Genomic DNA, 49,765 nt, shown 5'->3' with positions numbered 1-49,765 from the left:
GTCGTTCTTCTTGTAGGTGGTATCTACGGTGTAGCGATCACCCTTGTGGTAGCTGCCTGTATCTTTCGGAACAGCCTTTCCCTCTGGTGCATCTCCACCCCAGTCGTAGGTCACTGTGTATGTATGGAGTTCATACACAACGGCTATTTCATGGTTTTTATCGAGGTTCGTAAAGGTATAGCTATTTGGATATTTAGATATATCCATTTCCTTGGCATCAACGGTTACGCTCTTTAGCTTGTAACCATCCTTTGGTGCATAGTTTATGGTCTTATTGTCTCCCTTATATGCATCGCAGCTCGGATCAATGGTTCCGTTTGTTACGGATGTAGTGATTTTTAGCTTGACCCGGCTCTCCTTCCAAATTGCTGTGACTTGCGTATCTTTGTCAACCATAATCTCAGTGCCTGGCGCTAGTTTTTTGCCATTCACTTCCCAAGTGTCAAATTCCTTATTTTCAGGAGCAGTGAAAGCATTACTCAAAATCTTGTACTTTGAGCCCTTGTTTAGCTTCTTATCTTTCATTTCGCCGGTGCCGCCGTTACCGTCGTAGCTAACAGTGGCAGTTTCGAGAGCCTTGCTTGCCAGATCCGATTCAAGCGGAGCTTCTTCAGGAATTAATCCACCATTATCTTTTGCTTTTGCCGTGATGGTGGCTCCAACTGCTAACTCTTTAATCTCCAGGGTTACTACCCCAGTATTTGCATCAACGGTCGCACCATCCGATGTCCACGTGGTCTTACCTGTGGTAGCGTCTACGGTTCGCGTTGCAGTGACGGTTTTCTCCGCGCCCGATTCGTCCTTATACGTAATCGTGTAGGACGCCAAGTCGGTATCATAACCGGGATCTTTATAAGCCGGTGGGGTAATAGTTACTTCACCCTTATCCGTGTCTACTGCAATCACCGGAGATTTAGGTGCGATATTTTTCACCAGATCTTTAGCAGGGAATTTAGTGACTTTGGCCCCATCGTTTAGTTTATAGGTTCCATCGGCATTTTTTTGATATACCGGATTGCCGTCGTCATCCCAATCAACTTCCACATCATTAGGACTGATTATTGTAACGTTTCCGTCTTTATCAAACTCGATAAACGCAGGATCGTTTATAAATCCAGTTCCATCGGGGAGTTTAGATACGCTATGTACCGTATTGGCATCTCGAATAGCTTTATCGATGGCTTTTTTATCGTCATCAGTTAGTTTTTTGGGATCTCTCACGGCGACTTTTTGGGGAGTTGTTATTACCGGCTCAGACTTCGCGCAAGAACGGAATTTATGTGGCTCTTTGACAATAATACCGAACTTTTTTCCGAGTTTTAAATCATCATCATTGATTGGGAACGTAACTTTTGTGCCGTCAACGGATACTGTTTGAGACATCTCTCGCCAAGTCGATTTGTCCACTATACATTTTCCATCTTCACAGAAACTATTGTCCTCGTTATCCGTGAAATTGTTGACAAAATAAAATTTCGTACCTGCGGCAACCTCTTCAGCAAATGTAACGATAATCTGTCCATCTGTTACCTGGACTTTTTGTATTGTCGGAGCAGCAGATGTTTCCGTTACCGTTTTGATTTTTAGGTCCGGAGCTTCAATTTTTCCGGAGATTGATCTATCGGTATAGGTCACTTCATAGTAGGCATGATCCGTGCCATCGATAGAAAATGTAACACTCTTAATTTTATTCGCAATTTCCGGATTGGCGTTCTTCAACAGTTCAGTAGCTTCTGCTTTCTCATCGTCATTTACTTGGTTGGAGTTCGTGTGTTCAATCCAGATTTCGCCGACGGGCATTGTGAGCGTTGTCTGACCTGCTATTGATAGCTCAGCATTTGCAGTTACTTCTGGTGATTTGTTTTCATCTAATTGTTGATAGACAGTAACTGTATCTCCTTCTTCAACTTTTGTTCCAGCAGGTAAATCTACTTTCCAGGTATTTCCTCTTTTAGGGGTATAGGAAAGAGTGGCTTTAACAGTGCCGTCTTTAGCCTTTAATGTTACATGGACTGTTGCTACTACAGTCTTTTTATTAACCTTATCTTTGTGTACCTTACCGCCGGAAATGGTTGTGGCGTCGCAAAAGACTTTGTTAATGGTCGGTGCCGGTATAGCAGCACCCACGGGTTGATCAACAATCTCTGGTCCGATCTCTAAATCCCCGCCCTGTTCCTCGTTGGATTTGATACTTGTTGGTTCTTCCTTTACAGGAGTGACAACTTGCGGTTCAGATTGAGGTCCGTATTGCAAGTTTTCGGCATACGTAATTGGTGTCCATGACATAGATAAAATCATCAAGGACGCCAACGCGAGCGAAAAAAACCTAATAACATTTTTATGTTTTATCTGCTTTTTTATTTTCATAATTTTTATCCATCTACGCATGGCGTTGGATTCTCCTTTCTTTGACGTCCCCTATCAATTTGAATTGTTTACATCTTTCATTACGGGTGAATAAGTCATCCAAATCTTGCAATTCATAATTATATTATACCACATCTCAATTGTAACCTCAACTTTTTTTACCACAATAGTGCACTTGATTCTTTGCCATTTTGGCTCTTATTGACATTTGGGGCTGCGGTGGTTCTTCTGGAGCATCCAACATTGCCTTTAAACCGAAGCTTGGTATCGAAACTGTCCACGACGGCCTCCAGGTGAGCTACGGCTGTGCGTGTTCCGTCAAGAACAGGACGGCGAAACGATCAGCCAAGTTTACAGAAGCGAGGATTAATAGACGAACAAGCAGCAATTGGCATCAAAGATATGGGAATCCGCCAACAAGATGCGCTCGAAAATCGAGGCAAACGAATACAAGGACTACATCCTGGGCTTCATCTACGAGCACCTTATCAGCAACTTCGCCGCCAACGCAGGCAAGAAAGCAGGCGAGTTCTACACGCCGCACGAAGTGTCCATGCTCATGAGCGAGATAGTTTCGTGGCACCTGGCCGGACGCAAGAACATCACTATCTACAATAAAATCATTTACAACTATCCACTGGAACGTTTCCGTGCGAGTGGCTACATGAAAGATTTTCAAAACTTTGCAACCGATACGAACCTCTGGGGTCGCACACTTATAGCTTGAACAGGTTACACTAAACTAGACAGAATTTATAAAGTGTTTTTGTTAAACGATTGCTCTTTTAGTCATGGGTGTTTGGTAATTAAGAGTGCTGTGGATGCGATGGTGATTCCACCAGTGGACATAATCCTTAGTTTTAAGGGTTAATTCTTCCAGAGAGCGGAAGTTTTCTTGGTTGATAAACTCCAGTTTAAAGGAGCGATAGGTACTCTCAGCTACCGCATTGTCATAAGGACAACCCGCTTGACTCAGTGAACGTGTGATGCCAAAGGTTTCTAACATCTCATCAATCAAGGCATTATCAAACTCCTTACCACGATCAGAATGGAAGAGTTTGACCTTGGTCAGAGCGTAGGGAATGCTTTGAATGGCTTCTTTGACTAAGTCAGCAGTCTTGTGCCAACCAAGGGATAGGCCAATGATTTCACGATTGAAGAGGTCAATGATCAAGCAAACGTAAGCCCAACGATTGGCAACACGAACATAGGTTAAGTCCGTCACAAGGGTTTCCAATGGTTTTTGTTGGTTAAACTGTCTCTCTAAGAAATTCGTAACTGGTGCTTCATTCTTCCCTTTAGCATGCGGTTTGAAGGCAGCCTTCTGGTAAACAGAAACCAAATTCAATCTCTTCATGATGCGACGAATCCGACGGCGAGACAAGTTGATTCCTTGTACTTCCAGACATTTTTTTATCTTCCCGGCTCCGTACCTAGACTTACTTTCGAGGAAGATAGATTTGATTTTTTCTCCAAGTTCTGCTTCAGGTACTGGCTCTACAGCTTTGTAGTAATAGCTAGAGCGAGGAATCTTCAACCAACGACACATGGCTGAAATGCTGTATTTATCCTTGTTAGCAGTGATTATATCCCTTTTCGTGCCATAATCACTGCCGCTTGCTTTAGAATGTCTAATTGCATTTCGAGCTCTTTATTTCGTTTTCTGAGTTCTATCAACTCACGTTGTTCATCTGTCAGATTATCGACAGTTTTAAAGGAACCAGTTGTTCTTGCTTGTTTAACCCACTTATCGAAGGTTGAGGGCGTTAAATCATATTCTTTGATCAGTTCACTGCGTTTTCTACCTGCATTGTGCAAGTCAACGATTTGTTGTTTGAAGTCATCTGTGAAGTAACGGCGAATTTTTCTAGACATAGTTTTTCTCCTATTTTCTTTAGTGTAGAACACTTTATAAATTCTGTCTAGTTTAGTGTAACCTGTTCAGAACATCGGCTGTTAAAACCACCTCCCCTCTCTCAATTTTTGCATAGTTAGTATGAGAAAAGGAAAGCACTTCTGCAACATATCTTTGAGCGAAATCATAATCTTCCCTCAAATCTCTTATACGTTGGTACATCTAGCTTTCTCCTAAGAAAAGTATATGTCACTTTCAGAAAAAAGCTGGGAAATTGTCATGTTATGACAGCAAAATTTATATCATCCTTATCTGAATGCCATTTGAGGTTTCTAATGCTGTTAGCTATCAAAAAATGGTATAATATTTTTCCTTTTCTCATAAGACAGATGCATGTTTTTTGAAACTAGTTTTTAACTTTTCTGGACATATTGATCTTCTTGTGATTACAAAATTGTAATATCGAATGATTTAATACTTGTTTCTCCTGGTTCCACAAATGTCACTTGTCGTTTCTCTTCAAAAATATCACTTTCTTCAAGTGAAGTAGATAAACCACTCCATGGTTCTAAAGCAATAAACGGACCATTATTAGTTGTTGACCAAATAATTAAGTTAGAAAAATCTTTAAAATCCACTCTCAGTCCTTTATTACTTTTCTTAGATTTCAAACTGACACTACGAGACTTAAGTTTGTCAAATGTAATGGCGTCATGAGAAAACAGTGAATGTACTAAATCAATCTTTCTTTCATTCATGAGAAACGGTGTACGATTTTGTAAATCAAGCAATCCTATCTCTGGGAAACTTTTAGGGATACTACAAGTCTCTTCTTCAGAAAATTCCAAATAATAATCTTCGTAAATATCGCTATCTATTAACGGGCAATTAAAACCTGGATGTCCTCCAATAAAATAGGGTAATATCCTATTATTTTCAGTATTCGTCACTTGATATTGAGTCGTTATCGTTGACTCGTGTAAGCGATAAATAATTTTTAATCCAAAGTTAAAAGGATAATTTTTCAAAGTAACTTCTGTGGACTTAAAAGTAAAAGCTATCGTTTGCTCATCAATCTGTCTAAATAAAAAATTTTCTTTTCTAACTAAACCGTGTCTAGGAATAATCCTTAGAATATCTTTGTTGTCAGAATCAAAACTAACTTTATCGTCACGAACACTTCCACAAATGGGGAATAAAACAGGGGCCTGGCCACTCCAATATTGTGGATTCCCTTGCCAAAGATATTCTATTCCATCTTCATCTTTAATTGATGATAAAGCACCTCCAAACTCCTTAAACTGTACAGTTAATTCATTATTTCTTAATTCAATAACCATTTTTTCCTCCAAAACAAAAGAAAACGAGAATATCAGTTCAAAGACTCACATTCTCGTTTTATATTAGAAATTATAATAAAGAAGTATCTTTAAAACCTACTCAATAATTTGTGTTTTAGCTACTTGTTTATACCAGTGAGCACTCTTCTTTGGATAGCGTTCTTGCGTATCAAAATCCACATAGAAAAGCCCATAACGTTTTTCATAACCATTAGACCAAGAAAAGACATCCATCAGCGACCAAATAAAGTAACCTTTGACATTTGCTCCATCAGCAATGGCATCAGATAAGACTTCTAAGTGTTGTTTAACATAGTCAATCCGTCCATCATCATAGACCGTATTGTTCACAAACTCATCTTTATAACCTAATCCATTCTCGGTAATATAGATTTTTTTGTAGTTTGGATAATCTTGTTTCACCCGCATGATTTGGTCATACAGGCCCTGCGGATATATAATCCAATCCCAGTCTGTTCTTGGAACATAGTCTGGAGCAACCCGTCTACCAACACCTTTTATTTGGTATTTAGAACTTCCTTTTTCGCCCTTACCATTGTGAATAATTTCAGTCTCGCCATCAAAAGCTTGCATCCAGTCACTCATATAGTAGTTGATTCCGAGGAAGTCATTGAGATCTTTAGCCGCTTCAAGTGCTTCAAAATCTTCATCTCGTAAATCCAAAGTACCACCATTGGCAGTCAGAATATGATTGACTCCAGCCATGGTTTTTTCGGAATAATATCCCAGATAAGTCGCATCCAAGATAAATTTGTTATGGATAATGTCTTCCAACTCTGCTGCAACCACATCATCCGGATTTTCCGGATCAAGAGGATACTTGGTAGGGAGTGCATGAACAACTCCGATTTCACCCTTGTAGCCCTTATCCTTATAGAGCTTTACTGCACGAGCGTGAGAGACCATCATATTGTGATGGGATTGGAAGACCTTGGCTAGGTCATATTGGATGCCCGGCGGAAATTTTCCAACGAGATACTGGCCGTCTCCAATCGGCCCAATCTCATTAAAGGTCGTCCAATAGCGAACTTCTGGGAATTCTTCAAAACAGAAAGCTGCATAGTCCACAAAATGTTCGATATTCTCACGATTGAGAAAATCACCATTTGAATGCAAGGCTTCCGGAGTATCAAAGTGATGAAGGGTCACAAATGGTTCCACATGCCGTTTATGACATTCCGCAAACAAATTGTGGTAGAACTCGACACCTTTTTGGTTGACTTGACCATATCCAGTTGGGAATATGCGAGACCAAGCAATCGAAATACGGATACCATTCACACCGTACTCCTCAGCCAATGCCAGGTCAACTGGATATTTATGATAAAAGTCACTGGCAGGTTCTGCCGTATACCAATAATTATCTTCTAAGTATTTATCCCAAGCAACGGGACCTTTACCATCTGTGTGAGTAGCTCCTTCAGCCTGATAAGCTGCCGTAGCCCCACCGAAAATAAAATCTTTTGGGAGCGTTTTTGCCATCTTTTTCTCCTCTTTATAATAGTATTTGAGATGAAGCATTGGAAAGGAAACAGGGAAAGTACTTATTTTGCTTCATCTCAAATAAGCTAACTGATTTAGTCTTCAAACTGTTCCTGAACAAATTTCAGAGCGCCTTGTCCATCACGAGTGAGCTTAATATATTGTGCTCCTTCTGTCTTAGCTAATTTGATGCCTAATTTATCTGTCTCGGCCTTCATATCTTCAAAGTTAGAAGCGACTTGAGGAGCCAGGATAACAAGGTCAAACTCAGGAAGCATTTCACGGTGAGCTCCGTAGCCACCAGCTGCTGCTTTAACAGGGACATTGTACTCGGCTGCCGCTTTATTGAGAGCGTTAGCCAAGAGACCACTGGTCCCACCACCAGCACAAAGAACAAGGACATTTGTTTCTTCTGTAATATTATTTTGAGCTGGAGCTTCTTCTGCAGCACCTGCTTTTTCAAGAATCGCATCTGCTTTAGCTGTATTGAAGTTAGCCGCAACCTTTTCTTTCAGAGCATCGTTTGATTTACCAGAACGTTCTTCTTCCAGAATTTGTTCATCATAAACCTTGACGAATGGGTAGTAGATGATAATATCCACTACAACCAGAAGAGCCGCAAGGACGAATGACAAGAGTTGGAAGTTGGTACCAAGAACAATTCCCAGAGGTCCAGGGGTTACCCATGGAAGGTTAGCTGAGAAGGAGTTCATGTTCAAGGTATCGACAAAGAATTTGAAAATCCAGACATTGGCAATTGGGGCAAAGATGAATGGAATGAAGAAGATTGGATTCAATACGATAGGAGCTCCAAAGAGGATTGGTTCGTTAACTCCAAAGAAGGTAGGAACAACAGAGGCACGTCCGATAGCCCTGTTTCGTTCTGATTTACAGAGCCACATGAAGAGGAATGGAACAATCAAGGTTGCACCAGTACCACCCATGGTAACGATGAACATTTGTGTACCAGAGGTGATGACCTTATCCGCATGTTGACCAGCTTGAATCAAGTGCAGGTTGGCATCGATATTGGCATAAGTAATGGCTGCAATAGCTGGTTCAACGATTGATGGACCATGGATACCCACAAACCAGAAGAAAGCATAAGCACCAAAGATAAGGGTAATTCCGAGATAACCATCAGCTGCAGAGAAGAGAGGAGCCAGAAGCGTACCAATAGATTCTGCAACAGTTACACCAAGAGATGCTTTAACAATCAGTTCAAAGGCATAAAGGATAACCACTGACAAAGTGAATGGAATCAAGTCCTTAAATACTTGGGAAATATTTGGTGGAACTTCTTCTGGCATACGAATGGTGACATTATTTTTCACACAAACCTTGTAGACATTAACCGTTACAAAGGCTGCGATGAAAGCTGTCAAAAGACCTTTGGTTCCCATAAAGGCAGTCAGGAAGCCACCTTCCTTAGCAGGTTCAGCAGCCATCAGGAGGAAGCCGACCATGGAAGCCAGCATCGTAGACAAGAAGTTAATCTGGTTTGTCGCTGGCAGATCACGATTGACAGAGTCTGTCAGAGCCTTAGCGGTTGTTCCGCCTACAAAGAATGCCAGAATCCCCATCGAATAGCTATAAGGAGTCATAAGGAAAGTTTCAATGTCCTTAGACCAGTGGAAGCCCCAAGCATTTGGCACATAGGCAATCAAGATAAAGATAGATGAAAAGAGGATGACTGGCATACCAGCGATAAAGCCATCCCGAATAGCACGGAGATAGATATTCCGAGAAATCTTCTCAAAGAAAGGCTTCCCTTTCTCAATAAGTCCGATGAGTTTGTTCATTATTTTACTCCTCTTTTGTATAGTTCAATCAAATGGTGCATCATGTCTTTTAGCAAGATAGTAGTCATTAGGTGATCCTGGCCGTGCATCATGGTCACACTGTAAGCCAAGTCTTCGCCAGCAGCTTCTTTTGTCAAGAGACTGGTCTGAGCATGATGAGCTTCAGCGATGCAGCCATTGGTTTCTTCCACCAAGGCATCTGCCTTAGCAAAATCTCCCGCTTCTGCAGCCTTTAAGGCTTCCAACAGTTTGGAACGGGCATCGCCTGCATAGGCTACAATTTCAAAACCAAGTAATGTTACTTCTTCTCTGTTCATGACAGAACCTCCTTTTTTAGTTAAAGTAATCGTTGAATATGTAAAACAAGGTAGACTCGCTCACTGTTGTATACATCTACTCCAGTTTGTTGAGCGACAATCTCGTAAATGGTACTTCCAATTTGATAGGCTTCTGGATAAGTCAGCTTTATCTGACTTTCCATTTCAAGGAGTGACACATTATCATCCCGACTCCTATCTAAATAGTCTAAGAAATAATTTAAGTGAATCATGAAGCGGTCATAGAAGTTGCTGTTTTCAGCCGTTCTTCTAATATCATTCTTCCTTAACTCAGCTTCCACAGCTCCCAGGATTTCCTTTCGCTTATCCAGATGGCTTTGCCCCTCAGGATCAGAATTGCCCTCGGCATTGATAAAGTGATAGGCTATTCGGTTTACCTCATCATCAGGGAAAGTATCTAACAAGCGCTCTCTGTAGATAGTAACTGCTTCTTGAGCGATTTGATAAGGAACTGGATATTTCTCTCTAGCATCTGGAAGAGCGCTGTCCTTGTAGCGTCCCTGTTGTACTGCTTGATAAGAACAGTAGATATGGTCCGTCAAAGTGACATAGATATAATCTTGAACCGGATAGCTGTACTTCCTTGAAAGACTGTCAATCACTTCGTAGGTCACAGTGATGAAATCCAGCGGAACATCTTTGAGAAGACTCACAAAGTTTTCTCTCGATTCCTCCGTTTTCATCCGAAAGACTTTCTCAGCCTTTTCTTTTGGGATAAAATCACCCTTCTTTTTACCAAAAATGATTCCCTTCCCAACAATGACCAACTCTTTCCCCTTTTCATTTCTGACAAGAGCGACATTGTGGTTCATTGGATTTAGAATCCGATACATGGTAACCTCCTTACTTGAATATTCAAGAATTGTGAAAATAAAAAATGACCACAAACACCCTTAGAAAGTTTTTTACCTCTAATTCGTCTGTGATCATGCGTAATCTTAGTTACTAACATTCACCTTTTATTAACTTGTGACTATAGTATATCATAAGGTTAATAATTTGTAAACCCTTTCTTTGAGCTTTTTAAACATTTTTTTCTTTTTTTGGTGATTTTAAACGAAAATCAGTCATTGATAACTCTCCCTAAATGGATACCAATGACTGATCCTATTTTAGGAAATTTCCAGAAGCTCTATTTTATGCAGAAACGCTTACGTTGGATTTTTATTTCCCCCTTCTATTTTAAATCAGAGCTGTTAAAAATTTCATTATAAAATAGCAGAATTAGACTCTTTCTTTCCAAGAAGTCGCTGTTTGCTTAAGCACTTGATTGAGCTCATCAATATTTTGAAAACCGCTTGTCCGGAGCCATTGACGAGCTGCTTCTTCCCCTTGCTCAATATAGTCTTTGACACTGCCGGCCCAAGTTGCACGGCCGCAAAGCACTCCGTTGAAGTTAGCACCAGATTCGTGGGCAAAGACCAGAGTTTCTTGGAAAAGCTTAGCTGCTACACCAGCGCTCAGATAGATATAAGGAAGATCAGTTGCTTCATCCTGTTGTTTGAAGAAGGCAGCTGCTTCTTCTTTCGTATGCACCACTTCACCATCCCCAAAGCCTTCTACATATTTCACATTGACTGGTACTTCAACCTTCAAAACATCAATATTGAAACGTGAATCAGAGAAAACTTTCATGGCTTCAATAACTTTGCGAGGCTTCACCTTGGCATACTCGGCACTGGAAGCATCCGCAATTTTTTCATCATAAGCCAAGATTTCAAGGAAGAATGGAATATCTTCTGCCACACACTCAGAACCCACACGTTCAATATAGGCTTGCTTTTGTTGGTTGAGTTCATCAGAGCTATCTACATCATAGTAGAGCAAAAACTTAACAGCATCTGCACCTTGTTCTTTGATACGTTTTGCGGACCAAACATCCAGACAGTCCGGTAGACGCTTAGTGCTGGAGGTGTCATAACCTGTTTTTTCATAAGCCAGCAGCAAACCGGCATTTTTGTCCAGGGCTTTTGTAGCTGGAAGGCCATATTCTGGATCCAGCAGCATGGAGGAAGCGTATGGGGTCAGTTCTTCAGCTACCAGAACTTTCAGTTCTTCCATTTGCGCAACTGTTGGTTCTGCCTCTTGGTATTGAGCCATCAATCGTTTCAAGGCTCCACGTTGGTCAAAGGCCAGGGCAGAGATGATACCATTTTCATCAGAAAGTTTTTCCATATATTTACGTTTTTGCTCAGTTAATACCATTGTTTATACCTCTTTTACGTTTATTTGTTCATAAAGACCGTCATAATGATAAACATTGACATGTCCAGTCATCTTTTCTTGAGCATTTAACATGCCAAGAACATTTGCTTTTTTCAATAGAGAGACATCATCTACATGATGACTCAGAGCTGAAGAAATTCCTGCAACAGTCGAGTCCCCAGATCCAACTGGATTGACTACTTCAATTTTAGGGATATCTACCTTGTAGAAAGTATCCCAGTGCTTGGCAAAGGCACCATCTGCACCAAGTGATACGATAATCCATTCGACTCCTTCAAATAAAGGATCAGACAAAACAGATTTGAGTTCGCCAATATCCTTTGAAACTTCTCTACCTAATAATTGGGATAACTCCTCATTATTTGGTTTGATTGCAGTTGGCTTTACATTCGATTTCAAAACGGCTTCCAAGGCAGCACCTGAACAGTCCAGGACGACTTTATTATCAAATTGATTGGCAATTTCAATAAGCTGAATATAATACTCAACTGGTAGACCCGCCGGTAAACTACCTGAGATGCTGACTACATCAGCCGATTCCATCAAGTGCTTGAAATGATGCAAGAAGCCATTTGCCTCTGATGCAGAAATTCTTGGCCCAGCTTCCAGGATTTCCGTTTGCTTACCCTCGTGCAGAATGGCGATACAATTCCTGGTATCCCCAGAAATTTCATAAAAAGACTGCTGCACATTCTGATGGAGATTCTGAAGCAAGAATTTTCCATTTGTTCCACCAATTAATCCTGTTGCGGCGACATGATCGCCAATTTCTGCTAGAACCCTTGTTACGTTTAAACCTTTTCCGCCAGCTGTTTTACTGACTTCTGCAACACGATTAACAGTGTCTAGCTTAAACTCTTCCAACGGATAAGAGATATCAATGGAAGGATTCATTGTAACTGTAAGAATCATCTGGTTACCTCACTAATCGTGGTATTCTCCGCGATCCCACTTTTCCAAAAATTCTGTGAAAAAGTTCTCATCAGCTTGATGAGCGTTGTGAGTTTCGACATGCTCAATTTTTGCAATCAACTTTTTGTTTTCTTCCGTTGGTTTATATTCTGCATGAATGAAAGCTTCAATGATATCACACATGAGAAGTTCTCCGGTAATCTTGCCACCAAACCCGATAACATTAGCATTTAATTCTTCTTTAGCGTAGAGAGCTGAAGTCATATCACGGACCAAGGCTGAACGGATTCCCGGAACCTTGTTAACCGCATTATTAATGCCGACCCCTGTACCGCAGATACAGATTCCTAGATCTGCTTTTCTGCTGGCCACTGCTTCTCCGACTTTTTTACCATAGATTGGATAATGAGTCCGTACATGGTCGTATGTTCCGTAGTCTTGAACTTCATAGCCTTTTGATTTCAAAAAATCAACAACAGCCATCTTTTCGTTAGTTACGATATGGTCACATCCAATTGCAATTTTCATTTAAATTCTCCTCTCTCCTTAGCACATCTTGTTGAGCATATCAACACGGATTTGGTGGCGACCTCCGTCATATTTCCCATTGACGAATCCTTTTGCAATATTCTTAGCAAGGCCTTCACCAACAATTTCTGATCCCATCGTAATCATACGAGAGTTGTTGTGGCCGCGAGTCATATAAGCAGAGCGTTCATCTGAAACTTCTGCTGCAACCATACCCTTAATTTTTGTCGCAACCATGAACGGACCTGCTCCGTATGCATCAATGACAATACCAAGATTATCTTCTTGCTCATTCACTTCAGTGGCAACCGCTAGTGTCACATCAATGAAATCCTGGCCTTCCTTTGTCACATCGACTACTTCAAAGCTTTCTCCAACGAGATAATCTTTGACCACATCTTTCAGCTTGCTTCCTGCAGCATTTGCTCCAATAATAATTGCCATGAGCATTCTCCTTTTTTGATTTATTTGAACAGATTGTTGTTTTTAACCAACACAATCTGATTTTCATAATCATAATATACTCCTTTTTTAGTTTATTGTCAACACTTTTTGTTTAATTCAATCAATATTTTTATTAATCTGATTAAGTCAAACAAAAAAAGCCCTAAAAAGAGCTTTTAGACAATATAATCAGAGTAAGTTATAAAATCACTTTTGTATACTCCTCTACCTTTTCTTGTACCTTATCTAAAGATTGATCAGTGATTACAGCGGTGATATCTGATAAGGAACAGATAGAAGTAAAATCTTCCTTCCCGATTTTAGAGGAATCTATCAAAAGATAGCTTTCAGTGGATCGTTCCAGGGCTAGCTTTTGAGTGTAAGCTTCTTCAAAAGACGAAGTCATAATCTGACCATTCTTAATTCCATTCCCACTAAAAAACATCTTGGAGAAATACATCCGATCCATAATGGCATTTGTCATCTCTCCAACAAAAGCCTGAGTGGCATCTCTCATTTCTCCACCTAAGAGAAATACTTTAAACGTATCAGATTTCTTTTTCTGTAGATCATTAAAGATTGGTAGACAATTAGTAATCACCCGAAGATTTTCATTCGTAATCTCATCAACAAGAACCTCGACAGAAGTTCCTGGGCCAAGAAAAATGGTGTCCCCATCCTTAATTAATTCTACAGCCTTCTTGGCTACTTTCTTCTTTTCTTCTATGTTCTTTAATAGCTTTTCTTCATGGGGGAGTTCACGATAGAATTGGGATTTATTACTTTTGGCTCCACCAAAAATTCGAGTCAGTTTTCCTTGACTTTCTAACTCTGTTAAATCACGCCGCACCGTCATATCTGAAACTTTCAAACTGTCCATAATCTCAGAAACAGTGACTGTTCCCGCTCTATCAACTAGTTTGACTAATTCATCCAGTCGTTGATGTTTGTTCATCCTTTATCCCCTTATCTACATTGTTACCAATTGTTCATTGTTTATTCTGATATTTTATACAGAAAGATTCTAGTATTCATTATAACTCTTTCTGTTTAACATTTCAACATTTCATGTTTAATTCAAACACTTTCGACTTGCATTAGTACCTCTGAAAATTTCTATATTTCAGGTTGATCTAATGATTCTTGATACTTGAATTTGGAGGCTTCTGTATATTCTTTATTCAAGATTTCTACAAAGTTTTCCAATCTCCTTGCTACATCTTCATAATTTTCTAGATATTTATCTAATTGTTTTTGAAGTTTAAAGATATCTTGATTCACTTTTTCCAAGCTGAGAGTTTCTGACAAATTCAATTTTACAAAATCATATTTAGCTAGTTTTCGGCTTTCTTGATTATCACTTTTTAGATTGATAAAAACTTCTGCCATCTTATCTAAGGCAGCGATTTTTTCTTGTGTCTCATGCAATCTAATATCTAGTTTTGCTATTTCCGTTACAAACTCTTCCTTAATTTCATGATAACTCTTATCACTAGTATTCAGCTCAATCAAGAGATTGATTTCAGAAATTTTTTGTTGGATATTAGCGACAGTTGGTCTCCTATAGGGAAGTTTTTGACTATCCTGTGTTAGCTGTCTTATCAGAGTGCGCCCTTTGATGTAGCGATCTTTGTATGAACTCTCTTTATTATAGACAAAGTAAGATGTGGTTTCTCGAATGTAGACTTTATACTTTTTGAACTCCTCTTCTTCTATGGTATCTAGCTGGTAGTTAGGAATAAAGATGATGCCATTTTGTCTTATTCCAAAAGAAACTTTGATGTATATTCCTTCATCAACCAACTTCTCAATTTGATCTTCTGCTAATTCAACCTCAAATTCATGTACAGCATCTCGATTCTTCTTAAATTCCTCATAAGCTGATTCAATTTCATCAAGATTAACCTTTTCCTGTTTCCGCTCTTCCTTAATGTTATGATATTGTTCTTGTAAATTTCCCTGTTCTTCTGGCATTATTATATTTTTCTCTCCAAAATAACTTTGAAAGAATTGAACATCATAAAGTTTCTTATCACTTATTTCTTTATGGTTTAAACTAATCCGTCGTCCATCTTCTTCTAGAGTAAAGGTCACATTTCTCTGTTTGAAATCTATAGTAAAATTTAATTCTCTAGCTTTTAAAAGTAGTTCCTCTAGAGAATTTGTTTTATCTAGTAAAAATTCCAATCGTTTTTCAATATCTTGTTTGGCAAAATAGGTTCTGAAGAACTCTTCATCATACAAATCCCGTTTACTAAGTTTGTTTCCACGAATAACCTGCTTCATATCTCTATCTGTCATCAGAAAACGACTATACTTGCTAGTAAAGTCTATTTTAACATGAAGCCGATCTGCTTTTTTCAAAAAGTCCTCAAAAGAGTCAGACTGCTGCATCAAAAAATAGAGACGTTGTTTCAGCTCAAACTTGTGGTTCGATTTTTTGTAGACCTCATAATCACGATGCGAATAACGGTTCTCAACAATCTTTGCACCAGCTATTTTAGAAATACGATCAGAAATCATGCGAAAATTTCTCTCCTGGGCATAGTCCCATTTAAATTTCTTGTCTGAGTTGATGTCAATGGAATTTATCACTATATGGTTATGAAGATGCGACTTATCCGTGTGAGTTGCTACAATAAATCGAAACTGTCCACCAGTTAATTCTTGAATTGTTTCATACCCTATGCGATTGACTTCTTCTGGAGATAAGTTATCATCAGGAGAAAAAGATTGTATCAAATGATGAGCATGAATCTTTTGTTGGCGCTTTTCTTGACGATCATTTCTGAAATTATAGAGAGTGTCGTTATTCAGAAAATTAGTATTGTACATCTCCACTGTTTCTTCATAAGTTGGAAAGTCTAAATAATTGCTCATACCAAAATCAGATACTAACTTTAAATTATTTGTTTTGTCAGGATTAAGGATATACTTAAGCAATCGTCTGCGATATTTTTCTCCATGGGTTGCAAAATGTTTAGTGACTACCATAGAACGCCTTTAATTTCTCTACCTTTATTTGAAAATCCTTCTCAACCTCTGATACAAGCTCTGCCATTCCTTGACGCAACTCTTGAAACTGTTCATAAGAAATAATGTGACTTTGATTAACTGCATGCGCAATTTGATTGACATTATTTCCAATACGCTTGAGTTCAAAAATCAAGTCTTGATAAGTTGCCGTATCAATTGTGAGGAAGTTCATATTAGGGTTAAGCAAAACTTTTCTAGCATATTCAGAAAAAGTTTTACATCTACTCTTAGAAAGATGATTATTTAGTTGGTTCAATTCCGAGTCAGTCAGAAAAACTTTTTTCAAGTTCGTTCGATAACGATGCTCCACAGCACCCTCCTAACCTAAATACTTGTCACAAAACTCTGGACTGAGTTGATGAGTTCGGCTCACGTCTTTAATCAGTTCCTGAACACAATTTAAAAGAAGTGAAACATGGTCTTGAGTCACTTGATTACTTACTTTGGCTATAACCAATACTTCATAAACATCACGGCTAATTTGTTCTAGCTTTTGCAATTGCCACAGTGAAAACCAAGCTTTTATAGCTAACTTTTCTTCATCATAGGCCAATAATTTATCCCTTACAAAAGGAGAAAAATGCCTATAATTTGATTGATTCATCAGTTTTTCAATTTGCTCCAGCTCCTCCGCAGTTAGATTGACCTCTTTTCGGACATCTCGATATTGTTCAACCATCTCAGTTCCCTCATTTTTATCATTTCTCGGGTTTAACCCGCCCCCGTAATACATACGGAGAATTTCTAAAGCTCTCACTCGTTTCTTGTTAGGTCTTTGCGAGCTCAGATATTGTGTCCACAATATCCCAAAAATCATATCGCCAGCTGTCCAAAACCTACCAGTTTTGACAGCTAACGATAAGATAACTTGGTGGCTCCGCCCCTAACCCCCCAGTAGAAAATCAATATTTGATTTTCTTAGGAATGATATTAGGATAACAAGGATGGTTTGGAAAAGTTATCACAGCGTTGAAAAGTGGGTAAAAAAAGAGAGCCAAGGCTCTCACTTAAATAGATATGTTAAGTTTATAATTTCGTCAGCATCTCTACACATCAGATAAATTCTGATCATCAACTAATATAATATCCTTTATGTTTTTCAAACCCACCTTTGAAATTCCTGAATCTGAAAATAATTCAAATTTATATTTGATAAACATAAGTCTTGAAGTTTTTCTGGATTAGAGACTAACTTTTTCAGTAACTCATCTAGGTGCCTGTCTAAAAGAGACTTGTCCTTGGCGTAGAAATGAAGATAGTTCCCTTGCCAGCTAATGGCAATGGGAAGGTTCTCGGATTCCATCAGTTCCTTGAATTTCTCCACATCAATCGGTTTATCCAACATATCCCTGGTCACGTTTACCGATTCAATGGCATAGGGACTTTGAAGCAGTTCTTCCAACTTTTGAACCCCAATCTTATAAGCTGAGTCTTGAGCTAGGGCTTGCCTAGCCGACCACTCTAAGAGCTTTAAGAGCGTTTGAACCGTAAACAGGCTACTTCTCTCCGCATATTGCAAAGCTTGACGTTCCTGTTGTTCTGAAGACATAACTCCCTCCTTTGTATGATTCCCTCATAAAAATCAGGGTGCCTTCATAATACGAAAGCCTTCTTGATTTTGGTATCACAGAAATGATAGAAGAAAAACCGCACCATTCCAAGAGAGATGAACCAGAGTAGACATTAAAACATCCGTTTTGAGACGAACCAGTCCTAATGTCACTCCTAAGCTGCCATAAATGAACCAAGTTATCATGCTAGAAGGGTGGTGCGCTAGTGAAAAGAGGAAACTGGTCAAAACAACCTGTACGACTGGAAAAGACAGCTTTCCCCATAATAACTCTCGATACACCACTTCTTCCGCCATACTAGCATTGACTAAAAATAGAATAAAGGAAATTTTAGGAACTTGATTTTGAATAGACAGGATTGTTCGTTGATTGGTTTCTGTTCCTGAAAAAAGGAAACTCACTAGGATAGCTAAACTAACCATCACACCAAGGCTCCCTAAAAGCCAAAGTCCTCTCTTTATCAAGGGCATGTTTCTTTTGGGAATGCCATAGTGTTTCCAAAACCACAACAAAAAAGTTAAAAAAGCAACTTGTAAGACGATTAAGCCTATCCCATCAATCCATCCCATTAAGAAGAGACTAACTAAGAGCACATTAGCATGAATGGCTCCGTACATCAGTAATACTCGTCCCATCTCTACCTCCTAAACAAATCTTCATAATCAATCTCTAAGACTGCTACAATTCTCTCCACCCATTTGAGTTGAGGCATAAGGCGATTGGACTTATAATGACGGAAGGTCTGATAGAGACGATTAAACTCACTGGGATAGACATATTGACCTTTAAAGATTTTCCGTGCTAAATCTGCCCAAGACATACCCTTATCAATGAGGAGGATTTCTAAATTTTCCCAAAAGCGCTCGTTCATAGATCCTCCTGTTCTGTCAAGTCCTTAAAGAGATGTTCACGAAAGAGGACTTCCTTATGGTCTCTTGGAAGAAAGGTTCGTGCCTCTTCTACACTCATATCGGGATACACTTTCTTCTGACAAACCACGAGAGGGAGACGTAAATTCTGTTCAGGTTTTCGAAGAACCAAAGTGACCAACTCACTCAATTTCATCTGTTTATGACGTTTAAAGCGCTGAAAGGATGGAGCTAACATCTCAAAACAATCACTGGTTTTGGCAAATAAGTCCAGTAAATCCTCATGGGCCAAGTGACCAACATCTTTACAGGTATAGGAAATGTCATGTGACCTACAAAAGTTAAGGAGTTTCTGATTACGACTGGTATTTCGACTTAAATAGATTTCTAACATGTCTCCCTCCTATACGGATAAATCCTTATGCAATTCTTGAGTCAGTGGTGTGAAAACTTTACTCCTATCAATCGGAGACTTGCCTTCGCCGAAACATTCAATCGTAATCAGAATTGTCATCTCCACTTCAGCTTGATGGATGGCTTCATCCAGTTCTATACATTCCCTAATACTTTTATTATGTAACAACTTCATGTTCTTCTTCCTCAATCTTTCTATATGCTCCAGCGATGGCTTCGATGACTGTCACGGTCACACTATTGCCTGCTTGTTTATACAGCTGGCTTTTACTGGAGACGCTTTCCGCTCTTTCATAGGCCCAGTCAGGAAAACCCTGAAGTCTAAAACACTCTCTGGGAGTCAGCCGTCTGATTCTTAAACGATAGAGTTTCCCATCAATGACAATCCCTGTCACCTCATACCACTTGTCCTTGCGGTATTCAAGAGCTGCCACAACTACCCCCATATTGTCAGAAGTAGTTATCGTATTAGATACCCCTTTACCGACTCGTCCCCTTCGTTTTGTGGACTCTGGATAAGCAAGGTTGACAGAATCCCCTATTGTCGCCTTGGCATAACCTAGTTTAGTAGCTTCTTTGATTTTTAAATGCGGAGCTTCTTCCCGACAAAGAATCTTAGGAACTTTATCGCCTCCCTGCATGGTGGTAAGTGTTGGGGATACTCCTGAAATATCATAGATGCGTCCAGTTTGAACAAAAGATGTTGGTAAGGTTCCTGCGACAACGACACCATGCCTGTCTTGAGCAGTTAAGGTAAACATGGGGTCTTGATTGTCCTTAAAGCGTCTGCCATGTTGGCGTTTCTCTAGCCTATCAGGAGTTAAAACTGGTATAGCAATTTTAGCTCCTTCCCCTTTTCCTCTGGTTAGAGTTGGGGATAATCCGTGACTCAAGTAAACCTCCCCACTCATGCCTTTCCCTGATGGATTAACATTTCCTAGTCTTTCAAGATGAGCTGGGCTACCTTCTCTTCGGAGAGGAAATAAGAATCGGGAACGGTATTTTCGAGAATGTCCGATAATAAAGACCCTTTCTCTGTTTTGGGGGACTTGGAAGTCCTTACTGTTAAGCACCTGCCATTCGACATCATACCCCAGCTCATCCAATGTAGTGAGGATTGTTCGAAATGTCTCTCCCTTGTCGTGACTGAGTAAGCCCTTGACGTTTTCCAAGAATAAAAAACGTGGTTGGATCTGTTTGGTCGCTCGAGCAATCTCGAAGAACAAAGTACCTCTAGTATCCTCAAATCCCAATCGTCGACCTGCGAGTGAAAATGCTTGGCAAGGGAATCCCCCACAGATGATGTCCACTTGCCCTCTAAGTTGTCTAAAGTCTTGGTCTGTGACTTGTCTAATGTCATGAAATTCTATCTCTCCTTCGGTCTCATACATAGCTTTGTAAGATTTCCTCGCAAACTTATCAATCTCACAAAAACCAACACACTCATGGCCTTGACGGGTTAACCCCAGTCGAAAGCCCCCTATTCCAGCAAATAAATCTAAAAACTTCATTTTTCCTCTCTTTCAAAATAAAAAGAGCCTTACTATTTGTAAAACTCTTACTTAAATATGGTCATCCATATCTGGTGCACGGATGATTTCAATCAATAAAATAATAAGGGAGATGAGATAGACTCCACCTAGTATCCACCAAATCATCTTAATCACCTCCCCTCGCTTCTTGTCGCCTTAGTTGCTTAGTCCATTCAGACAGCACACCATTAAACACGTATTCGGCTATCGCTTCTGCCGACCGAGCAAATCTCATATGTTCCAAAGCGTACTGATAACGGTCACTAAAATAAATCATGGCGTAATCACTAGCTGACTGAGATAAGCCTGCTTGTCTCAACTGGTCATGAACCAAGCCCCAAATATAATCTCGATCGTACTTGGTCACTGAGTCAACTTTTGGAGAAAAGGTATCTTCTTGTTTTTCAACTACAACTCGCCTCTCCTCCTCGTCCTCAATAAGGAAATCACTCTTTTCAGTTTCACTATATTCAGTCTCACTAGGGGCTGAATTTAAAACCGACCCCGGCTGATTTGGAGACCCCCCTAGTGTTTTTTGAACACTACCCCCGTCTGAATTTAAGACTGGGGTGGTGTCATGTTCTAACTCCCCTAAATAAATCTTATTAGCCAAACGCCCTTTTTCACTGGAAGACTGTTGGACTTCATCAATCAGTCCAAATTCTCTCAATGTCTTTTTAATCGTCAGCAATTTAGACTTGGAACAACCAAGAAGTGCCATCAATTTTGAGTTGGAATAAATGAGATAAATAGCTCCATCCTCATCAATCCATCCCTTACTCAGAGATAATTCCAATCGATCTTTTAAGACCGCATAAGCCACCTTAACCTCTAGTTTCATCTCCTTATAGCGGTCACTCTCAAATAAAAGTTTTGGGAGCTTGTAGTAACGCTCTGACGTTTGATAGTGATTTGCGGTAATACGTTTCATGATTGTCCCTCCAACAATAAAAATCCAACATTCCCCAGTTCATCAAATTGAATCAACTCTGCTTTCTCCATTTCAGCAACTAAATGTGTTGCTTCATCAACATCAATTCTCATGATAGTCATGAGATGGCACATCACAGCATACCGTGAGGACTTTTCTTCTTTTTCCATGATTTTCCTCCTGAAAATAAAAAAAGTGAGAACACTTATTAAAATGTTCTCACCAAACTAAAATATTTTACGACGTATCTATTTTTTGTCTACGCAGTCGACATACAAGCATACGTTCACATCAATGTACTTTTTTTGAACCTTTTTTATGTCAAAAGCACTCTTTTCAATAAAGACAAAATGCTTGAAAAAGTGCTTAAAATAAAGGATTTTCACTCTTTGCTTCGTTGTAGCAACACTACGCACTCCACGTGGCTCGCAAAAACAGTATGAATAACAAGGCAGTGTATCCGTTCGTGGAAACTTATCAATCATACTTTTTAACGATAGAACAAGGCTATCGTTAAAAGGTTTAAGCTGTAATGATAATTATTTTCTAACTTTTTATTATAAACTAAATTTTAATATTTACAATCCACTGGTTATGTTGATTTTTGTCTATCTGCTCGATGACTTTTACCTTTTGTCCATTGACATTAAGGTAATATTCTTTTGGCATTTTATTTCCTCCATTTCTTTTTTGTCTGCGTTTTAAGACAAAAAAGGAGGACTTCTGCACATAGGCATAAGAAGTCCTCTGAAATTAAAGAATCCTGCTCTTTCTCTATACTTTAAATTTGATTTTTTATGGTAATTACCAGTATCAAAAAGGTCTATTGTTTTTTTCTATATGAATAACAGACCCTAAATAATACATAGCAATTACCTCCATTATTTAATCCATTTTTCCCTCACAAATAAAGATTGATTAAATCACTCCTGCTTTTTCAAAATGCTTTTTGAGTATCTTTGTTGCAACGAATGCTCCTATGCAAGCAAGAACAAAAGTTGTCAAACCAAAGCCTACTGCCCACGAAACTTTGAAATAAGATAATGCTTCATTTATTTGTGCTTCGCTCATTTTCCATTTTGACGCTCTTTCCACAAAAGAAGCTGTTCCGAATAAAATCACAGGAATTACTGTTCCTAAAAAATCTGCTAATGCAAATGTCCCATATCCAATAATCATTCGTCCCTTGCTCTCATAATTTCCTATAATCAAATCACATATAATTCCACCGATTACAGCAAAGACTGCATGAGGCAAATGTCCTCCTGACAACGCAATTAAACCAAGAAGCGTTCCCGATATTGTAAATACGCCCTTCTTTTTAACTTTCACAGCCATAAGAATATAAACCGTGGCAGCTACCATAAAGCTAACTCCTGAAGCAATAAATCCTCCAACAACTGTTGTTGCCATAGCAAATGCAACTGCCATGTATATGACAATTCCAATTGCATTAAAAATTCCGATTGTAATAAAATCACGACCATTTAATTTGTTTTTCATAAAAGTCCTCCTAATAAATTCTCTGTATTACTATCATAAGAGCAATCATAAAAGCTCCTAATAGTCCAATAGTTAAGTCTGCACATTTAAAATGCAATTCTGTTAATGTTACCCTATTCTCATCACTATCAAGTCCTCTAATGAGTGCTGAAGCTGACAATTCATCTGAAATCTTAATCATTCTCATTAAAAGCGGAACAAGTGTATATTCAATATATTTAATTGGGTGTAGCAATGGAAAAAATCTACTTGTTACAATTCCTCGAATCTTCATATTCTCTTTTAATGCCTTGAGTTCTGTTTTTATAGTTGGTACAAACCTAAGCAAAACACTAAAAGGTATACCAATGCTTCTTGGTACTTTCATTCTATTCAATGCTTCAAGCATTTCACTTACACTTGTAGTCTTTGTTATATATCCACCAAACATAGCAATTAAGGTCATTCTTGATGCAAAGTAAATAAACATATATATTGCAAATACGATGCTTGCTTCAGAAAACTTGCTAATCCCTAACTCTATGCCGTATAAAAGCACAAAAAACAAGATAAAGCGTAACGCCCTTTTCCACATACCGCTATATAAATATAGAAAAAAGGCAAAAACAATTAGTACAAAAAGTAAAATTGTATCGCTTATAAAAAAGCTCGTAAACCCAACAATTGGAAGTAGAGTAAGCTTTATTCTCGGATCTATATTTTTTCTATCTGACAAGCTCTCTACCTCCTCTCATCTTGTCTAATATGAGAAATTTGTTACTTTCACTCATATTCAAAACAGTTTCTATTTTTCCATCTCCCATTACCCACAGCTCGCTTACTGTGTTTGCTAAAAACTCAAAATCATGACTTATTACCAAAACTGTTGTCCCATTTTTTAATTGTTCTTCAATCAATTTTGCCACCGAAAGCATTGAGTCTTTATCACAACCTGATGTTGGTTCATCATAGATGAAAATCTTTGCCTGTTTCATCATTCCACAAGCTATTGTCAGTCTTTGTTTTTCTCCTCTTGATAAAGCAAACGGATGTTTATCAACGTATTTATCTAAGCCAAGTACATTCAAAATAAACTTTGCCTTTTGTGTATTTTCTTTTTTATCTTTACTTGAAATGCCAAGTAGCATTTCATCAAGTACACTTTCCGAAAACAACTGATAGTCTGAATCTTGAAAGACAAAATATGACATATCCATTAAATCTTTATGATTAAGCGACTTATCTTCTCCCGCCCATATTGTTCCATCTTTTATCTTCTCAAGTCCTGAAATCACTCTTGCAAAGGTAGTTTTCCCGGTACCATTTAAGCCGATAAGACCAATGGCCTTTCCACACTCCATATTGAAATCAAGATGATTTAAGATGTACTTGTTTTGTTTCTTTCCATCCTTAGCTACATTCGGATAGCAAAATCTCAATCCTCTTCCGTTGATACTTTCATCATTTAATTGATATGAATCTTTCTTCTCACTTATCCTGTATTCTTCTAATTCAAGAGTTCTTAGTCCATTTTCATCCCAAAACTCCCCTTCAAGATGGATAACTTCTTCCCGACTCAAGTCCTGTGCAATCTCTCCATCTTTCACCAAAAGAAAACGGTCAAATAAAGATTTTACATAGTACAAACGATGTTCAATTAGAACAACCGTTGTTCCGTTTTTCTTTAATTTCTCCAAAATTAAAAACAGATCAAATGTTGCTTTCATATCCAAATTTGCTGAAGGTTCATCTAAAATTAAAACTTTCGGATTCATCGCATAGATGCTTGCAATAGCTATCTTTTGTTTCTGTCCACTTGATAATTCAAAAACAGATTTTCCTTTCAGTTCCTCAATATCCAGTTCTGCATATACTTCTTCTACTCTCTGTTTGATTTCCTTTCTTGATTTACAAATCGTTTGAAGACCAAAAGCTATTTCTTCATCTGTAGTTGTCGTAAAAAACTGACTTCTTGGATCTTGAAATACAGTCCCTACAATATGCCCTATTTCATGAAGTAATAATTTGCTTATATCTTTTCCTGACACAAAGGCTTTTCCTTGCATTTTGCCTTTGTAATAATGCGGAATAAGACCATTCATTACACTTCCAAGAGTACTTTTACCGCTTCCACTTTTCCCTGAAATCAAAACAAATTCACCTTTTTTAATTTCAAGATTGATATTTTTTAAAGCAGTTCGCCCATCTTCCCATTCATAAGAAACATCTTTTAACAGAATCATGATTATACCTCGTACTGAGCTTTCCATAATTTTGTGTAGTAACCATTTTTATCAAGAAGTTCCCCATGCTTTCCTTTTTCAAGTAAATTGCCTTTTTGAAACACGAGAATTTGGTCAGCTTTTTGAATTGTCTTTAAATGATGAGCCACTACAAGTACAGTTCTATTTTTTGCAAGTTCTGTAATGGCATCTTGTATCAAAGATTCATTTACAGGATCAACATTACTTGTCATTTCATCAAGAATTAAAATAGGTGCATCCTTTAGAAAAGCTCTTGCAATAGATATTCTTTGTCTTTGTCCACCTGATAAAATCCCACCATTTTCTCCAATATCAGTTTCATAACCTTTTGGTAAACTCATAATGAAATCATGTATCTTTGCTTTCTTTGCAGCTTCAATGATTTCTTCTTCCGTTGCTCCTTTTTTACCTACCCTGATATTTTTTTCAATCGTGTTATCAAACAGTTGAACATTTTGCATGACAATACTAATGCGATCTAAAAGCTCATCATAAGGAATATCCCTTATATCAGTTCCTCCGAGTGTAATTTTCCCTTTATGCACATCATAAAATCTTAAAAGCAAGTTGGTTATCGTAGTCTTTCCACTTCCTGATTCCCCAACTAAGGCTGTCATTGTTTTTCCAGCAATAGAAAAACTCAAGTTTTCCATTTTAAATTCATCTTTTTCATAGGAAAAATCTATGTTTTCAAAAGCTATATCATTGTCTTTCGGAACAATTCCATTCACTTTATCCGGGATTACATCTGCATATAAAATTCTTGAAAGTCTCTCATAACTATCTACCGCCGAAACATAGTACATATAGTGTTGTTCCATAGAAGCGAATGGCTTATAAAACTCTTTTGAAATTACCGCAAAGATAATAAAATTAAGTACATCAAGATTTCCCTTTACAACAAATATTGTTCCTGCAATTAAAAGAACCAAATATCCAATATCCAGTAAAAATCCAAATATAGATAATTGTTTTGCCTTAAATCTTGAAGCTGATTTACTTGTTTCTCCAAACTTCTTTGTTTTATTCATAAGCTCATTATCCAAGCTCTTATTGTTAGAAAAACTCTTTAATACAGGTATTCCTCTCACATATTCAACAAATAGACTAACCATATCAAGAAGTGCTGAGTTATTCTGATTCTCTATTTTTTCAGATTGCTTAATTGTCAGATATAAAAAGATAAGTGCAATCGGAACAGATACAGCCATTAGAATAGCAAGTTTTAAATCAATACTTGCAAGACCAACAAATACGACTGCACCTATCAAAAAATCACCAAACATTCTTGACCACATGTGTCCTACAACAAGGGACATATTATCAACATCTTTGTGTAAAATTGTATTGATCTCGCCCAGTCTTTCATTGGTATAAAATCCCAAGCTGAATTTCTTTAATTTGATAATCATGCGTTCTCTTATTTGCTGAACAATATCAAAACCTGCACTATGCTTTTTCATATCTGCGACCATATTACAAATACCTTTGAAGACTACAAGTAATCCAATTGAAATAAAATATTTATATAGGCTTGCTAAGCTCGTTCCGTCAAAGATTTGGAACAGTATAGAAAATACGATAACAATCATGGCTATGGAGCTGAGTCCATAAAGGGCAAAGAATACACTTGATATAATCAAATCTCTCTTGCCAGTTTTTGTAAGTAGTTTTAACATTTCTCTAAACATTTTCTGTTACCACCTCTTTCAAATTCCATCTATCTACCTTGTTCTGTGCTTCAACAATATCCTTATAAAAATCACATCTTTTCATCAGCTCTTCATGGCTTCCTGCATCAAGAACAACGCCCTTATCCATAACTATAATTTGGTCTGAATCTCTAATCGTATTTAGATGATGAGCAATTGTAATGATAGTTTTATCCTTACTTAAATCATCAATCGCTTCACCGATTAGTCTTTCATTTTCACTATCAACAGCTGCCATTGCCTCATCTAATATTAAAATCGGTGCATTTTTAAGAATCATTCTCGCAATTGATATTCTTTGTTTTTCTCCACCGGATAACTTGACTCCCATTTCACCTACTCGTGTTTCATATCCATTTGGCAATGCTGAAATAAAATCATGGCATCTTGCTTTTTTAGCTGCTTCTATAACTTCTTCTTTTGTTGCATTTAGTTTTCCGATTGCTATATTTTCAAAAATGCTTAAATCAAAAAGGATAACTTCCTGTTGCACACTACCAATCAGCATTGATATATTTTCTTGACTATATTCTTTTATGTCTTTTCCATTTATCAGTATTTGTCCTTCGTCTGCATCCCAAAATCCCATAAGCAAATTAGATACAGTACTTTTCCCACAACCACTTGCTCCTACAAAGGCATTCAAACTATTTTTCTTAAAAGTTAAATTGATATTTTTAAGCTCAAAACCATCTTTTCCGTATGCAAAATTCACATCTTTAAATTCTATATTTCCAAACTCTAAACCTTGTTCTGTATTCTTGGTTGGAAGCGGAACTGTTAAAACTTTTCCTATGGACTTTAATGCTTCCTTAAACACAATAGAAAAATGTTGCAATGTAGCAGTCTTACTTATAGATGCAGTAAAAGCAGACGATAAAATTATTGAAAGAATAAAATTAGGTGTTGTAATATTCCCATGATAAAGAAAGATACTTCCCAAAATCATGACAATTACCACTCCAATTTCCATAAATATGTCAATGAGTCCCATTGGGATTGTAACCATCCCCATGCTCTTTTTAACCCAGTAAACATATTCTCTTGCCGTTTTTAATGTTCTTTCACTTATCTCCTCTTCTTTAGCAAAAGCCTTAATAACAGAAATATTTTTTACATATTCCATTAGCTCTTCTCTCATCTTGTTTTCATGGTTAAAGTAAATAGCAAAGTTTTTGTCCATTGTTTTCTGTGAAAGAACTTTTACCAAATACATAAGTGGAACTCCAGCAATCATTCCAAGAGCAAGACGCCAATCCACAAAAATCATAGCTACAAAAATAATGGTAGGTAGAAGTGTAACTGACATTATTTCAGGAAGACCATGGGCAAGGTATACTTCCACTTGTTCCACATCATGCTGAACAATGTTGGTAAGCTCTCCTGTATTATGTTCTTTAAAAAATCCTAAACTTAGTTTTTTTAGATGATCAATAATATCTAACCTAAGTTCTGTTAATTTTTCGTATGCTTTCTCATGAGCAACCTTTGTTGCAAAATAGTAAAACACGCCTTTTAACACAAATGATATAAAGATTCCAATGAATACATACTTTAAATTATCTTCGTTAATATTGTTTGTGATTAAAGAACTAATCAAATATACAAGTAAGATTTGTGGTATCAAATCAAATACTATTTTTAAAGCAAGAAGTGAATTGGATAAGCCGTTTTTCCCAATCACTTTTTTTCTTAATTCTTTTTCCGGCATGAACAACTCTCCTTTCAAAATTGAATAATATTGAATTTTAATTCAGTATTAAGGTTTAAAGTAAGACTTTGCTGATTACGCAAAGTCTATTTTTTAGTGCTGATTATAGGGATTCCACTCCCTTGTAATAACACCTTGCAATAAGTTTTAGCATATCTTTCGCCCACTTTTCGCTTTGATAATGCCTTGCTATTTCAAGAAGTCCCTCTGTAAAGTTACTGGCTAAAATATGGGCAAGCATTGGATCATATTCCTGTTTCGATTGTCTTTTTAAACTTACTTCAATATGAACCTGCATTTGTGATATGAGTTTTTGTTTTGCTTCTGTATGCTTTGTACCTGAGCTTTTATCCATTAAAATAATTAACTTCTTACGCTCTTTTAAAAGTTCATGAATATAATTTTCTCCAACCTCATCAAACCTTTCAGAAGCAGAACCTTTTTCCAAAGATTCTTCCTCATTAAAAGCTGACTCGAAGTTTATATAAACAGAACTTACTACTGCATCAAACAAAACTTCCTTATTTTTGAAATAGGTATAAATGAGTGCCACAGGAATATCTGCTTCTTTTGCAATTTCTGTTAATTTGGCACCTCTATAATCCTTTTTATAAAATACTTTTTCTGCTGCTTCGAGTATTCTATTTCTAACTTCTTCTTTTAATACTTGTGCCATAGCACACCTCTTTCTATTCCAATACTGAATATATATTTAATAATAAATCAAAATTCAATATTTGTCAAGTTACATGTGGAAATTATGGCGTCCTTATGGTATAATATAGTTATAAATTCAAAACTTGCTTAATGCTTGCTATCTAATTCATTCTTATGTAGCAAGCACAGTAAGTGTCCGTACACTTACGAAAAAATTAATGAAGCAGTCCTTTGGGATCTGCTTCTTTTTTTATCAATTTTTAACTTGTTAGGGTGTACCCTAAGGCCCCGAAATTCATTCAAAGGATTTAATCAATCCTTATTCTCTCAATATTTATTTCTATTCCAGATTTAAAGGTTATTTCAAACATATCATCGTATATTTTTATCTGCTTGATGTATTTTCTCACAAGTTCTTCATCATATTCTGTTATCTCTCTGCTCTGACTTTTGAGAAACTCTTTCATATCCTTGATGCGTCTTTTGGCATCTTCATCAAGAGCCTTTTGAACAAGCATCTTATGTTTTTCACCCTTTAGGGTATCAACTTCATTAGCAATGTCAGTATAGTCTTTCTTAGCTCTTACCTGTGCAAGGAGTTCCTTTTGTTTTACCGCAATTACTCTATTGATGGCTTCTATTTCTTCATCGTTACTTCCAGCAACTACTTTCTCAATATTCTTTATTAGAATTTTTTCAGTATCATCAGAAGTTTTCAAAACCTCATTCATGGCTTTTACAACTGCTTCTTGCAGTTCTTCCTCTCGTACAGTTGGTGCATCACAGCTTTTTGGCCCATGCTCAACCCTTGTGCAGCAACGCCATACCACCAAACGCTCTCCACGATTATTCCAAGCGACTCGCCTGTAAATATCACCGCACTTCGAGCAAATACAAAGACTAGAAAGCGCATATTTACTTGAATAGACTCGCTTTTTCTTTTTCCCTTCTCCACTAAACATATTAGCGCGCCTTAGCATTTCTTCCTGCACCTGTATGAATATATCTCTTGGAATAATGGCTTCATGGTTATCTTTTACATAATATTGAGGCTCTGTTCCATCATTCTTAATACGAACTTTATTGATAAAATCTGTTGTAATTGTCTTTTGCAGTAGTGCATCACCAATGTACTTTTCATTCTCCAGAATTCCTTTTATGTTAGAAACATGCCACTTAAGATGTCCTGCTCCATTTTTTATTTTATCCCTCTGGAGTCCTGTCGCAATTTCTCTTAGACTTGATCCAGCTAGATACTCACGATAGATTCTTTTTACAACCTTAGCCTCATCCTCATCGATAATCAGATTGCCATCTGCATCTTTGGTATAGCCTAAAAACCAGTTTGTGTTAATCTGTACTTTCCCCTCTTGATATCTAAACTGTAGACCCATCTTAACATTCTGAGATAATGAAGCTGATTCTTGCTGAGCAAGTGATGCCATAATGGTAAGAAGAAGTTCACCGCTTGCTTCCATAGTATTTATATTTTCTTTCTCAAATATGATAGGTATGTTGCTGTCTTTTAGCTGCCTTACATACTTCAGGCAGTCTATGGTATTTCTTGCAAATCTACTGATAGATTTAGTTATAACCATATCAACCTTACCGGCCATGCAGTCATTAATCATCTCATTAAAGCCTTCACGCTTTTTGGTATTTGTGCCCGATATACCATCATCCGCATAAATTCCCACAAATTCCCAATCACTATTTCTAGAAATATAGTCCGTATAGTGCTTCACCTGCATTTCATAACTTCCAGCTTGCTCCTCGCTATCAGTACTAACTCTACAATAAGCTACTACCTTTAACTTAGGTTTTTCTTTTTGATTACTTATCGAATTCCCCGGTCTTTTCCTAGCGGGAATAAGCATTACATTCTCATTCAACTCTATCCCTCCCTAATCAAACTATATACATATTCTGCCTGCTTATATGGATCATCAAATTTCAGCTCTGCTCTGCAGCACTTAAATTCCGTAACAGGCACAAACGCTTCTGAAGGACTAATTTCTTTGATTCTGTTCCTTTGAATCGTATTATTTTTTCTAGCTTCTTGAACCTTATTAAATAGATCTTCATCTATCAATTCTGGATAAAATTCTGTTCCAAGATATACCGTATTTCTTAATATCTTTCCAATGGAACTATGTGTTTTATCTATTCCTACAGCTTTTGCTGATGCCCTCATTGAGTTACATTCAAGATATTTTTTATATAGAGCAATCACCTTCTCAGCCTCTGGTATATAGATAACACCTTTTGCATTCTCTACTCGGTATCCATATGGTATGTGTGTCACTTTACTATCACCTCCTCTGTTAAATTTAAGCCGCACTTCAGATGAAAGGTAAATTTAAGTCTATCTTCTATCGTAATCTTCTCAACAAATTCCGAAAAAGTATCATCAATAAAATCTTTGATACAATCACTTTTGTTTATAAATCTTAGTAGTTTTTGAGCTTCATTTAGATGATTTAGATCTCCACTAACGATTGACGAAAGACTTGTTTTTTCCTTTTCAAGTTCATCAAGCTCCAAAGAAATATTATTGTTTTCTGCGTAAAATACATCTAACTCTATATAGCCACTACTTAATAGCTTTGTTAGTACCTGAGCTTGTTCATTCAGCTTTTCTATTTTTTCATCAAGTTCTAAAATATGCCTTAGCCGATTCTTGTTATTGCCACCTCGCAAAGTGTCTACAAAAGGCTTCAGCATAGTATTTTTGCCTGCTATAAGCTTATTCATCATTTGAACATATGCTGCTTTGATATGTTCTTCTCTTATATACTTCATGTTGCAACTTTTCTTATCTTCAATATGCCTAACGCAGGTCCAAGCAGCATAGTCTCCACTTTGTGCATATCTCATGCACCTTTTTACTTTTGAACCACATTCTCCGCAATATACCTTTCCGGAAAGAGCGTATCTTTTTTGATATTTGTTATCTGAACCATCTATATTTTTTTCTTTTTTTCTCTGACCTACTACAGTTTTTACCAGTTCAAAATCCTCATGGCTAATAATAGGTTCGTGGTGATTTTTCATCATATATCTGACCTTTTCCCCACGATTTTGATGTCTGTTAAAATTCTCGTCTGTATAGGTTTTTTGAAAGATAACATCTCCTGTATATTTTTCATTCTTTAAAATAGCTTGAACTGTTGAAGAGTGCCATTTGCTGTTTTTCTTTGTAGCTATGCCTCTTTTGTTTAGTTCATTCGCTATTAGATATGATCCCAATCCTGATATTGCCATTCTAAAAATTTCCTTCACAATCTCAGCTTCACTTGGAACAACAACCATCTTTCCATCAACATTTTCATAGCCGTAGGGTGGATAGGAAATAACATAAGTCCCATTTTCAAACCTTCTTTTTAACGACCATTTGCTATTTTCCGAAATGGATCTTGATTCGCTTTCTGCAATAGAACTTAGAATTGAAAGCATAAGTTCTGAGTTCATATGCTCAGTATCTATGTTTTCCTTTTCAAAATAGATGGCTACTCCAAGTCCTGTAAGTTTTCTTACCATTTCAAGGCAGTCCACTGTATTTCTTGCAAATCTACTGATAGATTTTGTAATAACCCTATCAATTTTTCCTTTTTCACAATCATCAAGTAATTTCAGCAGGCTCTCCCTTTTTTCTATTTTTGTTCCACTGATACCTTCATCAAAATATAGCCCTGCGTATTCCCAGTAAGGATTTGCCTTTATGCAATTTTCATAGTGTTCTTTTTGCACTTCAAGACTAAGGAGTTGTTCTGCACTTTCTGTTGAAACTCTAGCATAGGCTGCTACTCGCATTTTCTTAACTCTGTTATTTTGCTGTCTTTTCTCTATTTTTGTTATCTTTGCCATCGTCTCACCTCCTTTTTGGTCAGTACTATATATCACTCTAAAGACACTATTTATCAAGTTATTAATCCAGTATTTCCTTATAAAAAGGCTCAAAATTGAGCTTATTAAGCTCGCTAACCTGCACCGCTTCATCTTCTGAAATTAATCCATTATCTACTAGTCTCTTTGTCAGCATTTGTGCCACTTCATATTCAAAGTACTTTTGCATTTTTTCTTCTGTAAATTCCCTTGATGGTGTATCAGATCTAATTTGATTATTGCTAGTTATCTTCATGGCACTCACCTCCAAAACGAGCAGAAATATAGCATTCATGACTGCAATACTTACGGTTTTTATTGCCATAAGAAATAAAGGTTTTACCACAGTTAGCACAGATACACTCATAGTTGGCTTTCTTACTTACTAACTCTCTATTTTTATTCCACCAGTTATTTCTGCATTTATCTGAACAAAATCTTTTCTTTTTTCTCCCCGGTTTTTGTATGACAGGTTTGTCGCAATACTCACAGAGAGATGTATCCTCATCACAAGTTTTAGTTCCACCAAGGCCATGACGCTTACAGTAACTTTTGATGGTATTTACAGAAATATTTATCTCTTTTGCTATCGCTGTATATCCAAGTCCCTTTTCTCTTAAAATCTTTATCTTTTCTTTTTCTTCTAATTTCATCGGTCTACTCCCTTCTCACTGGCTAAGGGAGTTTCAAAACGATTTGTCCGACTTAATGTAAAATCTTCTCCCTATAAATCACAGGCAAAAGAAAAGAGAGGATAGTAAACCCAAAATAAAAAAAAGCCTGAAGATTATTCCAATTAAGGAATAGCCTCCAGGCTTATTTCACTACTTATAAAATTTCATTTACTCGTTTTTGTACTGCGTCATAGTCATATCCAGCTCTTTCAAGTCTGTTTTTTCTATCTTGACCATTACCCCAGTCACCTCGGATAACTTCACGTGCTAAGGTATCAATGGATTTTCCAGTTGGTTTACTTGCACTTCCAGATAGGATTTCATTTACTCTATTTTGAACAGCATTATAATCATAGCCTGCTACTCTTAGTCGGTTAACTCTATCCTGTCCGTTACCCCAGTTTCCTGCAATTACCTCTCTTGCTAAGGTATCAATGCTCTTTGATGGTGCGTTTGATACTGGATATACGGCATTTACGTTTGCATCATATACGGAATATCCCGGATTTGCTTTGGCACACTTCTTTGCATTCTCTAGATTTCTAAATGCACCCTTTTGGCTCTTTGCATCAGCCCAAGATTTTCTAACTCTATATAGAGATGATGTACCTGTATTTGATGAACCAGAACCACCAGCAAGCCTTTTATTTACCTCACTTGCAATATATGGGAACTTGCTACCAAGATATGGTCCTGGACAGTTGGTATTGGCATACCACTCATGTTTTTGAAGTACACCATCCTTACCCCCAGTATAGGTACAATTCTTGATGCCATTTCTTCTGCAGATATCCGTAACTAAATCAATCAAGGTAGCAAGCACTCTATCGCTTACAGGCCAGTTGCCTCCGTTACTTGAATTGGCTACTTCAATAGTAATGGCTCTGTTATCACACCAAGAAGATGATGTACACCAAGAGCGGTTACTCTCATCTACACATAAAACGATTTTGTTGTCATTTCCGATTCCATAATTGCAGGATGCCTGTCTTGAAGTTGGCTTAAAAATCTGACCGATAGTTCCTGCACTCACAGCGCCAGCTGTATGATGGATTGCAATTTTTGTAATTGGCTGATTTCTTCGTCCACTATGGTTTGGACTGTAATTTACTATACTAACTAATGAACTGTTACTCATGATTTTCCTCCTTATCGTTTAACTGCTTTAATACTGCCTTTAGCTTTTCTGGAACAGGTAGTCCTAGATGAACAGAGTTTTCAATAAGTGATAGACCCTCATTTGAAAGGTAAAAGAAAACCACTGCGGTTCTTAGTACACTTCCAGACTTAATCACCTGCACATCAATGATGTTAGCAATACCAACAAGCATAAAAATAAGCACCTTTCTAAAGATGCCTTTAAATCCTACTGCACTGGATAACTTCCTATCTACCACAGCACACATCACCCCTGTGATGTAATCAATGACTACAAATAAAACGAGTGCGATGATAAGTCCATCACACCCGCCTAAAAAATATCCAAGCCATCCTCCAACTGCCGTAAAGGCAAGTTGGCACATATTCCATAATTCTTTCATATTAGTTTCCTCCTAACCACTGTGTTATATCTGTTGATAAAATTATGTCTACAATTATCGGAAGTTCATAGGTTGGTTTCTCTCCAGCCGTATAGATCACTCCCTCTTTATCAATTGCTACTGGATAATTTTGATGCACATCAAGGAGCTTTTCTGGTGAAAGTTCCAAGGTATCAATTCTAATAAAAATAGAAACCTGCTCAAAATTAGCATCTTCTACTTTTGATTGTAGCTTTGGACAATAATAAATCCCTTTTTCCATTTTCCACTCTTCCGGTTTCACCATTAGTCTTACACGAAAAGCCTGCTTTTCTGATTCAATATAATCCATAACAGCTTTAAACATATTTGATGCATATTCACGGTTTATTACTTCTTTTCCACTAGAGAATCTTTCAAATTCCAGTGTTTCTACTGTCGGCTGTCCCTTAAAGGCAGGGCTTTCGATTGGTGCGAATCTTCCTTTTAGCTTGGCAAAGAACCTGTCTAAACCATCTTTAGTTAAAAACTTTTTAGCCATAAGAATCACCTACACAAAAAGAGCATCAATCTCTTCATTTGTAATTCCAGTAATATCTGTAGCCTTCAAATAACCACTAAGATCTACTGATGTAGTGCCAATCTTTTCAAACTTCTCATTCACCCAGATGAATTCATCATAAGCATCGTTATCTCCCTTATTATTAGAAACAAGATAGATAATTGCCTGTTCTCCACTTGTTGGAAGTTTCTCTACTACAGAAAATTCGATAGATTTTATATTTCCAATAAGACCTTTCACTTCTTCAGTAAGCTCTGCTTTCTTTACAAAGTCCATAACATCTTCAAGTTCTGCTACCTTCTTAGGAATAGCCGTTACTTTTGCATAAGCATCTATACCTTCCATCCCTTCAATGCTATGAGGGATTTCTGACTTCTTAGCATAATCACCTGCATGCGTAAGGCTCTCTACCTTCGTTGGAACACTTGATTTAAGTGCATAGTTTTCAGCATCCAAAAGCTCTGTCACATTCTTTGGAATGGAATTTTTCACCTCATCAAGTTCTAACTTCTTTACAAAAGTATCCTTTAGTTTCTTCCAAACATATAAAAGTCCATTGTTGTCTAAAAATTTTGTTTTCATTTACTTCCTCCTGTTATTTAAGTAATTCTTCCAGTTCAATATTTGATATTGTGTTTAACCCTAGTTCTTCTAGGGTTCTATTGCCAATCAGCTTCACTTCATTTATCTTTGGCTGATTGATTAAGCTGTTATAATTAGAAACGGGTGTGTCTGATACTCTAATAATTGTTTCAAATGATGCATCCATCGGTGCATCTCTTTTAAACCTTGTCATAAACTCTGCCATTAGATTTCACCCTCCTTTAGAATTTCCCTAGCATTGGTTCGTATTAAACTTGATGCAATAACGCTGCCATCTTGAAATTTTGCTCGTATTTGAATAGTCACAATCCCTTCAGAAAAAAGCAGTGTTTCTCTTTGAGATAGCCTAACTTCAACCATTTCTCCATGAATGCTTACATCGTCTATAGTTTTTTCTAATACGACCTTGCCATTTTGTTTATAGGTAATAAAAAGGACAGATGCATTTGTCAAATCCACATCTGTCCTAAATATGTTTGTTGGTGTTGTTCCTCTATGCATTGGATTATCCTCCTATGCTTTTTCTTCATCTTTTGCCTTTAGCTTTAAGATTTCATCATTTAGTTCCTTTTCTCTATCTTCATAATATTTATCAATGCCTTCTCTAAAAGCCTCCACTTCAAGAGAGTTTTCTGTGATTACTGCAGATCTTACATCAGCAAGTATTCCAGAAAGTATCCCTTCTACCATATAGGTTGGAATGAGTATTTTTTGTTGTAAGTTTGCGATACTAGAACTTAACTCCCCTCGAAATTTCTGGTAGGCAAGGGCATAATTAATGGTTGGCTTCTCCATGAGATTCCTCCTTGTCTTTAAGTAATAAGTCCAATTTGTGATTGATTTCTTCAAGAAGTAAGGTGTTTTTATCATCCTTAGCTTCTTGCTTTTTTACTACATCTCTTTTAAGTGTCCCCTCATTTATGACCACTTCATTGGTGTTAATAATTAGTTCTGCCATTTTACATCCTCCTAACCATAATAATTTAAATCCATTAATACACCATCTTTAAAAACCATACGTCCATTTGAACCCCATCTAGATACAGTACCATCTGAATTCATATCAAGTATCTGTACAAAGTTAATTGTGGCATTCACTCCAAATCCTGTTTCCCACTGTGGATCTACAATCTTAAATCCATGTGCATAAAGGTTACAGCCAAGATGAACTCCATACTGGCTATAAATACTGTTAGATCTGGAAAAACAAAGCATTGTAGTGTAACTTCCAGCATTAGCAGATTCTTCTTGAGAAAATGCCATATATTTTCCTTCGCTATCAAGGTCAAAAACTAAGCCTTTATGGGAGCTGTTACTACTCCATACATTTGTACCAATCTTACCTATATACTTTCCATCACGATAGAAGTGGTTTCCGTTTTCATCAAAGACTGCTCTTTTATTACTGCTATCAATTGAACCGTTATATAGCCCAATCTCTCCTGCAGTAATCTGTACATATCTACTAGCACCATTAAAACCAAGTAAAAAACTGTTATAGTTTTGTCTCATAAAAGTACCAAACTCACCTTTTTTCACCATTGATGAGATAGAGCCTTCCACAACAGATATTTTTGATATCGCTGTTTCTGCCTTTTCCTTAGCTGCACTTATATCCTTGTCCACAACTCTTATCCAGTCAAAAGATAGAGAAGAACTGATGCTCTCAGTTGATGAGTATTTCCACAATTTTCTAGTTCTATCTTTGTATGGAGAGTGTTCTGACTCTGGATAAGACGAACCTGAAAGTAAAATCGCATCACCCGCATCTGTTGGCAAAGTAGATTCACTTCCTATAACTTCTTGATTAGAATCAGCTTTCTTTATGGAGTCAATCTTAAAACCATAATAATCATGACCGGAGCCGTCACACCTCCAGTAAAGCCAAAACTTATCTGATGGAATAAATACCGTTTGACCCGCTATACTTGTTCCACCACATCTTGGAAGCGCATATGTCTTACCATCAAGTTCATAGAAGATTTCCACCCAGTCAAATATTTCACTTTCAGTTCTAGATCTTGCGTTGAACTTAAGCTCTAATCCTTGCTTTTTCACAATATATCTGTAAGCATATCCCGTTGTCGTATCATAGAAAAAATCTCCAACATGAGTAAGCCTTGTTCTATCACTATTCCAGCTATTGGTTGGTGCTCTTGAATAATTCGGAACATAGGTGCCGTAGTAATTGCCATTTTTCTGCTCAAGCTTTTGATTAACAGTTTCTACACTTGCCTCAATCTTTTTATCCGTAGCAGAAAACTTTGTATTCACTTCATTGATGGTATAGTAGCTTTTTAACTTCTTATCTGTATCAGATATGGCCTCCTTCTTGGAATCAAGAATCTGCCTTTCCACTTGCGAGGTATAGGAAACTGATAGCTTTTCTGCATCAATGGAGTGACTCATAATTCTTTCGCCATAGATCATTCCATCAAGTGTCATACCAACAGCATATGGACCCTTGTATCCATTACGACTTCCACCGATTCCATTCATATTTATCTGAAGAACTTTTTTGGCTGTATCTTTGTCCATCGTGTCCATATATAAGTCTCTAAGCCATCTACCAGAGGAATCATATTCTGTTAGCTTATATCCGCCAGTACCTGTATTCATTTGAGCCTTAAGGTTATCAATGGCACTTTGGACTCTTTCATTATCAATTTTTCTTGTAGTTATACCTTCTTCTTTTATCTGCCTTACTGCATCTTGAGAACTTTGGATATAGCCTTTACTCTGATTACTTCCAAGCACCACCTTGATTTCACCGGGCTTTTGCAGTGGTATGGTCTGTTTCATAACAGGAAATATTCTGTCCATTCCAAATGGATAGGCTCTGCACCTTACCCTATCTCCACATTCGATAGTTTCTGTAGATATTCCAAACTCAGATAAGTCAACAGCTGAAAGGTTTAGCTCTACCATTTCAAACTGATTATCATTAAGCCACTCTGCCCCTTTTCTTAAAAGATTTGCAGGAACAGTCACATCATCCCAGCGTACAACCTTACAAACCCAGCCAAATTCAGTAAGTGCCTCTTTTGAAACAAGATAATTTTTACCATTATTTAATGAAGTAATATCTGTATATTTTTTAAGAACAGCATTAGCATCACCTTCTATTTCCTTACCAAGTGGAATGGTTGCTGTTGCCACATCTTCTGCAGATAAGTCCTCCGTATAATCAAGAAGGTTTAGTCCAAACTCAATGCACTGCCCTGTATCTTTTCCCATTTCTTCAAGTCTTAAATAATCAAGGATTAAGTGAGTGCCTTCTCTTCTTAGTTTCAAATAGCCACCAAGCTTTTCTACCATCTTTGTCATAATAGCTTCTAAAGTTGTTTCATAATCTGTAAAGCGGTATAAAGAATCGTTTGGATCAGTAACAGTTACTCTTCCAAGATTTATTCTTTTTCTTTCATCCACTTTTTCGTTATGAATCTCTAAAAACTTTGATAGTAGCTGGTATGGCGTTTGGTTATGATATTCCATTTGAGGCTGGATGCTATCAGCCAGATATGATAAAAGACCTACGCACTGGACTTTTTTATTTCCTCGTAGGTCTTTGGTCTGTTCTCTTACTTCTCCTATAAAGATTTCTCTTTCATCTCGGTATACACTGACAATGGATTTTCTGTTATAGATTTTTTCATAGTATGGATTTTCAGGAGGACACATAAAGCTAAGTGTTCCAGCGGTATTTAGTTCCAAATTCAGTGTAGAACTAATCAGAACTGCCTTCTCATCACCTGGATAATAGATGGTATTTCCATCCATCACAATTTTGTACACTTATAGCCACCCCCTCTTATATGAAATATCTAATGTACTACTACCTATAAATGAAAGTATTAAATTCTTTCTTCCTCGAACTTCAGGAAACCTGCTTTTTCCTTTAGGTAAAGTAAACCTCTTTCCTTCAAAATTTAAGCCTAGAATATTTTCTGTTTTGTTATGAAACTCAGGCACTATGGTCATATCTGAATCAAAGGTAAGCGTTATGGTTTTACTGCTTGTAATAGAAATACCATCAATCCTATGGATAAACTCGCCATTTCTCAAATCCCCTAGCCTATACTTATATGGTTCAAGCTTATAATCCAAAGTAATCAGAGAATAATTTTTATCTGACTTAAATTCACTCACCCAAAGCCTACCTTGATAGACATAGTCTTTTTCTGTATCAAGTACTAGCTTTGTCTTTTTACCATGAACTGTACTTATTAGTTTCCTATAAACCTCCTGCCACTTTTCTATGTCTGAAACAAGAAACTCAAATGACCCTGTTCTCATTTCATAGATTACTTCTCCTGTAAGACTTTCCGTTATATCAATTTCACCATGTCTTCCCGGTATATCAAGATACTCTAGCTTTGGTGATGGTAAGTTAACAACCGGCTTACTTGTCGGAACTAGTCCAAAGTCTTTATAGCTATGAAATTCTCCTATTTTCATTCCGTACATTCTTACCACCCCCTTGCCTTTCTATTTTGTAATTTCCCCAGTGCCATATCCATCTGTGGTGCAATTCCTCCTACAAGCTCTCCAGAGTCAAGTACAATACTTGTTTCAGAGAACTTAGGAAAATAGGTATCCATGATGGCTACTATTCTATTCATGACACTAAGTAAATCTCCGTTTGCTCCAGCTGTCATATTCTGAAGAGTATCAAGTCCCATAATAACTTCCGGTCCAGCCTCTCCACCTCCAAGGAGATGTCCACCTTTACTACCAAAAATAGTTGCTCCATTTAAGAGCATTGGCTTATTCATCGCCTTTTTATACCAATCAATAGATAGATGTGGTACGGATGGTGGTGCTAAAGAGAAATGTCCACTGATGCTAAAATGAGGCAGTTTGATATGTGGCAGCTTTAAGCTAATACCAGCAAAGAAACCTTTAATTGCATCAACTACGCTTTTAACCTTATTCTTTGCCTCTTCAATCGGTGTAACAATGGCACTCTTTATACCATTCCAAATGGAAACGGCTGTATTTTTTATTCCATTAAATACAGAAGTAACTGTGCTTGATACAGCATTAAATACCGATGATACCTTTGACTTTATCCCGTCCACCACAGATCCAATTACATTTTTGATTCCGTTCCATACACTTGTTACAACTGATTTTATTGCATTAAAGATTGTAGTAATCACAGTTTTGATAGCATTAAGTACTGTTGAAATCGTAGTACTAATTGCATTCCATACAGTTGTAATGACTGTTTTTATGGCATTCATAACGGTAGAAATAAAAGTACTAATCGTATTTAAGACCGTCATTACTACCGTCTTTATTGCCTCCCACACAGCCATTATGGTTTCTTTGCAGTTTTCCCAAATAAATCTAAAAGGAAGTGTGATCAGTTCAAAGTAGCCTTTAATCAGTTCTACAATAAACATCAATGCTACAGTAAGTATATTTTTGATGGTTTCCCAGACAGTGGTAAAAACTTGTACGATGCCATTCCAAATAGTTGTAAAAAACTCTGCGATTCCCTGCCACAAAGTCATAAGAGTCGTTATTATAGTTTCCCATAAGCCTTTGAACCACTCTGTGATAGCACCCCAGTTTTTAATAATGGCAATGATGGCCACTACTGCTGCTATGATAGCTGCAATAATTCCTATAATTGGAAGAAGTGAAACATTAAGTGCTCCAAAACCAACCGCTGCTCCACCAGCGGCAGTACCTGCGGCTGCTGTTCCTGCTGCACTTGCACCTCCTGCAACGCCCACTGCTGTAGTTGCGGTGGCTGTTCCTCCAAGTAGTCCAATGAGTCCGCCAAGAGCAGAGGTAATTGTTCCAACTGCTGTGATGACTTTCCCTATGACTACTAAAACTGGACCTACGGTTGCAGCAATAAGGGCAATTTTTACAATGGCATCTTGCATACCAGGAGATAGGTTGTTCCATTTTTCATTTAATGATTTCATCATCGCTGAAAACTTGGTAAGCATTGGTGCAAGAACACTCATAAGAGAATTACCAACATCAGCTCCTACTATCTTTAAGCTATTAAGAGAGGTCTGAAATTTATCTATTGGATCTAAGGTTTCATTAAAGGTTGAATCTACATTCCCGATATTGTCCTTTAGTGATGTCCCAAGTTCCTCGAAAGATAGTGAACCATTCTTACACGCTTGATAAATTGCACCACCTGCTCTTTTACCAAAGAGTTCATAAGCCGCTTGTAGTCCTTCCGTTTCACTACTAGCATTCACCATGCTGTCTTGGATTTCTTTTAGTGCCTCTTTCATAGGCTTTCCATTTGCTGTAGCATTAGCAAGTGCCTTTGTAAGTCCTGTCATAACCTGTGAAGTATCTGCACCAGACATTTCAACATTTCCGAGGAAGTTTGCTGCATCACTTGCAGAAAATCCTAGTTGCTGAAGTGCTGCAGAGTTTGTCACCATACTCTTTGCAAGAGTATCCATACTGATACCAGTTCTTTGTCCGACAGCATTCATGGTATCAAGTAAGGCTCCTGCATCTTCTGCCTTTAGTCCAAATGCAGATATGACTTTCTGCGTATTATCAATCGCAGTAGATACATCCGTATTATTTAGCTGAGCAAACTTTATGAACTTACCGGATAAGTTCTCAAGTTTCTTACCAGTGAGGCCAAATCTAGTATTTACTTCACCGATAGCGGCACCTGCTGTTTCAAAGTCTGTAGGAATTGAAGTCGCAAGGTTCTTCATACTGGTTTGCATTTCTTCTAATGCCTTACCAGATGCACCAGTCTTTTGTGTGATGATGTCCATTCCCTTATCTACTTCATTAAAAGCAGATAAAGAAGCAGCACCTATTGCTACGATAGGTGCTGTTACATGAGTTGATAGACCTTTACCAACTTCAGTGGTCTTATCTCCAACTTCTTTAATTTTATCTCCTGCCTCTTTCATGGAAACAGATAGTGCTGATGGCACTTTTTTAGCCTCTTCCTCAAGAGCCTTTAGGTTGTTTTCTGTTTCAATAATTTCTCTTTGCAGGGCATCATACTTATCTTGTCCAAGTTCCCCATTTTCAAGCTGCATTTTTGCCTGCTTATCTGCCTCTTTTAAGGCATTTAACTTTTCGCTAGTTTCAGAGATTTCCTTTTGTAGTAACTGTTGTTTTTGAGCAAGCAGTTTTGCATTGGAGGGATCAAGTTTAAGAAGTCTATTTACATCACGAAGCTGTGACTGCGTATTTTTAATGGTTGAGTTTACACCCTTTAAGGCTTTGTCAAGACCGGTAGTATCTCCACCAATCTCAACGGTAATTCCCTTTATTCTATTAGCCACTTACATCCCTCCTTTCTAAAAATGGACATAAAAAAGACATCTACTTTTCCGTAAATGTCTTAGTTATATGTTTTATCCAGTTCAACAAGCTGTGAGATTATTTCCTATTCTTAATAATGCCAGTAATCAATATACCAATTGATATTCCATATAATATACCAATTACTAAATCACTTATGTTAGATATTCTATTTAAAACTATTGCCAACACTAGAAATAACATTCCTATCGGTACATAATTATTTTTATTTAATTTCATCTTTTTAGCCTCACTCAAGTTCTAATTTGTTTTTAATATATACCCTTATTATACCAAGAATACTCAAGGCTTTAAATTAGAACTTATCAAACTCAGCTTGTCCTGCCACCTTGCTATATTTCACTCCGTCATTTGATTTTTCAGTCCAAATATCTAGTACCATTCCAATTGTAAGTAAATCAAGTTCTGAAACGCTTATCCCTATTTCCACGCATCTTAGTAGAAATAGGGCTGTTGTCATTTCCCTGCTACTTTTTGGAAGTTTTTTTTAGACTGAACTTCCGTTTCAAGGTTTGCTCCCCAAAGCTCAAGAATTTCTGGCAGAATCTCGTAAATAGAAAACATTTCAAACTGGTCAAGCCAATCATCAATGTTTCCGGGGATACTTCTATCTGCATGGTAAGCCATGATGTAGGCTACATTTTCAAATATCTCAAGGTCATCAATTTCAAAAGACCCTTCATTTGCCTTGAATGTTTTCTCCAGCTTTGATAGGTCTTTAAAAATATCTCTTTTAAATTTAATTCTATATAGTCTAGGGATTGTAGCAGATGAACGAAACTTTACATCTACCTCTCCTACTTTTACTGTTTTCTCAAGCATATTTTCCCTCCTTATTTTCCTACCGGCTTTGGTGTTTCAGAATTAGCCTGTGGAATATAAACGTTCTTATACCAATTAGCATAGGTATCAGCCGATGTAGTATCTCCAGTTCTTGATTTTACAAGTCCATCCTCTCTTGGATCTGCTGTAAGTGATAGCGTTTCTGTCCCTGGTTCAATGGTATCTTCCTTTGTTTCAGATTCAATAGAAGGACGAGATGCGGAGCAATTATATAGGACGTGCCTAATTGCATTTACATCACCGTCAAACTCAAATAATAGTGCAAACTTTTCTGTTTCAGATACATTGGCCTTTTCTAAAAGTACTCCATTTTTATCCAATTCTTCCTTTAAGATTTCCGTTCTAAACCATTCAGGTATCAGTGCAATCTCAAGGTCACCACTATATCCGTTATTGGCAGTAGACCTAAAATATACAATACCATCTGCATAAAAAGGACTGGATTCTCCTTCTGCTTCAAGGCTGATACTTACAGCCCCTGGAATTGCTTTAGGATTTTCATAAGAAAATGTCCCTTCGCTTGATTTTTTAAGTTTTGCTGCATGGACATTTTTAAGGTTATATTTCACTTTATTTCCCATGATTTTCTTCCTCCATTTCAAAAATATATAGGACAACATAGAGTTTTTCTGAGTCTATATAAACTTCTGTTTTGTTATAAAAAATGCCATGCTCATCGAGCACAGCTTCTACTTTCTTTTCTATGTTCGGACTTTTGTAATCCGTATAGATTTCAATATGAACTTCATTTGCTTTAAAATACACTCTTCCGTCTGCTGAAAAGTTATCACTTGCCGGGAGTAGATAAATAAGAAAAGGTGGCTCTGGCGATTCCCCTTCTGCAAAGTGATGATATGCATTTGGAAGTCCTATATCCTTTATAATTTCAAGTAACCTATCCATTGGAAATAGCCTCCTTTATCTCTTCTTCAAATACCTTTATAGCCTTGTCTTCAGCATTTGCTATATGTGGTCTTGCAGATACTCTTCCTCCACCACGCTTTGCATGACCAAATTCAAGAAGGTGGGTAAGCTGATATTTGTTTCTAGAATGAACAACAAGCTCTAGGCTACTGGATGTTTCTCTCACAGTTTTTACCGTCCAGCTTTTAGAATACTTTCCTGTATCACTTGGAGCACTTGCCTTTATTTCTTCACTCACTGTCTTTCCAGCTTTTTGAACTGCCTTTTTCACATTTTCAGTTGTAACATCAGCATATTTTTCAAGTTCCTTCATCACTTCAGATGAAAGGCTATCAATTTTTACCCCGCTCATCTTTCACACCTCTTACAATGAAGTTTTATACTTTTCTTCTTGTAATTCATATGGTCTATGCCCTCAATTTCATAAATATCATCATGAAAAATAACTCTATAACCAACGGAAGATAAGACCGATACTTCCTTACTATAGCGAATGGTAAAGTCAATCTTGCTTTCATCCCATATAGCACCACTGCTTGTTTGTTCCTGTGGGCTTTCACTACCGATAGTTGCATAGCAAGAGTAAAATTTACTCCATACATTTTTGTGGTTTCCTATCTCATCTACCTCGACCATACTTTTTTGAAGTTCAATGCGCTCATTTAGTAGTGATATCTTCATTTTTCTACCTCCATTTTCAAAAATAAGAAAAATGTTCTCGTGCCCAACGATAGAAATATAGAAATCTTTGATTTCGTTATATTTCATCGAAAGGGTGCATTAAAATCCCGCCTTTCTTACTCCAAATAACATGGATCTAAGTGTAATCGTTAACTCATGATGGTCTGCCTCTTCTCTATGTTCATAAAGATAGGCGGCAGCATATAGCACTGCCACCTTATATTCTTCAAAGCTTTCACCAATGATTTCATCTTCCTCTTTTCTTGCAATATCAAGACACATCTTTTCAGAAGATTTTATAAGGGTGCTAATTAAGTCATCATCTTCACTTGTATCCACCCTCAGATAGTTTTTCATTTCATCAAGACTTACAACCATAACTAGCACCCTCCCTTCCTTCCTTTATTTTGCTTTAATAGTTAAAAGATGAACCGCCTCAGGAAGAATCAGTTTTCCATCCACTCTTTCCTTTGCAATAAAGCCTGTCGTATCTGTTTCAGCATAAAGCTCCGTAAGTTCCTGCATAGACCTTGTTCCTCTGTCTGCAATGTTATAGTAACTAAAATCACCGAATGCAATGGCAGGTTTTCCCGCTTCTACAAGAGGTGCATACGCTGATGTAAAAATAGGATAACCAAGCAGTCTATCCGGCTCTCCTTCTTTAATGGAAGGCTGCCACATATAGTTTCCATTACCATCTTTAAGTTTTCTAATGATGGCAATGGTCTGGTCATTCATAATAAATTTAGCCTTTTGACGATATGGTCTTCCAAGTGCATACACAAGACTGATAATATCATCAGATGAAATAGCTGCTCCTGCTGTTGTTACATCACTGATTGCACCACCATCTTTATGGAAAATTCCAAGTGGTTTTTTCTTTCCATCTCCATTAAGAAACGCATCTTCCTCGGCATTACCGATTGCCTTACCAAACTGCTCAATAATATAATTTTCAAGTGGGAACATACTGTCATATAAAAGCTCGTTTGTAATCTTAACTCCAACAGCAAGTTTAAAGGCATCAATGGTAATTTGGCCGAATGTCGCATCATCAAATGGAATCTTGCCCCCTTCTTCAACCCAAAGTGCTGCAGGTTTTGTTGCAGTCACCGTAATTCTATGAAGTCCGGATGTGGTAATCTTTGTTCCAATAGTTCTCATGATGTTATTTTCCGTTAATACATCAATCAGTCTCTTATCATATTCCTCCGGAACAAGATATCCTCCATCAGTGTCCACTCCTTCCTGCAAAAGGTTTGTAATCTGCTTAAAGTTACTTCTGATTGCCTTAAGCATATCCCTTCTGTATTCATCGGATGCTCTTCCCTTTTTCTCCGGATTATCATCCACTTTCATTGGTTTTGTTACGATAGCATCAGACAGAGGCTTAGATAGTTCTTTATCCATCTCCTCAATCTTTTGTAGACGCTCAATTTCTAAGCTATAGTTATGGACTTTCTTTTCCATTTCATCATAGCTTAAAGCATCTTCTTCAGAAATAAGGCCGTCTTTATCTCTCTTACTTTCAAGAAAAGCCTTAGCATCTTCCCAAGCCTTATTACGTTTTTCAATCATTTCTAAAATCTTACTCATAGTGTTCTACCTCCAATTTTTCATTAAAAAAAGACGGTCCATTAATTCGTCCGCCTTTACACCTGTATTTGTTTCTTTATTTTCTATTTTGCATTTAGTAGCTATTCTTTCCATCAAGGAATTAACCACCTGTGCTTTTGAATACATCATGCTCACCTGTGGAACTTCCATATCAATAGTGTCACTTCTTTTTAAGATGTCATCTGCAAAACCAAGCTCCACTGCTTTATGTGCATCCATCCAAGTTTCCGAGTCCATTAGATGAGATAATTTTGCTCTAGACATTCCAGTCTTAATTTCATAAGCATTAATGATGGACTCTTTAACTTCGTCCAGCATTGAAATTGCTTTTTCCATCTCCCCCTTATTTCCAAACGCTATGGTCATCGGATTATGAATCATCAGCATAGATACTGGACTCATTAATACCTTTGTCCCTGCCATTGCAATAACAGACGCTGCACTTGCTGCGATACCATCAATTTTTACTGTGACATCTCCCTTATAGTCAATTAGCATATTGTAGATTTGAGCTGCTGCCACACAGTCACCTCCCGGAGAGTTAATCCAAACGGTAATGTTTCCATTCCCCTGATTTAACTCCTCTTTGAAAAGCTGTGGTGTCACATCATCATCAAACCACGATTCTTCAGCTATCGTTCCATTAAGGAATAGGATGCGTTCTGTCACTTCCTCTTCGTTTTGGTTTCTCATTACTTGATTCTTCCACTTCCAAAACTTCTTCATTAGGTTCTTCCTCCTTTCCATCTTCATCTGCAAATGCTCCTGCACGATTTAGTGGGAGCATATTTCCATTTATGAGATATAGGTCACCTCCATCTTCACTTGGAATACGGTCTAGGTTTTCTAATTCTCTAATATCATTGGCAGACATCCATCCGTTTTGTCTTGCTGTAGCATAGCCATTCATTCTTGATTGATAATCACCACGAAGGAGTCCATCCACATTGAATTTGACATAGTACTTCTTCTTTTCTTCTTCAGTAAAAAGCCTACGAACAATTGCCTGTTCCCATCTTGCTACCCAAGGATCAAGAGTGTACTTTACAAATTCTAGGGATTGCTGCTCAATATTAGAAAAGCTCGACTTCTCAAGATCACCTACCATATGTGGTGGAACTCTAAAGATTCGAGCTATCTCATTGATTTGAAATTTTCTTGTTTCTAAAAACTGTGCTTCATTTGGAGAAATCGAAATCGGTGTATACTTCATTCCTTCTTCCAAAATCGCTATTTTATGACTGTTTCCTCCAGAGAATCCTTTTGACCAGCTTTCCCTCATAGCCTCAGGATCCTTTACTGTTCCGGGATACTCTAAGATTCCACTCGGAGTTGCTCCATTAGCAAAGAACTTAGCTCCATATTCTTCTGTCGCAATTGCCATACCTATAGCATTTTTAGCCATCGCAATTGGAGAATAGCCAACAAGTCCATCAAAGCCAAGTCCTGGAATATGAAGAACATTGGACTGGTTTAACTTAACTCTTCCTTTTTTTTCTGTTCCTGCATCAGAATCACTAACAAAGTATTCATAGTAGATTTGACCTTTATCATCTCTATCTACCTTCATCCTGTCTGGCATAAGCGGATAAAGTCCTAAGACTTCACCCTTACCATTTCTGATAAT

General features: G+C 37.4%; 55 protein-coding genes and 2 pseudogenes (1 of these 57 only partly in view). 1 reads left to right on the top strand and 56 read right to left on the bottom strand.

What is annotated here, in order from left to right; translation table 11 throughout:
* Positions 1 to 2,388, bottom strand: a pseudogene (locus tag HMPREF2876_RS10035) (hypothetical protein); the annotation flags it as partial.
* A 400-nt stretch (positions 2,389 to 2,788) separates the two neighbouring features.
* Between HMPREF2876_RS10035 and HMPREF2876_RS11160 the strand changes: the two are divergent.
* A complete protein-coding gene (locus tag HMPREF2876_RS11160) occupies positions 2,789 to 3,094 on the top strand; it encodes an N-6 DNA methylase (RefSeq protein ID WP_024052535.1) in 306 nt (101 codons plus the stop codon).
* 42 nt (positions 3,095 to 3,136) lie between these two features.
* Here the strand turns inward: HMPREF2876_RS11160 and HMPREF2876_RS10025 are convergent.
* The 55 genes and pseudogenes from HMPREF2876_RS10025 to HMPREF2876_RS09760 form a co-directional block, all read right to left on the bottom strand.
* Positions 3,137 to 4,242 (bottom strand): IS3 family transposase gene (locus tag HMPREF2876_RS10025; RefSeq protein ID WP_117625233.1). Its coding sequence is split into 2 segments (ribosomal slippage): positions 3,137 to 3,966 and positions 3,966 to 4,242, totalling 1,107 coding nucleotides; the frame shifts between segments, so codons are not numbered across the junction.
* 58 nt (positions 4,243 to 4,300) lie between these two features.
* Positions 4,301 to 4,444, bottom strand: a pseudogene (locus HMPREF2876_RS10015) (helix-turn-helix domain-containing protein); the annotation flags it as partial.
* A 224-nt stretch (positions 4,445 to 4,668) separates the two neighbouring features.
* Positions 4,669 to 5,562 (bottom strand): aldose 1-epimerase family protein, encoded by an 894-nt coding sequence (locus tag HMPREF2876_RS10010; RefSeq protein WP_024052539.1) that lies wholly within the window; start codon positions 5,560 to 5,562, stop codon positions 4,669 to 4,671.
* Between the two features lie 96 nt (positions 5,563 to 5,658).
* Positions 5,659 to 7,065, bottom strand: coding sequence for a 6-phospho-beta-galactosidase (lacG, locus tag HMPREF2876_RS10005; protein WP_003068615.1), 1,407 nt, complete (start codon positions 7,063 to 7,065; stop codon positions 5,659 to 5,661).
* Positions 7,066 to 7,160: 95 nt separating this feature from the next.
* Positions 7,161 to 8,867 carry a lactose-specific PTS transporter subunit EIIC gene (locus tag HMPREF2876_RS10000; protein WP_024052540.1) on the bottom strand — a complete coding sequence of 569 codons (1,707 nt, stop codon included), beginning with the start codon at positions 8,865 to 8,867 and terminating at the stop codon, positions 7,161 to 7,163.
* Complete coding sequence (locus tag HMPREF2876_RS09995) at positions 8,867 to 9,184, bottom strand: PTS lactose/cellobiose transporter subunit IIA (protein ID WP_024052541.1); 318 nt, start codon at positions 9,182 to 9,184, stop codon at positions 8,867 to 8,869. Before HMPREF2876_RS09995 ends, HMPREF2876_RS10000 begins: the two co-directional genes overlap by 1 nt.
* A gap of 20 nt (positions 9,185 to 9,204) precedes the next feature.
* Positions 9,205 to 10,038: a PRD domain-containing protein gene (locus HMPREF2876_RS09990; protein WP_024052542.1), complete on the bottom strand. Its 834-nt coding sequence runs from the start codon at positions 10,036 to 10,038 to the stop codon at positions 9,205 to 9,207.
* 391 nt (positions 10,039 to 10,429) lie between these two features.
* Complete coding sequence (gene lacD, locus HMPREF2876_RS09985; RefSeq protein ID WP_024052543.1) at positions 10,430 to 11,410, bottom strand: tagatose-bisphosphate aldolase; 981 nt, start codon at positions 11,408 to 11,410, stop codon at positions 10,430 to 10,432.
* Positions 11,411 to 11,413: 3 nt separating this feature from the next.
* The gene (locus tag HMPREF2876_RS09980; protein ID WP_024052544.1) at positions 11,414 to 12,343 is read right to left on the bottom strand and encodes a tagatose-6-phosphate kinase; all 930 of its coding nucleotides are present in this window, start codon (positions 12,341 to 12,343) and stop codon (positions 11,414 to 11,416) included.
* A gap of 12 nt (positions 12,344 to 12,355) precedes the next feature.
* Entirely contained in the window at positions 12,356 to 12,871 is a 516-nt protein-coding gene (gene lacB, locus HMPREF2876_RS09975) for a galactose-6-phosphate isomerase subunit LacB (RefSeq protein ID WP_024052545.1), read from the bottom strand.
* A gap of 18 nt (positions 12,872 to 12,889) precedes the next feature.
* Entirely contained in the window at positions 12,890 to 13,315 is a 426-nt protein-coding gene (gene lacA, locus HMPREF2876_RS09970; protein WP_024052546.1) for a galactose-6-phosphate isomerase subunit LacA, read from the bottom strand.
* A gap of 199 nt (positions 13,316 to 13,514) precedes the next feature.
* Positions 13,515 to 14,270 carry a DeoR/GlpR family DNA-binding transcription regulator gene (locus tag HMPREF2876_RS09965; protein WP_024052547.1) on the bottom strand — a complete coding sequence of 252 codons (756 nt, stop codon included), beginning with the start codon at positions 14,268 to 14,270 and terminating at the stop codon, positions 13,515 to 13,517.
* Between the two features lie 161 nt (positions 14,271 to 14,431).
* On the bottom strand, positions 14,432 to 16,309 hold the full coding sequence (locus tag HMPREF2876_RS09960; protein WP_070584898.1) for an SAG1250 family conjugative relaxase: 1,878 nt from the start codon (positions 16,307 to 16,309) through the stop codon (positions 14,432 to 14,434).
* Complete coding sequence (locus HMPREF2876_RS09955) at positions 16,296 to 16,661, bottom strand: MobC family plasmid mobilization relaxosome protein (protein WP_070584896.1); 366 nt, start codon at positions 16,659 to 16,661, stop codon at positions 16,296 to 16,298. Before HMPREF2876_RS09955 ends, HMPREF2876_RS09960 begins: the two co-directional genes overlap by 14 nt.
* Positions 16,662 to 16,670: 9 nt before the next feature.
* Complete coding sequence (locus tag HMPREF2876_RS09950; protein WP_049512285.1) at positions 16,671 to 17,030, bottom strand: SAG1252 family conjugative relaxosome accessory protein; 360 nt, start codon at positions 17,028 to 17,030, stop codon at positions 16,671 to 16,673.
* 420 nt (positions 17,031 to 17,450) lie between these two features.
* The gene (locus HMPREF2876_RS09945; RefSeq protein ID WP_070584894.1) at positions 17,451 to 17,900 is read right to left on the bottom strand and encodes a hypothetical protein; all 450 of its coding nucleotides are present in this window, start codon (positions 17,898 to 17,900) and stop codon (positions 17,451 to 17,453) included.
* Positions 17,901 to 17,975: 75 nt separating this feature from the next.
* On the bottom strand, positions 17,976 to 18,557 hold the full coding sequence (locus tag HMPREF2876_RS09940; RefSeq protein WP_024052565.1) for a CPBP family intramembrane glutamic endopeptidase: 582 nt from the start codon (positions 18,555 to 18,557) through the stop codon (positions 17,976 to 17,978).
* Positions 18,558 to 18,559: 2 nt separating this feature from the next.
* Positions 18,560 to 18,793: a helix-turn-helix domain-containing protein gene (locus HMPREF2876_RS09935; protein ID WP_003033668.1), complete on the bottom strand. Its 234-nt coding sequence runs from the start codon at positions 18,791 to 18,793 to the stop codon at positions 18,560 to 18,562.
* The gene (locus HMPREF2876_RS09930) at positions 18,790 to 19,185 is read right to left on the bottom strand and encodes a thioredoxin domain-containing protein (protein ID WP_024052566.1); all 396 of its coding nucleotides are present in this window, start codon (positions 19,183 to 19,185) and stop codon (positions 18,790 to 18,792) included. The genes HMPREF2876_RS09935 and HMPREF2876_RS09930 overlap by 4 nt, the downstream gene beginning before the upstream one ends.
* Positions 19,186 to 19,194: 9 nt before the next feature.
* A complete protein-coding gene (locus HMPREF2876_RS09925) occupies positions 19,195 to 19,380 on the bottom strand; it encodes a hypothetical protein (protein WP_024052567.1) in 186 nt (61 codons plus the stop codon).
* Complete coding sequence (gene dcm / locus HMPREF2876_RS09920; protein ID WP_070584892.1) at positions 19,364 to 20,716, bottom strand: DNA (cytosine-5-)-methyltransferase; 1,353 nt, start codon at positions 20,714 to 20,716, stop codon at positions 19,364 to 19,366. Before dcm ends, HMPREF2876_RS09925 begins: the two co-directional genes overlap by 17 nt.
* A 148-nt stretch (positions 20,717 to 20,864) precedes the next feature.
* The gene (locus tag HMPREF2876_RS09915) at positions 20,865 to 21,668 is read right to left on the bottom strand and encodes a replication initiator protein A (protein ID WP_024052570.1); all 804 of its coding nucleotides are present in this window, start codon (positions 21,666 to 21,668) and stop codon (positions 20,865 to 20,867) included.
* Complete coding sequence (locus tag HMPREF2876_RS10710; protein ID WP_024052571.1) at positions 21,665 to 21,838, bottom strand: hypothetical protein; 174 nt, start codon at positions 21,836 to 21,838, stop codon at positions 21,665 to 21,667. Before HMPREF2876_RS10710 ends, HMPREF2876_RS09915 begins: the two co-directional genes overlap by 4 nt.
* Before the next feature lie 748 nt (positions 21,839 to 22,586).
* Positions 22,587 to 23,171: an MptD family putative ECF transporter S component gene (locus HMPREF2876_RS09910; RefSeq protein ID WP_070584889.1), complete on the bottom strand. Its 585-nt coding sequence runs from the start codon at positions 23,169 to 23,171 to the stop codon at positions 22,587 to 22,589.
* A gap of 10 nt (positions 23,172 to 23,181) precedes the next feature.
* The gene (locus HMPREF2876_RS09905) at positions 23,182 to 23,886 is read right to left on the bottom strand and encodes an energy-coupling factor transporter transmembrane component T (RefSeq protein ID WP_070584887.1); all 705 of its coding nucleotides are present in this window, start codon (positions 23,884 to 23,886) and stop codon (positions 23,182 to 23,184) included.
* Entirely contained in the window at positions 23,876 to 25,393 is a 1,518-nt protein-coding gene (locus HMPREF2876_RS09900) for an ABC transporter ATP-binding protein (protein ID WP_070584885.1), read from the bottom strand. The genes HMPREF2876_RS09905 and HMPREF2876_RS09900 overlap by 11 nt, the downstream gene beginning before the upstream one ends.
* Before the next feature lie 2 nt (positions 25,394 to 25,395).
* Complete coding sequence (locus HMPREF2876_RS09895; protein ID WP_070584883.1) at positions 25,396 to 27,105, bottom strand: ABC transporter ATP-binding protein; 1,710 nt, start codon at positions 27,103 to 27,105, stop codon at positions 25,396 to 25,398.
* Complete coding sequence (locus HMPREF2876_RS09890) at positions 27,098 to 28,837, bottom strand: ABC transporter ATP-binding protein (protein WP_070584881.1); 1,740 nt, start codon at positions 28,835 to 28,837, stop codon at positions 27,098 to 27,100. The genes HMPREF2876_RS09895 and HMPREF2876_RS09890 overlap by 8 nt, the downstream gene beginning before the upstream one ends.
* Before the next feature lie 103 nt (positions 28,838 to 28,940).
* Positions 28,941 to 29,513 carry a TetR/AcrR family transcriptional regulator gene (locus HMPREF2876_RS09885; RefSeq protein ID WP_005367034.1) on the bottom strand — a complete coding sequence of 191 codons (573 nt, stop codon included), beginning with the start codon at positions 29,511 to 29,513 and terminating at the stop codon, positions 28,941 to 28,943.
* 289 nt (positions 29,514 to 29,802) lie between these two features.
* Positions 29,803 to 31,371: a recombinase family protein gene (locus HMPREF2876_RS09880; protein ID WP_222563623.1), complete on the bottom strand. Its 1,569-nt coding sequence runs from the start codon at positions 31,369 to 31,371 to the stop codon at positions 29,803 to 29,805.
* A gap of 17 nt (positions 31,372 to 31,388) precedes the next feature.
* Positions 31,389 to 31,799 (bottom strand): recombinase family protein, encoded by a 411-nt coding sequence (locus tag HMPREF2876_RS09875; protein WP_063633078.1) that lies wholly within the window; start codon positions 31,797 to 31,799, stop codon positions 31,389 to 31,391.
* Positions 31,796 to 33,361: a recombinase family protein gene (locus HMPREF2876_RS09870; protein ID WP_070584875.1), complete on the bottom strand. Its 1,566-nt coding sequence runs from the start codon at positions 33,359 to 33,361 to the stop codon at positions 31,796 to 31,798. The genes HMPREF2876_RS09875 and HMPREF2876_RS09870 overlap by 4 nt, the downstream gene beginning before the upstream one ends.
* 61 nt (positions 33,362 to 33,422) lie before the next feature.
* Complete coding sequence (locus HMPREF2876_RS09865) at positions 33,423 to 33,635, bottom strand: SHOCT domain-containing protein (RefSeq protein WP_070584872.1); 213 nt, start codon at positions 33,633 to 33,635, stop codon at positions 33,423 to 33,425.
* Positions 33,622 to 34,032, bottom strand: a complete 411-nt coding sequence (locus HMPREF2876_RS09860) for a helix-turn-helix domain-containing protein (protein WP_070584870.1) — start codon at positions 34,030 to 34,032, stop codon at positions 33,622 to 33,624. The genes HMPREF2876_RS09865 and HMPREF2876_RS09860 overlap by 14 nt, the downstream gene beginning before the upstream one ends.
* Before the next feature lie 175 nt (positions 34,033 to 34,207).
* Positions 34,208 to 35,191 (bottom strand): N-acetylmuramoyl-L-alanine amidase, encoded by a 984-nt coding sequence (locus HMPREF2876_RS09855; protein WP_070584868.1) that lies wholly within the window; start codon positions 35,189 to 35,191, stop codon positions 34,208 to 34,210.
* On the bottom strand, positions 35,184 to 35,594 hold the full coding sequence (locus tag HMPREF2876_RS09850) for a phage holin family protein (protein ID WP_063633073.1): 411 nt from the start codon (positions 35,592 to 35,594) through the stop codon (positions 35,184 to 35,186). The genes HMPREF2876_RS09855 and HMPREF2876_RS09850 overlap by 8 nt, the downstream gene beginning before the upstream one ends.
* A 1-nt stretch (position 35,595) precedes the next feature.
* Positions 35,596 to 36,114 (bottom strand): hypothetical protein, encoded by a 519-nt coding sequence (locus HMPREF2876_RS09845; RefSeq protein ID WP_063633072.1) that lies wholly within the window; start codon positions 36,112 to 36,114, stop codon positions 35,596 to 35,598.
* A 9-nt stretch (positions 36,115 to 36,123) separates the two neighbouring features.
* The gene (locus tag HMPREF2876_RS09840; protein ID WP_070584866.1) at positions 36,124 to 36,717 is read right to left on the bottom strand and encodes a hypothetical protein; all 594 of its coding nucleotides are present in this window, start codon (positions 36,715 to 36,717) and stop codon (positions 36,124 to 36,126) included.
* Positions 36,718 to 36,730: 13 nt separating this feature from the next.
* Complete coding sequence (locus tag HMPREF2876_RS09835; RefSeq protein WP_070584864.1) at positions 36,731 to 36,943, bottom strand: hypothetical protein; 213 nt, start codon at positions 36,941 to 36,943, stop codon at positions 36,731 to 36,733.
* On the bottom strand, positions 36,943 to 37,239 hold the full coding sequence (locus HMPREF2876_RS09830; RefSeq protein ID WP_070584862.1) for a hypothetical protein: 297 nt from the start codon (positions 37,237 to 37,239) through the stop codon (positions 36,943 to 36,945). The genes HMPREF2876_RS09835 and HMPREF2876_RS09830 overlap by 1 nt, the downstream gene beginning before the upstream one ends.
* 12 nt (positions 37,240 to 37,251) lie before the next feature.
* Positions 37,252 to 37,533 (bottom strand): toxin, encoded by a 282-nt coding sequence (locus HMPREF2876_RS09825; RefSeq protein WP_070584860.1) that lies wholly within the window; start codon positions 37,531 to 37,533, stop codon positions 37,252 to 37,254.
* Complete coding sequence (locus HMPREF2876_RS09820; protein WP_063633067.1) at positions 37,514 to 37,696, bottom strand: hypothetical protein; 183 nt, start codon at positions 37,694 to 37,696, stop codon at positions 37,514 to 37,516. The genes HMPREF2876_RS09825 and HMPREF2876_RS09820 overlap by 20 nt, the downstream gene beginning before the upstream one ends.
* A gap of 11 nt (positions 37,697 to 37,707) precedes the next feature.
* Positions 37,708 to 40,533, bottom strand: coding sequence for a phage tail spike protein (locus tag HMPREF2876_RS09815; protein ID WP_070584858.1), 2,826 nt, complete (start codon positions 40,531 to 40,533; stop codon positions 37,708 to 37,710).
* Complete coding sequence (locus HMPREF2876_RS09810; protein ID WP_070584855.1) at positions 40,534 to 41,205, bottom strand: hypothetical protein; 672 nt, start codon at positions 41,203 to 41,205, stop codon at positions 40,534 to 40,536.
* Positions 41,206 to 41,207: 2 nt separating this feature from the next.
* On the bottom strand, positions 41,208 to 44,033 hold the full coding sequence (locus HMPREF2876_RS09805) for a phage tail tape measure protein (RefSeq protein WP_070584853.1): 2,826 nt from the start codon (positions 44,031 to 44,033) through the stop codon (positions 41,208 to 41,210).
* 335 nt (positions 44,034 to 44,368) lie between these two features.
* The gene (locus tag HMPREF2876_RS10705; protein ID WP_186822505.1) at positions 44,369 to 44,533 is read right to left on the bottom strand and encodes a hypothetical protein; all 165 of its coding nucleotides are present in this window, start codon (positions 44,531 to 44,533) and stop codon (positions 44,369 to 44,371) included.
* On the bottom strand, positions 44,530 to 44,895 hold the full coding sequence (locus tag HMPREF2876_RS09800; RefSeq protein ID WP_070584851.1) for a hypothetical protein: 366 nt from the start codon (positions 44,893 to 44,895) through the stop codon (positions 44,530 to 44,532). The genes HMPREF2876_RS10705 and HMPREF2876_RS09800 overlap by 4 nt, the downstream gene beginning before the upstream one ends.
* An 11-nt stretch (positions 44,896 to 44,906) precedes the next feature.
* The gene (locus HMPREF2876_RS09795) at positions 44,907 to 45,497 is read right to left on the bottom strand and encodes a major tail protein (RefSeq protein ID WP_070584849.1); all 591 of its coding nucleotides are present in this window, start codon (positions 45,495 to 45,497) and stop codon (positions 44,907 to 44,909) included.
* Entirely contained in the window at positions 45,487 to 45,819 is a 333-nt protein-coding gene (locus tag HMPREF2876_RS09790; RefSeq protein ID WP_070584847.1) for a hypothetical protein, read from the bottom strand. Before HMPREF2876_RS09790 ends, HMPREF2876_RS09795 begins: the two co-directional genes overlap by 11 nt.
* Positions 45,812 to 46,192 carry an HK97 gp10 family phage protein gene (locus tag HMPREF2876_RS09785; RefSeq protein WP_070584846.1) on the bottom strand — a complete coding sequence of 127 codons (381 nt, stop codon included), beginning with the start codon at positions 46,190 to 46,192 and terminating at the stop codon, positions 45,812 to 45,814. The genes HMPREF2876_RS09790 and HMPREF2876_RS09785 overlap by 8 nt, the downstream gene beginning before the upstream one ends.
* Positions 46,189 to 46,521 (bottom strand): phage head closure protein, encoded by a 333-nt coding sequence (locus HMPREF2876_RS09780; protein ID WP_070584924.1) that lies wholly within the window; start codon positions 46,519 to 46,521, stop codon positions 46,189 to 46,191. Before HMPREF2876_RS09780 ends, HMPREF2876_RS09785 begins: the two co-directional genes overlap by 4 nt.
* A gap of 99 nt (positions 46,522 to 46,620) precedes the next feature.
* Positions 46,621 to 46,899 carry a head-tail connector protein gene (locus tag HMPREF2876_RS09775; protein ID WP_070584922.1) on the bottom strand — a complete coding sequence of 93 codons (279 nt, stop codon included), beginning with the start codon at positions 46,897 to 46,899 and terminating at the stop codon, positions 46,621 to 46,623.
* 24 nt (positions 46,900 to 46,923) lie between these two features.
* A complete protein-coding gene (locus HMPREF2876_RS09770; RefSeq protein ID WP_070584845.1) occupies positions 46,924 to 48,117 on the bottom strand; it encodes a phage major capsid protein in 1,194 nt (397 codons plus the stop codon).
* Positions 48,118 to 48,123: 6 nt separating this feature from the next.
* A complete protein-coding gene (locus HMPREF2876_RS09765; protein WP_001933578.1) occupies positions 48,124 to 48,864 on the bottom strand; it encodes a head maturation protease, ClpP-related in 741 nt (246 codons plus the stop codon).
* A protein-coding gene (locus tag HMPREF2876_RS09760; protein WP_070584843.1) for a phage portal protein crosses the window boundary here: on the bottom strand, positions 48,782 to 49,765 show its 3' portion. The gene runs 345 nt beyond the window's last position; only the last 984 of its 1,329 coding nucleotides appear in the window; the start codon falls outside the window, past its right edge — the gene reads right to left on this strand; the stop codon is at positions 48,782 to 48,784. Before HMPREF2876_RS09760 ends, HMPREF2876_RS09765 begins: the two co-directional genes overlap by 83 nt.

Source organism: Streptococcus sp. HMSC073A12 (assembly GCF_001812815.1).
Lineage (GTDB): Bacteria > Bacillota > Bacilli > Lactobacillales > Streptococcaceae > Streptococcus > Streptococcus vaginalis.
Note: the sequence above shows the minus strand (reverse complement) of the source record. Positions and strands in the feature narration are given on the sequence as shown.

Bases quoted from the DNA above. Each gene is read 5' to 3' on its own strand.
- HMPREF2876_RS11160 (WP_024052535.1), top strand. From the start codon at position 2,789: ATGCGCTCGAAAATCGAGGCAAACGAATACAAGGACTACATCCTGGGC.
- HMPREF2876_RS10010 (WP_024052539.1), bottom strand. From the start codon at position 5,562: ATGGTTATTGAATTAAGAAATAATGAATTAACTGTACAGTTTAAGGAG.
- lacG (WP_003068615.1), bottom strand. From the start codon at position 7,065: ATGGCAAAAACGCTCCCAAAAGATTTTATTTTCGGTGGGGCTACGGCA.
- HMPREF2876_RS10000 (WP_024052540.1), bottom strand. From the start codon at position 8,867: ATGAACAAACTCATCGGACTTATTGAGAAAGGGAAGCCTTTCTTTGAG.
- HMPREF2876_RS09995 (WP_024052541.1), bottom strand. From the start codon at position 9,184: ATGAACAGAGAAGAAGTAACATTACTTGGTTTTGAAATTGTAGCCTAT.
- HMPREF2876_RS09990 (WP_024052542.1), bottom strand. From the start codon at position 10,038: ATGTATCGGATTCTAAATCCAATGAACCACAATGTCGCTCTTGTCAGA.
- lacD (WP_024052543.1), bottom strand. From the start codon at position 11,410: ATGGTATTAACTGAGCAAAAACGTAAATATATGGAAAAACTTTCTGAT.
- HMPREF2876_RS09980 (WP_024052544.1), bottom strand. From the start codon at position 12,343: ATGATTCTTACAGTTACAATGAATCCTTCCATTGATATCTCTTATCCG.
- lacB (WP_024052545.1), bottom strand. From the start codon at position 12,871: ATGAAAATTGCAATTGGATGTGACCATATCGTAACTAACGAAAAGATG.
- lacA (WP_024052546.1), bottom strand. From the start codon at position 13,315: ATGGCAATTATTATTGGAGCAAATGCTGCAGGAAGCAAGCTGAAAGAT.
- HMPREF2876_RS09965 (WP_024052547.1), bottom strand. From the start codon at position 14,270: ATGAACAAACATCAACGACTGGATGAATTAGTCAAACTAGTTGATAGA.
- HMPREF2876_RS09960 (WP_070584898.1), bottom strand. From the start codon at position 16,309: ATGGTAGTCACTAAACATTTTGCAACCCATGGAGAAAAATATCGCAGA.
- HMPREF2876_RS09950 (WP_049512285.1), bottom strand. From the start codon at position 17,030: ATGGTTGAACAATATCGAGATGTCCGAAAAGAGGTCAATCTAACTGCG.
- HMPREF2876_RS09945 (WP_070584894.1), bottom strand. From the start codon at position 17,900: ATGTCTTCAGAACAACAGGAACGTCAAGCTTTGCAATATGCGGAGAGA.
- HMPREF2876_RS09940 (WP_024052565.1), bottom strand. From the start codon at position 18,557: ATGGGACGAGTATTACTGATGTACGGAGCCATTCATGCTAATGTGCTC.
- HMPREF2876_RS09935 (WP_003033668.1), bottom strand. From the start codon at position 18,793: ATGAACGAGCGCTTTTGGGAAAATTTAGAAATCCTCCTCATTGATAAG.
- HMPREF2876_RS09930 (WP_024052566.1), bottom strand. From the start codon at position 19,185: ATGTTAGAAATCTATTTAAGTCGAAATACCAGTCGTAATCAGAAACTC.
- HMPREF2876_RS09925 (WP_024052567.1), bottom strand. From the start codon at position 19,380: ATGAAGTTGTTACATAATAAAAGTATTAGGGAATGTATAGAACTGGAT.
- dcm (WP_070584892.1), bottom strand. From the start codon at position 20,716: ATGAAGTTTTTAGATTTATTTGCTGGAATAGGGGGCTTTCGACTGGGG.
- HMPREF2876_RS09915 (WP_024052570.1), bottom strand. From the start codon at position 21,668: ATGAAACGTATTACCGCAAATCACTATCAAACGTCAGAGCGTTACTAC.
- HMPREF2876_RS10710 (WP_024052571.1), bottom strand. From the start codon at position 21,838: ATGGAAAAAGAAGAAAAGTCCTCACGGTATGCTGTGATGTGCCATCTC.
- HMPREF2876_RS09910 (WP_070584889.1), bottom strand. From the start codon at position 23,171: ATGAAAAACAAATTAAATGGTCGTGATTTTATTACAATCGGAATTTTT.
- HMPREF2876_RS09900 (WP_070584885.1), bottom strand. From the start codon at position 25,393: ATGATTCTGTTAAAAGATGTTTCTTATGAATGGGAAGATGGGCGAACT.
- HMPREF2876_RS09895 (WP_070584883.1), bottom strand. From the start codon at position 27,105: ATGTTTAGAGAAATGTTAAAACTACTTACAAAAACTGGCAAGAGAGAT.
- HMPREF2876_RS09890 (WP_070584881.1), bottom strand. From the start codon at position 28,837: ATGCCGGAAAAAGAATTAAGAAAAAAAGTGATTGGGAAAAACGGCTTA.
- HMPREF2876_RS09885 (WP_005367034.1), bottom strand. From the start codon at position 29,513: ATGGCACAAGTATTAAAAGAAGAAGTTAGAAATAGAATACTCGAAGCA.
- HMPREF2876_RS09880 (WP_222563623.1), bottom strand. From the start codon at position 31,371: ATGCTTATTCCCGCTAGGAAAAGACCGGGGAATTCGATAAGTAATCAA.
- HMPREF2876_RS09870 (WP_070584875.1), bottom strand. From the start codon at position 33,361: ATGGCAAAGATAACAAAAATAGAGAAAAGACAGCAAAATAACAGAGTT.
- HMPREF2876_RS09865 (WP_070584872.1), bottom strand. From the start codon at position 33,635: ATGAAGATAACTAGCAATAATCAAATTAGATCTGATACACCATCAAGG.
- HMPREF2876_RS09860 (WP_070584870.1), bottom strand. From the start codon at position 34,032: ATGAAATTAGAAGAAAAAGAAAAGATAAAGATTTTAAGAGAAAAGGGA.
- HMPREF2876_RS09855 (WP_070584868.1), bottom strand. From the start codon at position 35,191: ATGAGTAACAGTTCATTAGTTAGTATAGTAAATTACAGTCCAAACCAT.
- HMPREF2876_RS09850 (WP_063633073.1), bottom strand. From the start codon at position 35,594: ATGAAAGAATTATGGAATATGTGCCAACTTGCCTTTACGGCAGTTGGA.
- HMPREF2876_RS09845 (WP_063633072.1), bottom strand. From the start codon at position 36,114: ATGGCTAAAAAGTTTTTAACTAAAGATGGTTTAGACAGGTTCTTTGCC.
- HMPREF2876_RS09840 (WP_070584866.1), bottom strand. From the start codon at position 36,717: ATGAAAACAAAATTTTTAGACAACAATGGACTTTTATATGTTTGGAAG.
- HMPREF2876_RS09835 (WP_070584864.1), bottom strand. From the start codon at position 36,943: ATGGCAGAGTTTATGACAAGGTTTAAAAGAGATGCACCGATGGATGCA.
- HMPREF2876_RS09830 (WP_070584862.1), bottom strand. From the start codon at position 37,239: ATGCATAGAGGAACAACACCAACAAACATATTTAGGACAGATGTGGAT.
- HMPREF2876_RS09825 (WP_070584860.1), bottom strand. From the start codon at position 37,533: ATGGAGAAGCCAACCATTAATTATGCCCTTGCCTACCAGAAATTTCGA.
- HMPREF2876_RS09820 (WP_063633067.1), bottom strand. From the start codon at position 37,696: ATGGCAGAACTAATTATTAACACCAATGAAGTGGTCATAAATGAGGGG.
- HMPREF2876_RS09810 (WP_070584855.1), bottom strand. From the start codon at position 41,205: ATGTACGGAATGAAAATAGGAGAATTTCATAGCTATAAAGACTTTGGA.
- HMPREF2876_RS10705 (WP_186822505.1), bottom strand. From the start codon at position 44,533: ATGACAACAGCCCTATTTCTACTAAGATGCGTGGAAATAGGGATAAGC.
- HMPREF2876_RS09800 (WP_070584851.1), bottom strand. From the start codon at position 44,895: ATGCTTGAGAAAACAGTAAAAGTAGGAGAGGTAGATGTAAAGTTTCGT.
- HMPREF2876_RS09795 (WP_070584849.1), bottom strand. From the start codon at position 45,497: ATGGGAAATAAAGTGAAATATAACCTTAAAAATGTCCATGCAGCAAAA.
- HMPREF2876_RS09790 (WP_070584847.1), bottom strand. From the start codon at position 45,819: ATGGATAGGTTACTTGAAATTATAAAGGATATAGGACTTCCAAATGCA.
- HMPREF2876_RS09785 (WP_070584846.1), bottom strand. From the start codon at position 46,192: ATGAGCGGGGTAAAAATTGATAGCCTTTCATCTGAAGTGATGAAGGAA.
- HMPREF2876_RS09780 (WP_070584924.1), bottom strand. From the start codon at position 46,521: ATGAAGATATCACTACTAAATGAGCGCATTGAACTTCAAAAAAGTATG.
- HMPREF2876_RS09775 (WP_070584922.1), bottom strand. From the start codon at position 46,899: ATGGTTGTAAGTCTTGATGAAATGAAAAACTATCTGAGGGTGGATACA.
- HMPREF2876_RS09770 (WP_070584845.1), bottom strand. From the start codon at position 48,117: ATGAGTAAGATTTTAGAAATGATTGAAAAACGTAATAAGGCTTGGGAA.
- HMPREF2876_RS09765 (WP_001933578.1), bottom strand. From the start codon at position 48,864: ATGAAGAAGTTTTGGAAGTGGAAGAATCAAGTAATGAGAAACCAAAAC.